The sequence below is a fragment of the Acidovorax sp. FW305-C-20-28 genome (assembly GCF_058783375.1).
In genome coordinates this window covers 165216-205587 of sequence record NZ_JBYSYM010000008.1, presented here as the reverse complement: position 1 = coordinate 205587, position 40372 = coordinate 165216, and the positions used below count along the sequence as shown (strand labels likewise).

At 67.1% G+C, this 40372-nt stretch carries 35 protein-coding genes (1 of these 35 running past the window's edge); 9 read left to right on the top strand and 26 right to left on the bottom strand.

Annotated elements, in window-relative coordinates; all coding sequences use genetic code 11:
- Positions 1 to 263 precede the first annotated feature (263 nt).
- Together AC3WOH_RS12255 and AC3WOH_RS12250 are read right to left on the bottom strand one after the other, a co-directional pair.
- Positions 264 to 1631, bottom strand: a complete 1368-nt coding sequence (locus tag AC3WOH_RS12255; RefSeq protein ID WP_492229610.1) for a sigma-54-dependent transcriptional regulator — start codon at positions 1629 to 1631, stop codon at positions 264 to 266.
- The gene (locus AC3WOH_RS12250) at positions 1628 to 3475 is read right to left on the bottom strand and encodes a sensor histidine kinase (RefSeq protein ID WP_492229609.1); all 1848 of its coding nucleotides are present in this window, start codon (positions 3473 to 3475) and stop codon (positions 1628 to 1630) included. Before AC3WOH_RS12250 ends, AC3WOH_RS12255 begins: the two co-directional genes overlap by 4 nt.
- Positions 3476 to 3824: 349 nt before the next feature.
- On the opposite strand from AC3WOH_RS12250, the gene AC3WOH_RS12245 reads away from it, so the two are divergent.
- Positions 3825 to 4811 carry a tripartite tricarboxylate transporter substrate binding protein BugE gene (locus tag AC3WOH_RS12245; RefSeq protein ID WP_492229608.1) on the top strand — a complete coding sequence of 329 codons (987 nt, stop codon included), beginning with the start codon at positions 3825 to 3827 and terminating at the stop codon, positions 4809 to 4811.
- Positions 4812 to 4866: 55 nt separating this feature from the next.
- Here the strand turns inward: AC3WOH_RS12245 and AC3WOH_RS12240 are convergent, their stop codons facing one another.
- The 3 genes from AC3WOH_RS12240 to AC3WOH_RS12230 are packed head-to-tail and all read right to left on the bottom strand — an operon-like array spanning position 4867 to position 7216.
- Positions 4867 to 5202 carry a DUF3325 domain-containing protein gene (locus AC3WOH_RS12240; RefSeq protein WP_492229607.1) on the bottom strand — a complete coding sequence of 112 codons (336 nt, stop codon included), beginning with the start codon at positions 5200 to 5202 and terminating at the stop codon, positions 4867 to 4869.
- Positions 5195 to 6865, bottom strand: a complete 1671-nt coding sequence (locus tag AC3WOH_RS12235; RefSeq protein ID WP_492229606.1) for a PepSY-associated TM helix domain-containing protein — start codon at positions 6863 to 6865, stop codon at positions 5195 to 5197. Before AC3WOH_RS12235 ends, AC3WOH_RS12240 begins: the two co-directional genes overlap by 8 nt.
- 54 nt (positions 6866 to 6919) lie before the next feature.
- Positions 6920 to 7216 (bottom strand): iron uptake protein, encoded by a 297-nt coding sequence (locus tag AC3WOH_RS12230; protein ID WP_492229605.1) that lies wholly within the window; start codon positions 7214 to 7216, stop codon positions 6920 to 6922.
- 221 nt (positions 7217 to 7437) lie between these two features.
- Between AC3WOH_RS12230 and AC3WOH_RS12225 the strand changes: the two genes are divergently transcribed.
- From AC3WOH_RS12225 to AC3WOH_RS12210, 4 genes are all read left to right on the top strand, one after another.
- Positions 7438 to 8811: a sensor domain-containing protein gene (locus AC3WOH_RS12225; protein WP_492229604.1), complete on the top strand. Its 1374-nt coding sequence runs from the start codon at positions 7438 to 7440 to the stop codon at positions 8809 to 8811.
- A 12-nt stretch (positions 8812 to 8823) separates the two neighbouring features.
- Positions 8824 to 9345 (top strand): GrpB family protein, encoded by a 522-nt coding sequence (locus tag AC3WOH_RS12220; RefSeq protein WP_492229603.1) that lies wholly within the window; start codon positions 8824 to 8826, stop codon positions 9343 to 9345.
- Between the two features lie 104 nt (positions 9346 to 9449).
- Positions 9450 to 9917 (top strand): CopD family protein, encoded by a 468-nt coding sequence (locus AC3WOH_RS12215; protein WP_492229602.1) that lies wholly within the window; start codon positions 9450 to 9452, stop codon positions 9915 to 9917.
- 9 nt (positions 9918 to 9926) lie between these two features.
- Positions 9927 to 10613 (top strand): hypothetical protein, encoded by a 687-nt coding sequence (locus AC3WOH_RS12210; protein WP_492229601.1) that lies wholly within the window; start codon positions 9927 to 9929, stop codon positions 10611 to 10613.
- Positions 10614 to 10625: 12 nt separating this feature from the next.
- Here AC3WOH_RS12210 and AC3WOH_RS12205 read toward each other — a convergent pair whose 3' ends face one another.
- Positions 10626 to 11900 (bottom strand): arsenic transporter, encoded by a 1275-nt coding sequence (locus AC3WOH_RS12205; protein ID WP_492229600.1) that lies wholly within the window; start codon positions 11898 to 11900, stop codon positions 10626 to 10628.
- A 214-nt stretch (positions 11901 to 12114) separates the two neighbouring features.
- Here AC3WOH_RS12205 and AC3WOH_RS12200 point away from each other — a divergent pair, with 214 nt between their 5' ends.
- Both AC3WOH_RS12200 and AC3WOH_RS12195 read left to right on the top strand, forming a co-directional pair.
- The gene (locus tag AC3WOH_RS12200; protein ID WP_492229599.1) at positions 12115 to 13974 is read left to right on the top strand and encodes an ABC transporter ATP-binding protein; all 1860 of its coding nucleotides are present in this window, start codon (positions 12115 to 12117) and stop codon (positions 13972 to 13974) included.
- A gap of 99 nt (positions 13975 to 14073) precedes the next feature.
- Positions 14074 to 14403 (top strand): EthD family reductase, encoded by a 330-nt coding sequence (locus AC3WOH_RS12195; RefSeq protein ID WP_492229598.1) that lies wholly within the window; start codon positions 14074 to 14076, stop codon positions 14401 to 14403.
- Between the two features lie 7 nt (positions 14404 to 14410).
- Here the strand turns inward: AC3WOH_RS12195 and AC3WOH_RS12190 are convergent, their stop codons facing one another.
- Positions 14411 to 15697 carry a c-type cytochrome gene (locus tag AC3WOH_RS12190; protein WP_492229597.1) on the bottom strand — a complete coding sequence of 429 codons (1287 nt, stop codon included), beginning with the start codon at positions 15695 to 15697 and terminating at the stop codon, positions 14411 to 14413.
- Between the two features lie 11 nt (positions 15698 to 15708).
- Positions 15709 to 16476, bottom strand: coding sequence for a c-type cytochrome (locus AC3WOH_RS12185; RefSeq protein ID WP_492229596.1), 768 nt, complete (start codon positions 16474 to 16476; stop codon positions 15709 to 15711).
- A gap of 120 nt (positions 16477 to 16596) precedes the next feature.
- Between AC3WOH_RS12185 and AC3WOH_RS12180 the strand changes: the two genes are divergently transcribed.
- Together AC3WOH_RS12180 and AC3WOH_RS12175 are read left to right on the top strand one after the other, a co-directional pair.
- Entirely contained in the window at positions 16597 to 18030 is a 1434-nt protein-coding gene (locus AC3WOH_RS12180) for an aminotransferase-like domain-containing protein (protein WP_492229595.1), read from the top strand.
- 235 nt (positions 18031 to 18265) lie between these two features.
- Positions 18266 to 18616 (top strand): hypothetical protein, encoded by a 351-nt coding sequence (locus AC3WOH_RS12175; RefSeq protein ID WP_492229594.1) that lies wholly within the window; start codon positions 18266 to 18268, stop codon positions 18614 to 18616.
- Positions 18617 to 18634: 18 nt separating this feature from the next.
- Here AC3WOH_RS12175 and AC3WOH_RS12170 read toward each other — a convergent pair whose 3' ends face one another.
- The 18 genes from AC3WOH_RS12170 to AC3WOH_RS12085 form a co-directional block, all read right to left on the bottom strand.
- The gene (locus tag AC3WOH_RS12170; RefSeq protein ID WP_492229593.1) at positions 18635 to 19369 is read right to left on the bottom strand and encodes a type II secretion system protein; all 735 of its coding nucleotides are present in this window, start codon (positions 19367 to 19369) and stop codon (positions 18635 to 18637) included.
- A gap of 28 nt (positions 19370 to 19397) precedes the next feature.
- Positions 19398 to 20759 carry a PilW family protein gene (locus tag AC3WOH_RS12165; RefSeq protein ID WP_492229592.1) on the bottom strand — a complete coding sequence of 454 codons (1362 nt, stop codon included), beginning with the start codon at positions 20757 to 20759 and terminating at the stop codon, positions 19398 to 19400.
- A complete protein-coding gene (locus AC3WOH_RS12160; protein WP_492229591.1) occupies positions 20756 to 21979 on the bottom strand; it encodes a type II secretion system protein in 1224 nt (407 codons plus the stop codon). Before AC3WOH_RS12160 ends, AC3WOH_RS12165 begins: the two co-directional genes overlap by 4 nt.
- On the bottom strand, positions 21976 to 24213 hold the full coding sequence (locus AC3WOH_RS12155) for a pilus assembly FimT family protein (protein ID WP_492229590.1): 2238 nt from the start codon (positions 24211 to 24213) through the stop codon (positions 21976 to 21978). The genes AC3WOH_RS12160 and AC3WOH_RS12155 overlap by 4 nt, the downstream gene beginning before the upstream one ends.
- 24 nt (positions 24214 to 24237) lie before the next feature.
- The gene (locus tag AC3WOH_RS12150) at positions 24238 to 25059 is read right to left on the bottom strand and encodes a type II secretion system protein (RefSeq protein WP_492229589.1); all 822 of its coding nucleotides are present in this window, start codon (positions 25057 to 25059) and stop codon (positions 24238 to 24240) included.
- Positions 25056 to 25541, bottom strand: a complete 486-nt coding sequence (locus AC3WOH_RS12145) for a hypothetical protein (RefSeq protein ID WP_492229588.1) — start codon at positions 25539 to 25541, stop codon at positions 25056 to 25058. The genes AC3WOH_RS12150 and AC3WOH_RS12145 overlap by 4 nt, the downstream gene beginning before the upstream one ends.
- Positions 25542 to 25744: 203 nt before the next feature.
- Positions 25745 to 27022: a type II secretion system F family protein gene (locus AC3WOH_RS12140; protein WP_492229587.1), complete on the bottom strand. Its 1278-nt coding sequence runs from the start codon at positions 27020 to 27022 to the stop codon at positions 25745 to 25747.
- A 29-nt stretch (positions 27023 to 27051) separates the two neighbouring features.
- Entirely contained in the window at positions 27052 to 28794 is a 1743-nt protein-coding gene (locus AC3WOH_RS12135; protein WP_492229586.1) for a GspE/PulE family protein, read from the bottom strand.
- Positions 28778 to 30334, bottom strand: a complete 1557-nt coding sequence (locus tag AC3WOH_RS12130; RefSeq protein ID WP_492229585.1) for an ExeA family protein — start codon at positions 30332 to 30334, stop codon at positions 28778 to 28780. The genes AC3WOH_RS12135 and AC3WOH_RS12130 overlap by 17 nt, the downstream gene beginning before the upstream one ends.
- Positions 30331 to 31290 (bottom strand): tetratricopeptide repeat protein, encoded by a 960-nt coding sequence (locus AC3WOH_RS12125; RefSeq protein WP_492229584.1) that lies wholly within the window; start codon positions 31288 to 31290, stop codon positions 30331 to 30333. The genes AC3WOH_RS12130 and AC3WOH_RS12125 overlap by 4 nt, the downstream gene beginning before the upstream one ends.
- Positions 31287 to 33122 carry a pilus (MSHA type) biogenesis protein MshL gene (mshL, locus tag AC3WOH_RS12120; protein ID WP_492229583.1) on the bottom strand — a complete coding sequence of 612 codons (1836 nt, stop codon included), beginning with the start codon at positions 33120 to 33122 and terminating at the stop codon, positions 31287 to 31289. The genes AC3WOH_RS12125 and mshL overlap by 4 nt, the downstream gene beginning before the upstream one ends.
- Before the next feature lie 87 nt (positions 33123 to 33209).
- Complete coding sequence (locus tag AC3WOH_RS12115) at positions 33210 to 33809, bottom strand: hypothetical protein (protein ID WP_492229582.1); 600 nt, start codon at positions 33807 to 33809, stop codon at positions 33210 to 33212.
- Positions 33806 to 35110: a hypothetical protein gene (locus AC3WOH_RS12110; RefSeq protein WP_492229581.1), complete on the bottom strand. Its 1305-nt coding sequence runs from the start codon at positions 35108 to 35110 to the stop codon at positions 33806 to 33808. Before AC3WOH_RS12110 ends, AC3WOH_RS12115 begins: the two co-directional genes overlap by 4 nt.
- Entirely contained in the window at positions 35107 to 35610 is a 504-nt protein-coding gene (locus tag AC3WOH_RS12105) for a hypothetical protein (protein WP_492229580.1), read from the bottom strand. The genes AC3WOH_RS12110 and AC3WOH_RS12105 overlap by 4 nt, the downstream gene beginning before the upstream one ends.
- Positions 35611 to 36528 carry a type II secretion system protein gene (locus tag AC3WOH_RS12100; protein WP_492229579.1) on the bottom strand — a complete coding sequence of 306 codons (918 nt, stop codon included), beginning with the start codon at positions 36526 to 36528 and terminating at the stop codon, positions 35611 to 35613.
- A gap of 61 nt (positions 36529 to 36589) precedes the next feature.
- Complete coding sequence (locus tag AC3WOH_RS12095) at positions 36590 to 37426, bottom strand: type II secretion system protein (RefSeq protein ID WP_492229578.1); 837 nt, start codon at positions 37424 to 37426, stop codon at positions 36590 to 36592.
- A gap of 22 nt (positions 37427 to 37448) precedes the next feature.
- Positions 37449 to 38285: a type II secretion system protein gene (locus tag AC3WOH_RS12090; RefSeq protein ID WP_492229577.1), complete on the bottom strand. Its 837-nt coding sequence runs from the start codon at positions 38283 to 38285 to the stop codon at positions 37449 to 37451.
- 634 nt (positions 38286 to 38919) lie between these two features.
- On the bottom strand, positions 38920 to 40372 hold the 3' portion of the coding sequence (locus tag AC3WOH_RS12085; RefSeq protein WP_492229576.1) for a methyl-accepting chemotaxis protein. Its footprint extends 98 nt past the window's final position; 1453 of the gene's 1551 nt are visible here — the last part of the coding sequence; its start codon lies beyond the right edge, outside the window — the gene reads right to left on this strand; it ends in the stop codon at positions 38920 to 38922.

The following is a 40372-nucleotide window of genomic DNA, read 5'->3' as shown; positions in this document are numbered from 1 at the left end:
CACCCCAACACGCCTTCAACTTCAACCACCTTTCGGCAACCTACTCTTGTCAGCGCAGCCTTAGATTGTATACCGAGTTTTCAGCGACTTTTCTAAAACTTCGAAAGTTTTTTCAAACCTTCTTTCTCCACCACCCGAAACCCCTAACAAGGACCTCTGTGCAGCGAAGCCCTCGACTATAGCACCACTTTGATGGCCTCGCAGGGAAAACCCGAAGAATTTTCCCCAGAGAGGTCCTGCAGCACTGTGGGGCATCCCCCTCTCTATGTAGAGGGGGTCCCAGCCCCAGGGCGCGCCGCAAAGTCCCCAGGCGTCAGCCCGTGGCGCTGCAGCTTGTCGTAGACCGTCTTGCGGGGCATCTGCAGCATCTCGGCCGCGCGCGCCACGTTGCCCTGGGTCAGGCGCAGGGTGTCGCGCAACAGCTTGCGCTCGAAGGCATCCACGCGGGCCGCAAGCGACGGGGCCGAGGCATCGTCCTGCCCCAGCGGCTCCGTGGGCAGGCCCAGGCACAGGCGCTCTGCGGCGTTGCGCAGCTCGCGCACGTTGCCGGGCCAGTCGTGCGCCAGCCAGGCGGCCAGGTCCCGGTCGGTCCAGGCAGGGGCCGGGCGGCCATGGCGGGCTGCGGCCTGGGCGATGAAGTGGGCCATGAGCACGGGGATGTCCTGCGGGCGATCGCGCAGCGGCGGTATGGCGATGTGGGCCACATGCAAGCGGTAGTACAGGTCGGAGCGGAACCGCCCTTCTGCGGCCAGCGCCTTGAGGTCCACCTTGGACGCGGCCACCACGCGGCAGGTGATGGGTACGCTCTGGTTGCTGCCCAGGCGCTCGAGCTCGCGCTCCTGCAGCACGCGCAGCAGGCGCATCTGCAGGGACAGGGGCATGGACTCGATCTCGTCGAGCAGCAAGGTGCCCTGGTTGGCATGCTCGATCTTGCCGATGCGCCGGCGCGTCGCACCCGTGAAGGCGCCGGGCTCGTGGCCGAAGAGCTCGCTTTCGATGATGCTCTCGGGCAGCGCGCCGCAGTTGATGGCCACGAAGGGGCCGCTGCGCCCACTGGCCGCATGCAGCGCGCGCGCCACCACCTCCTTGCCGGCACCGGTCTCGCCGTGCAGCAGCACGTCCACACCAAGCGGCGCCAGCGCGGCCACCAGGCGACGCACCTCGGCCATGCCGGGCGACGGGCCGACCAGCGTGCCCAGCGCATCATGCGGGTTGCGCTCGCGCAGCTGCTGCAACTCGTCGGCCAGGGCCCGGCGCTCCAGCGCGCGCCGCACAGTGGCCACCAGGTGCTCGGAGGAAAACGGCTTTTCGATGAAGTCGTAGGCGCCGTCGCGCATCGCGTCCACGGCCAGGGCCACATCGCCATGGCCGGTGACCAGCACCACGGGCAGCTCGGCGTCCTGCGCGCGCAGCGTGCGCATCAGCTCCATGCCGCCCATGCCGGGCATCTGGATGTCGGTGACGAGCACGGCGGGCCGGTCCTGGCCGAAGGCATCGAGCGCGGCCTGCGCGTGGGCGAAGGCGCGCACCTCGATGTCGGCCAGCGACAGGGCCTGCCCATAGGCGCGGCGCACCATGGCGTCGTCCTCGACGAGGTAGACGGTCGGGTTGCCGCCTGGAGAGGGAGTCATGCAATGTCCTGGTTCATGCAGATAGCCGCTGGGCCCGGCACACCCGGCAGGCCCACTGTGAATTCGGCGCCGCCCTGGGGCAGGTTGGCCGCCACCAGCGTGCCGCCCATGCCTTCCACGATGATGCGCGAAATGGCCAGACCCAGGCCCAGGCCTTCGCCGGCCTTGGTGGTATAGAACGGCTCGAACAGATGGGTCTGCACCTCGGGGTCCATGCCACGGCCGGTATCGGCCACACGCAGCAGCACCTGGCCACCGGCCTGCACCTCGGCGGCAAAGCGCACTTCGCGCACGGCCTGGTGCTGCACGGCATCGAGCCCGTTGCGCAGCAGATTGACCAGCACCTGCTCGAGCCGTGTGGCATCGGCCAGCACGCACAGGCGCTCATCGAAGGCAGCGACGGCGATCTGCGCATCCACCGCCTGGCAGCGCGGAGCCAGCAGCAGCAGGGCATGGTCCAGGGCCTCGCGCACGCTGCAGGGATGCAGGGCCGGCGGCTCCTTGCGTGCGAAGCTCTTGAGCTGGCGCACGATGCGGCCCATGCGTTCGGCCAATTGGCTGATGAGGCGCAGGTTCTCGGCCACGTCCTCCCCGCGCTGGCGCTGGTGCAGGGCCATGGCATTGTCCGACAGGGTCTGCAGGGCCGCCAGGGGCTGGTTGAGCTCATGGCTCATGCCGGCCGCCATCTGGCCCAACACCGCGAGCTTGCCGGCCTGCACTGCCGTGTCGCGCGTACCGCGCACGATCTGCTCGGCCTGCTGCAGCGCGTGCACGCGCTCTTCGAGGGCCGTGTTGGCGGCGGTGATCTCGCGCGTGCGCTGGGCGATCTGCACCTCCAGCATGCCATGCGCTTCGCGCAGCCGCTCGGCGCTGGCGGCGCGCTCGGCGCGGCCCTGCCGGTCGAGCCGGCGCAGCAGGGCCAGCCCCAGCACCAGGGCAGCGCACAGGCCGCCGGCCAGGCCGGCGACCAGCGCCTCCTGCCGGGCTGGGCGCTGGTCGGCCAGCAGCAGCATCTGCCAGCCCAGCGGGCCCACCGTGCGCGCCGCCACGCTGAAGTCGCGCTGCTGGCCCGCCTGCTGCAGGCGCAGGGTGTCGCCATCGACGGGCCGGGGGCCGTGGCCTTGCAAGGGCGTCAGAGGGTAGTTGCCATACTGCTGCACGCCCTGCAGGCGGGTGCGCACCGGCGCGGGGATGGGGGCCAGCGTGCGGTAGCGCCAGGCGGGCTCGGTGCTCACGAAGACCACGCCCTCCCCATCCGCCAGCAGCACCGTGTCGCCGCCTTCGGCCAGCGCCGCCTCGAAGGCATCGAGCGAGATCTTGACCGCCACCACGCCGGGCGCCGGGGCCTCGGGCGGCAAGGCCGAGGCCATGAAGTAGCCGGCGCGGCCGGTGGTCACACCCACGCCGAAGAAGCGCCCGATCTGCCCCTGCATGGCCGCCTCGAAATAGGGGCGAAAGCGATAGTTCTGGCCGACGAAGCTGCTCGGCAGGTTCCAGTTGCTGGCCGCGAGGGTCAGGCCCTCAGTGTCCATCACATAGGCCGTGTCCACGCCGGCCAGGGCCACGGCCGAGGCCAAGTAGGCATTGGCGGCCTGCAGGTTCTGCGCCGTGGGCTGCTGCAGGGCCAGGTTGGTGCGGCTGTTGAGCGCCAGCAGCGCGGGCAGCGCCTCGTTGCGCTGCAGGAGCGACTCCAGGCTCTGGGCGGCAAACGCCAGGCGCTGGCTGGCGCCGCGCTGCTGCGCCGCCAGTTGGGCGTCGAGCGACCAGCGGTAGGCCAGCGCACCTGCGAACACGCAGGCCAGGAGCGCGATGCCGGAGCTCAGCAGGGAACGGGTGGGTTTCAAGCAGCGAGGGAAAAAGGGTTCAGGAGCACGGCCGCCCCACGGGGCAGACAGGCCGCATTGTGCGCGGCCGCCGGCATGCGGCCAGCGGGGCTATTTCGCTTGACAGGTCCGGCTGTCTGGAAATCCGCACAAACCGCCGGCAGGCGTGTGGAAATCCGCCGCTTTTCCTGAGTGGGGGTGTCGGCTTTCCAGGCCCTCGCGAGGGCATGAACCCAAGGCTGGTGCGGCCTGGCGGGCTGCGCACGGCGTTTGCAGCGGCCCTGGCACACAAGCTGCAAAACGCCAGGGCGGGCAGTGCAGCCAACGCAGCCCGGCCTTTTCAACACCACAACCCGTCCGGAGACACCCTATGACGACATCCCCTTCCTTCAAGCTCGGCAGCGCCGTGGCCATCGCCGCCAGCCTGCTGGCCGGCGCCGCGCCCGCGCTGGCCCAGGACTACCCGAACAAGCCCGTGCGCCTGATCGTGCCCTTCGCCCCCGGCGGCACCACCGACATCGTGGCCCGCGTGGTCAGCCAGTCCCTGGGCACGGCCCTGGGCCAGCCCGTGGTGGTGGACAACAAGGCCGGTGCTGGCGGCGTGGTCGGCGCGACCGAAATCGCGCGCTCGCCCGCCGACGGTTACACGCTGGGCGTGGCCACCGTGTCCAGCGTGGCCTCGGCCCCGGCCATCAACCCGGCGGTCAAGTACAACCCGCTCACGGACTTCACCTCCATCGTCAACATGGCGGCCACGCCCAATGTGCTGGCGGTGCACCCCAGCTTCGTAGGCAAGGATTTCAAGGGCTTCATGGCCGCAGTGAAGGCCAGCCCGGGCAAGTACTCGTTCGCCACCTCCGGCACGGGCGGCATCGGCCACCTGCAGATGGAACTGTTCAAGTCGCTCTCGGGCCTGGAGCTCGAACACATCGGCTACAAGGGTGCGGGTCCGGCCCTCAATGACGCGGTGGCCGGCCAGGTGCCGATGATCTTCGACAACCTGCCCTCCGCCCTGCCCTTCATCAAGGAAAAGCGCCTGATCGCGATTGCCGTGGCTGCGCCGCAGCGCCTGCCCTCGCTGCCCGATGTGCCGACCTTCAAGGAAGTGAGCTTCGAGCCCGTGAACCGCATGGCCTTCTACGGCATCCACGGCCCCAAGAACCTGCCGCCGGCCGTGGTGGAGCGCATCTCGCAAGCCGTGCGCAAGACGCTGGAAGACCCGGCCGTGAAGAAGCGCATCGAAGAGACCGGCTCGCTCGTGGTGGGCAACACCCCGCAGGAATTCACGGCCCAGACCAAGGCCGAATTCGAGCTCTACAAGGGCGTGGTGGCCAAGCAGAAGCTCAAGCTGGACTGATCGCCCAGCCTGTCAGCAAGAGCCCGCCCGCGCCGCCCCGGTGCGGGCGGGTTTGTCATTTCAGAACAGAAGGGGTCGCCGGTACCCAGGCCACCAGGGGGGCCAGCAGCCGCGGCCTCCAGGCCAGGGTGAAGGCGATGGTCAGCGCCGAGCCGGCCAGCACCATGAACCACACCAGGGAAGCCATGGAGCCGTGGTCCACCGACAGGCATACGGCCAGCGAAGCGGCCACCACGGCGGCGCCCAGCCAGCGCAGCAGCACCACCGTGCCACGGCCCGCCGGCACCGGGCCGCGCACCTGCTCCCAGTGCACGTCCATCGACAGCGCCAGCCAGGCCAGGCCGGTCACGTTGGCCAGCAGGGCCACGACATAGAGCAGCGAATCAGGCATTGGCCGCCTCCGGCGACGCGCCACCCGTGGCCAAAGCCGTGGCACCCGCCTCGCGGCGCCGCAACCTGCGGGCGGCAACCACGGCCAGCGCAGCGGCGGCCAGCAGCGCCAGGTCCACGCCGGCCACGGGCCAGTAGCCATTGCCCATGGTGCGCAGCAGGTGGTCGCCCGTGGTCACCCAGTTGAGCAGCACGGCCGCCACGGCCAGCACGGCAGTGGCCCAGCACTGCTCAGCCCAGGCCGGTGACATGCGCGCCTGTGCCATGGGCGCGGTGCGCCAGATGGCGTGCGCGCAGGCCAGCACCCAGGCGCCCCAGAAGAGGTACTGCTCCACACTGCCGCGCGCCGGCAGGTCGGTGGGCAGCAGGCGGTTTCCGATGAGCATGGAGAAGGTGGCGATCAGCATGCCCGTGACGGTGGTGACCGCGAAGGCGTCCACCCAGCGCGCACCGCTCACACCCTGTTTAGCATGGTTGCGCTTGCGCTTTTCCACAAAGAAGATGAAGCCCGTGGCGATGCACACGCAGCCCGACAGGCCGCCCAGCACGTAGAGCCAGCGCAGCAGCCAGTGGCGAAAGTGCTGCAGGTGCAGGCCGGTGAGGAAGTTGTTGATGCCGGCCACCACGGTGACGGGCGGGTCTTCGCGGATCAGTTCGCCCGTCGATCCCTTGAAGTGCATGCCCTCGCCCGTGAGCGTCACGCGGTCGGTGCCGGCGCGGTAGATGCTGACGTAGGCGTTGGCATCGCCGACGTGCTGCACGGCCAGAAAACCCACGTCGCCAGCCATGCCCTTGGCGGCCCAGCGGCGCTGCGCCTCGGCCACCATGGCATCGACCGAGGCCAGCGTGCCGGGCACACCGGCCTTTTCATGCGGCAGGCCGGTTTCCTTGGCTTCGTGCTTTTCGTGCAACTCGTGCAGCGGGTCGAGCTGGGTGTGCGTGACCGGGAAATAGATGCCGCCAAAGATCACCAGGCCCGAGAGCGCGAAGATGAAGTGGAACGGCAGCGCCACCACGCCCGTGAGGTTGTGCAGGTCCAGCGTGCTGCGCTGGGTGTGCTTCTTGGGGCGGAAGGTGAACAGCTCGCGGAAGATCTTGCGGTGCATGACCACGCCGCTGACCAGCGCCACCATCATGATGAGCGCGGCAAAGCCCACGATCCAGTAGCCCAGGTTCTTCCACTCCAGGTGCAGGCTGTAGTGCAGCGGGTAGAAGAAGCGGCTGCCGATCTTGAGGTGGTCGTCGGGCAGCGCGGCGCCCGTGCGCGGGTCGATGGTGCGGATGCCGAAGACCTCATCGTCCTTGGTCTTCGCATTGGCCAGCTCATGGCCCGAGAAGATGCCCAGCACCGGGTCCCGGTGGGTGGTGTACGCGCCCCAGCGCTTCACCGGAAAGCTCTCGGCCATGGGGCCGTTGACGCGGCTGCGTGCCTGCTCGATGGCCTCGGGCGTGGGCTTCATGTCCTGGAACACGGGCAAGAGGATCTTGTCGAACGAGGGCATGGGCTGCGGCTCGAAACGCGTGCCGGGAATGGCCCAGCGATCGATCTCCCGGTCAAAGACCGAGAGCGAGCCGAAGAAGAACACCACCATGAGCACAAAGCCCAGCACCAGGCCGAACCAGGTGTGCAGCCAGGCCATGGTGAGCCGGAAATTTTGGAACATCGACAGGTCTCCAGGTGCGCCACCCCTGCCCCGGGACGGCGCGGCAACAAGGGATCAGAGCAGGGCGTGCTGGACCAGCGAAGCGGCCCCCGCCATCAGGGCGCCACCACCGGCCAGCACCAGCCACACGCGCGCCAGGCTGGTGGCGCAAAAGGCCCACAGAAAGGCCACCAGCAACACCACAAAGCCCAGGATGTAGCCCAGCGCTTCGGCATCATGGAACGGCAGGCCCGCCGCGAACATCGTGCCCACGAGCAAAGCAATGAAGCCCCAGGTGAATGCATAGCTGCCCAGCGTGCCGGCAGCGATGCGCGAGACCAGGTGCAGACGGGAAGCGATGTGGGTGGCCATGGAAAGCAGGATGGCAAATTCGAGAATGCGAGTGATTCGTGATTATGCAGTGCACCATCGGGTAACCCCTTGGTATGTAGGGACTGCAGCCGCACCCACCCCCACCAGGACGGAGAGCAACACCTCGGCACCGACATTTCGTCACATATTCCACCCAATACGGGGCACAATGGTCGCAACGCAGCACCTACGGCCTTGCCCCTGAAGGCTGCCCCGCTTCCATGCACAGCATTTCCTCCGAGAGCGTCGTCGACCTGCTGCTCGACGCCATCTGCATCGTGGACCCCGACAGCCGGGTGCTGTTCGTGAGTCCGGCGTTCGAACGTATCTTCGGTTACCGGCCCGATGAAGCCGTGGGCCTGCGCATGCTGGACCTGGTGCACCCCGATGACCGTGGCACCACCGAACGCCAGGCCCAAGCCATCATGCGGGGCGAGCTGCAGCTGCATTTCGAGAACCGTTATGTGCGCAAGGACGGCAGCATCGCGCACATCCGCTGGACCGCGCGCTGGCTCGAAGAGCGGCAGGTACGCCTGGCCGTGGCCCACGACATCACGGAGCGCAAGAACACCGAGGCCATGCATGCGGCCATCTACGCCATCTCGGAAGCCGCCCACACCGCCAAGGACCTGATCGCGCTGTTCGAGCATATCCACCAGATCATCGGGCGGCTGCTGGCGGCCGTGAACTTCTCGGTGGTGCTGTACGACGCAAGCCAGGGCGTGCTGAGCTACCCCTACCATGTCAACGAGCGCCACCCTGCCCCCGGCACGCTGGCGCTGGCCAGCGATGCCCTGTGCGCCGAGGTCATCCGCAGCGGGCAGTCGCTGCTGCTCACACCGGCCACGCGTGCCGCCCTGCCCGCCCACCTGCAGCCGGCCGACGACGGCAGTGCCCCCCTGTACTGGCTGGGCGCGCCGCTGCACACGCACCGGGGCACCATCGGCGCGCTGGTACTGCAGGGCTACACCGAGCACGCCCCCTACACCGAGAAGGACAGGGAGCTGCTGCAGTTCGTTTCCACCCAGGTTGCGGCGGCCATCGAGCGCAAGCAGATGCACGAACGGCTGGCACACATGGCGCAGTACGACCAACTCACCCACCTGCCCAACCGCCAGCTCTTCCTGGACCGGCTCAAGACGGCCCTGGCCCGTGCCAAGCGTGACCAGAGCCTGCTGTCGCTGATGTTCATCGACCTGGACCGCTTCAAGGAGGTGAACGACACCCTGGGCCACGCCATGGGCGACCTGCTGCTGCAGCGCGTGGCGCAGCGCCTGCTCGAATGCGTGCGCGGCTCGGACACCGTGGCGCGCATCGGCGGCGACGAGTTCGTGGTGCTGCTGGAGGGCGGCTACGCGCGCGAGCACGCCCACACGGTGGCCGAGAAGATCCTGGCAGCCTTCGGCCCCTCTTTCGACCTGGAAGGCCGGCCCGTGCACATCCGGCCCAGCATCGGTGTTGCCATCTACCCCGACCATGGCCGCGAAGAGCACCACCTGCTGGTGCATGCGGACGAGGCCATGTATGTCTCCAAAAGGAACGGCGGCAACCAGGTGCACACGGCGGCAACGCCCACCGCGGCCCGGGCGGCCTGACACCCACCCACCATGACCCCGGCACCCGGCACCGGCGACGCGGCAATAGAAGTGGTCGACTACCAGCCCGCCTGGCCGGCCCTGTTCGAGGCCGAGCGCCAGCGGCTGCAGGAGGTGCTGGCACCCTGGCTGGCGGGGCCGGTGGAGCACATCGGCAGCACGGCCGTGCCAGGCCTGCCCGCCAAGCCCGTCATCGACATCATGGCACCGGTGCACTCGCTGGCCGGGTCAATGGACGCCATCTCCGCAGTGGCCCCATTGGACTACCTGTACGCCCCCTACAAGCCGGAGCAGATGCACTGGTTCTGCAAGCCCAGCCCGGCCCACCGCACGCACCACCTGCACCTGGTGCCGCTGGGCAGCGCCCTGTGGCGCCAGCGCCTGGCCTTTCGCGATGCGCTGCGCGGCAGTGCCGAGCTGACCGCCGGCTATGCGGCGCTCAAGCGCCAGCTGGCGCTGCGCTACCGGCATGACCGCGAGGGCTACACCGAGGCCAAGGGGCCGTTCATCGCAGAGGTGCTGGCAAGGGCGTAATCCCCTCGGCCTGCATGGCCTGCATGGCCTGCATGGCCTGCAGGGAAGTCACCGCACAATCAGGCCATTACAACCATTGCCGGGTCCCCCCCTGTTCGTCCGCCATGCTCTACGCCGCGCTCAAGTTCGTCCACGTCCTGTCCCTCATCGTCTGGATCGGCGGCATGGTGTTCGCCCATTTCTTCCTGCGCCCGGCCACGCTGTCGCTGGAGCCGCCGCAGCGCCTCCAACTGATGCACGACGTGCTGCAGCGCTTCTTTGCCGCCGTATCGGTGGCCGTGGTGCTGGTGCTGGGCTCGGGCCTGTGGATGATCGGCAATGTGGCCAAGGCCGCGGCCCAATCGGGCGGGCGCTTTGCCATGCCGCTGTCGTGGACGATCATGGCCACCATCGGCCTGGTGATGATGGCGATCTTCGGCCACATCCGCTTTGCGCTGTACAAACGGCTGCGCGTGGCCGTGGCGGCCTCGGACTGGGCCGCGGGCGGCAAGGCACTGGCGTCCATACGCACCCTGGTGGGCGTGAACCTGGCGCTGGGCGTGCTGACCGTGGCGATCGTGTTCCTGCTGTAATCCGTCTCCATGCACCTCACCCGGACCTTGCTGCGCATAGCCCTCGCGTTCATCGCGGGCAGCCTGCTGGCGGCCGGCGCAGTGTGGTGGGCGGCGCGCGAGCGGGTGGCCCTGCTGCAAAGCGAGGTGCAGGCGCAAAGCCAGGAGCTATTGGGCTATACGCGCTACACCAGCTACCTCACGGTGGGCAAACAGTCACTGGCCGAGCAGATGAAGCTGCTGTCGGCCACCGTGGTGCGCGAGGAAGGCAGCACGCAGATCATCGAGAAGTCGGTGCTGGGCCTGGCCTCCACCGGCGTGGTGGCCGTGACCTACACGGCCGAGTACGCCTTCGGCTTTGACCTGGCACCCGGCCAGTACGACCTCAAGGCGACGGACAAGGGCATCGAGGTGCACGTGAACCCGCCCCGGCTGGTGGCCACCCCGGCCGTCACGCAACTGCGCCACCGCGTGGTCGCCGGCGGCCTGCTCACCGATGAGAAGGCCGCCATCATCCGCCTGCAGGAAGAAGCCGCCAGGCGCGCCCAGCAGCAAGGCCAGGCCATGGCCTCCGAACCGGCGGTGATGGCGCTGTGTGAGAAAAGCCTGACGGCGTTTCTCTACGCCTTCCTGGAAAAGCAGCCCGGCGTGAAGAGCGTACCACGCATCACGGTGGTCTACCGCCAGCAGCCCAAGGCCGCCACCACGGCCCAGTAAACGGCTGCCCACTCAAGGGGCGAGCAGGTGCATCGAATGCGCGGCCTGCAGCACCAGCAGGGCCGACAGCAGTGCGGGCGGCATCACGACCAGCCCGAGCTTGAGGAACTGCCAGGCCCCCACGTGCAGGCCCTCGCGCCGCAGCGCCGAAAGCCACAGGATGGTGGCCAGCGAGCCTGTGACCGAGAGGTTGGGCCCCAGGTCGATGCCGATCAGCGCGGCCGCCCGCACGGTGCCCGAGGCGGACGCCGCGTCGAGCGAGGCCCCCGCCAGCAACCCCGCAGGCAGGTTGTTGACCAGGTTGGTCGCCACTCCCAGCAAGGCCCCGAGCACCGTGCCTGCGCCCTGCGGCCAGGTGGCAGCCGCCTGGCGCAGCACGCTGGCCAGCAGGCCCACCACACCCGTGTGCTCCAGCGCCTGCACGAAGACGAACAGCCCCGCCACCAGCGGCAGCACGTCCCACGACACGGAGCGCAGCGCCTGCCACGGCGCACGCCCGCAGGCAAAGGCCAGCAGCGCCAGCGTGCCCAGCGCAGCACCCAGCGTGGGCCAGCCCAGGGGGATGCGCAGCCAGGCGCAGGCCACCAGCACCAGCACCGACACCGCCAGCCCCCCGGCGGCCACGCGCCCGCCCACGCCCAGCGGGTGCTCGGGTACCGTGCTGGCAATGGTCTCGGGGATGGTGCTGCGCAGTATGTAGCGCAAAGCCAGGTAGGTGGCAGCGATGGAAGCCAGCGAAGGCAGCGCAAACAGCGCCAGCCAGTGCGCCAAGGGCGGCATGCCGCTGCCCCAGACCACGAGGTTGGCGGGGTTGGAGATGGGCAGCACGAAGCTCGCCGCATTGGCGATGAAGGCGCAGATGAACAAGTAAGGCAAGGGCGAAGCGCCCACCGCGCGCGCCACGGCGAACACGGCCGGAGTGAGCACCACGGCCGTGGCATCGTTGGACAGGAACACCGTGACCAGGGTACCCACCGCATAGACCCAGACGAACAGGCGCCGGCCCGAGCCCCGGGCCTGCTTCGCGGCCAGCGTGGCCAGCCAGTCGAACACGCCCTCGCGCCGCGCCAGCTCGGACAGCAGCATCATGCCGGCCAGGAACAGGTAGACGTCGTGCCCGCGCAGCACCCCTGCCCAGGCCTGCGCCGGTGTGAGCAGGCCACAAGCCAGCAGCAGCAACGCCCCGGCCACCGCCCACACCGCCTCGGGCAGCCGTAAGGGCCGCACGATGACGGCGGCCGTGGCCACGCCGATGATGGCCCAGGTCAAGGGAGCGGCGGCCATCATGCGGCAGCGCCCTTCGGGCCGCAGGGTCGGACGCCGCGGAAAAGATTGAACGCAGCAGTTACACGATGGAGTTGCATGGGGGCGGATTCTATGCAGTACCGGGGCACGCGAGCCCGCCCCAATGCCCCTCTTGGTGCGGCGGGTCACAAGGCGGGCTTACCATGTGGTCAAAAGGGCGCGCCCGCAAGCGCCTCCCTTTCTAGGAGCAATGACTTTGTTCGGATTCTTTGAGAAACGCGTAGCCCCCTACCCGGCCCCGGAACCCCATCTCCCGCCCAAAGGCTTCCTGGCCTTCGTGTGGCACTGCGCGCAAGGCATGCAGGGCTATGTGCTGGTCATGGCGGCGCTGTCGGCCGCCATCGCCATCTATGAGGCCCTGCTGTTCGCCGTGCTCGGCCATGTGGTGGACTGGCTGTCCAGCGTGCCCCCCGCCGCCCTGTGGGCCGAGCGCAAGGGCCAGATCGTGGGCATCACCGTGCTGCTGCTGGCCTCCATTGCGCTGGTGGCCGTGCAGACCAGCGTCAAGCACCAGGTGCTGGCCATCAACTTCCCGCTGCGCCTGCGCTGGAACTTCCACCGGCTGATGCTGGGCCAGAGCATGGCCTTCTATGCCGACGAGTTCGCGGGCCGCATCACCACCAAGATCATGCAGACCGCACTGGCGGTGCGCGACATGATCTTCACCACCACCGACGTGGTGGTGGGCATGGGCGTGTACCTGGTGACCATTCTGGTGCTGCTGGCGGGCTTCGACGCGCGCCTGCTGGCACCCTTTGCGCTGTGGATGGTGGCCTATGGCCTGGCCTGCTGGTACTTCGTGCCGCGCCTGGGCAAGGTGGGCAAGGCCCAGGCGGACGCACGCTCGGCCATGACCGGGCGCATCACCGACGCCTACACCAACATCGCCACGGTGAAGCTGTTCTCGCACACGCGGCGCGAGTCGGAGTTCGCGCGCGCGGCGATGGACGCCTTCAAGCTCACCGGCTATGCGCAGATGCGCCTGGTGAGCCAGTTCGAGATCGTCAACCACATCCTGGTGGTGGGCATGATCCTCGGGGCCTGCGGCACGGCGCTGTGGCTGTGGTCGCTGGGCGAGGTGGGTGCCGGCGCCGTGGCGGCCGTGACGGCGATGACGCTGCGCGTCTCGGGTCACGCCCACTGGGTGATGTGGGAGATGACCACCCTGTTCGAGAGCGTGGGCACCATCCAGGACGGCATCAACACCCTGACGCGCCCGCGCGCCGTGGTGGATGCGCCCGATGCCAAGCCGCTGCAGGTGACGCAGGGCGAGGTGAAGTTCGAGGCGGCGACTTTTGCCTACGGCAATGGCCGGCCGGTCATCGACGACCTGAACCTGACCATCCGCCCGGGCGAGAAGATCGGGCTGATCGGCCGCTCGGGCGCGGGCAAGTCCACACTGGTGAACCTGCTCTTGCGCTTTCACGACGTGCGCTCGGGCCGGGTGCTGATCGACGGTCAGGACATCGCCCATGTCACGCAGGACAGCCTGCGCCGCTCCATCGGCATGGTCACGCAGGACACCTCGCTGCTGCACCGCTCCATGCGCGACAACATCCTCTACGGCCGCCCCGATGCGAGCGAGGAGGACATGCAGGCTGCGGCGAAACGCGCCGAAGCGGCGGACTTCATCGCCACGCTGAGCGACCTGCAGGGCCGCAGCGGCTTCGATGCCCATGTGGGCGAGCGCGGTGTGAAGCTCTCGGGCGGGCAGCGCCAGCGCGTGGCGATCGCGCGCGTGATGCTCAAGGACGCGCCCATCCTGCTGCTGGACGAAGCCACCAGCGCGCTGGACTCCGAGGTGGAGGCCGCCATCCAGCAGAGCCTGGACGGGCTGATGCAAGGCAAGACCGTGATCGCGATCGCCCACCGACTGTCCACCATCGCCGCCATGGACCGGCTGATCGTGCTGGATGCCGGCCGCATCATCGAGGAAGGCACGCACGCGCAACTGCTGGCGCTGGGCGGCGTGTACGCGCGGCTGTGGGGCCACCAGAGCGGCGGCTTCCTCGGCGAGACCGACGAAGAAGAGCAGAGCGCACTGATGCCTGGGTGACAGGCGTGTCGCGCAGGCGGCTGCCTGCGCGTGCCATGCGCCCTTAACGTGCAGGCCACGGCGGCCATCCCGGCCGCCCCAGATTGGGAGAGCCCCTGCATGATCAAGATCACGGCCCTGTACCGCTGGCACGAAGGTGCCCGCTTCGACCATGACTACTACCACGGCGAGCACATGCGCATCGCGCGCGAGGCCTTGGGCCCGCTGGGCCTGGTGCGGCTGGAGAGTGATCGCGTGATGTACCCCGGCCCGCCTCGCCCGGGCCAGGTGGTGGCACTGACCAATGCCTTCTTCGAGACGGTGGAACAGGCCCAGGCCGCGGCGCAGCAGACGGCGCCCGCCCTCACGGCCGACGTGCCCAACTACACCGACATCAAGCCCGAGTCGTACATGGCCAAGATGAAGGCGCATCCACTCGGCGCCTCCTGAGCCCTCATTACATGCCGCGGCGCTCCTTGGCGCGGTAGATCTCGATGGTGCCCACCGCGCTCGCCTGGTTGCCCCAGCTGTTGCGCACGAAGGTGGCGACGGCGGCCACGTCTTCGTCGCTCAACACATGGCGGAACGGCGGCATGCCGTGGGGGCGCGGGTTGCCGGCCGTGGCCGGCAGGTAGCCGCCCTGCAGCACCACGCGCACCAGGTTGTTGGTGTCGGCCAGCAGTACGGCGCGGTTGCCCGCCAGCGGCGGGAAGGCGCCGGGCTGGCCCTGCCCCTGGTCACCATGGCATTGGGCACACTGCTGCTCGTACACCTTGGCGCCGCGCGCCATCGCCGATGCCACGGGAGCGGCGGCCGGCGGGGGCGCGACCGTTTGCTGCGGCAGGTCCTGCAGGTAGACGGCCATGGCGCGCGCATCGGCATCGGTGAGGTACTGGGTGCTGCGGTACACCACCTCGGCCATGGGGCCCATGACCGAGCCATGGGGCGCCGTGCCGGTCTTGAGCAGGGCCACCACATCCTCTACCGGCCACTCCTTCACGCCGGCCTCGGCCGCGGCATTGAGCGCCGGGGCATACCAGTTCTGCACCGGGATCAGGCCGCCACTGAAGGCCTGGGCGTCCGAGGTGGCGCCCAGGGCATTGCGCGGCGTATGGCAGGCCGTGCAATGGCCCAGGCCGTTGACCAGGTAGGCGCCACGGTTGTACTCGGCCGTCTGCAAGGATGCGACCACAGGCTCGCCCGGTGCAAAGAACAGCGCCCGCCACACGGCCAGTGCCGCCTGGGTGCTGTACGGAAAGCGCAGCGCATGCGGCCGGTTGGCCTCACCCACGGCGGGCTGGCTTTGCAGGTAGGCGTAGATGGCGTCGGAGTCTTCGCGCGTGACCTGGGTGTAGTTGGGATAGGGAAACGCCGGGTACAGCAGGCGCCCGTCGCGCGAGCGGCCGTGGTGCATGGCACGCCAGAACTCGGCCGATGACCATTGGCCGATGCCATGGGCCTTGTCGGGCGTGAGGTTGGAGCTGTGCACCACGCCGAACGGCGTCTCGATGCCGCGCCCGCCGGCAAACGCCGCGCCGCCCTGCGTGGTGTGGCAGGCCATGCAATTGCCCACGCGCGCCAGGTACTCGCCACGGGCCACCAGCTCGGGGCTGGAGGTGAAGGCCTCGGGAGCGGAAGGCAGTGGCTCCTCGCCGCGCAAGTTGAGGGTGATCACCGCAGCAGCGGCAATGCCCAACGCAGCCAGGGTGGAAGAGATCGTCCAGAGGATGGTTCGTGCGTTCATGCCATGCCCCTTCAGCGCCCGGCCACAGGCACGCCATCCACCCCGCCGCAGCGCATCGGCATGGCACCAGCCAGGCCGGCGGCAGGCTTGCCGCCACCGGGCACGGGCTGGGCGGCCAGCCAGGCCGATACGGCACTCACATCGTCGGGCGTGAGCTGGCGCGCGATGTCGGCCATGCAGTCGGGCGCATGGGCGCGGCGCTGGCCGGTCTTCCAGGCGCCCAGCTGGCTGTTGAGGTAGTCGCGCGGCAGGCCCAGCAGGCCAGGGATGAAGGGGTTGACCCCGGTCATGGCCGGGCCGTGGCACTGCACGCAGGCGGGAATGTTGCGCGCCGCATCGCCCTGCTGCACCAGCAGGCGCCCGCGCTCCAGCGCTGCGGGCGGTGCCTGAGGCGCAGGCGGCGGCGGGTATGGCAGCTCCAGCGCGGCGAAGTGCGCGGCCATCTCGCGCAGGTAATCGTCGGTGAGGTGCTCGATGAGGCTGGTCATCTGCGGGTAGCTGCGCCGGCCTTCGCGGAAATTGAGCAGTTGATTGGCCAGGTAGCCCGCCGGCTTGCCCGCGATGCGCGGGAAGTAGCCCTCCTGCGTGGCCCGGCCTTCCTTGCCGTGGCAGGTGACACAGGCCAGCACGCGCGATGCCATGCCACCGGAAACAGTGGCGGCCGCCGCAGGGGCCGATGGTGCAGCAGCAGGCTGGGCAAGCGCACAGCCCAGGCCGGCAGCCATCCACAGCGGTGCGACAACGAGAGGGCGCAGCAGGCTGCGCAGACGATCGATCATGGGGCGGCGGCTTCTTTTTTAGGGATGTGACGGACTCTACGCCTGCCCCGAAAAACAGTACAGATTCAGTTTCAGGTTAAAAATACGGATCAGTTTGCACTAGATCAAAATCCTTTCAGTATGAAACGCTATGAGCGCCATGCCGACACGATCGCCCAGCTGATCCACAGCGGCGCGCTGCGCCCGGGCGACCGCGTGCCTTCGGTGCGCGAATCCAGCCGCACGCGGGGCATCAGCCCCTCCACGGTCTTCGAGGCGTACTACCTGCTGGAGGCCCAGGGCCTGATCCATGCGCGCCCCCGCTCGGGCTACTACGTGAGTGCGCGGCTGCCCGCGGTGCCGGGCCAGGTGCCCCCGGCAGAGCCCTTGCCCTCGCAGCCGGCGGCCGGATCGACCGGCGTGGCCATCAGCGACCTGGTGTTCGAGGTGCTGGGCTCGGCGCGCGAGCGCGGCCTGGTGCCGCTGGGCTCGGCCTTCCCGGGGCTGGAGCTGTTCCCGCTGGAGCGCCTGGCGCGCTGCCTGTCGGGTGGCATGCGCCGACTCGACCCCTGGGACATCGTGCAAAGCCTGCCGCCAGGCGACGAACGACTGAGGCAGCAGATCGCGCTGCGCTATGGGCTGCATGGCACGGCGGTGGATGTGGGCGAGCTCATCGTCACCAACGGCGCCATGGAGGCGCTCAACCTCTGCCTGGAGGCCGTGACCCGGCCTGGCGACATCGTGGTCGTGGAGTCGCCCACCTTCTATGCCGCCCTGCAGGCGCTGGAGCGGCTGAACCTGCAGGCCGTGGAGGTGGCGACCCACCCGCGCGAGGGCATCGATCTGGCCGCCCTGGCCGAGGCCCTGGAGCGCCACCCTGTCAAGGCCTGCTGGCTGATGCCGAGCTTTCAGAACCCGCTGGGCAGCCTGATGCCCGAGGAGAAGAAGCGCGCCCTGGTGGCCCTGCTGGCGCGCCACCAGGTGCCACTGATCGAGGACGATGTGTATGGCGAGCTGCACTTCGCCCCGGAGCGCCCGCCCCCGGCCAAGGCCTTCGATACCGAGGGGCTGGTGATGCATTGCAGCTCCTTCAGCAAGTGCCTGGCCCCCGGCTACCGCGTGGGTTGGGTGGCAGCCGGCCGCTTTGCCACGGCGGTGCAGCGGCTCAAGCTCATGACCACGCTGGCAGCGGCCGTGCCCTCGCAGCAGGCGCTGTCAGAGTACCTGGCCCAAGGCGGCTATGACCGGCATTTGCGCCAGTTGCGGCGCAGCCTGGCCCGGCAGCAGGAACGCGCCCTGGCGGTCATCGCCCGGCATTTTCCGGCCGGCACCCGGGTGTCGCGGCCGGAGGGCGGCTACTTTCTGTGGGTGGAACTGCCGCCACCGGTCAACGCCCTCACGCTGCACCGCCAGGCCCTGGCCCAGGGTATCAGCCTGGCGCCGGGGCAGATCTTCTCGGCCGACCAGCGCTTTGCCCACTGCGTGCGCATCAACTACGGGCACCCGGCGCAAGAGCGCTTCGAGGAAGCGCTGGCCACCGTGGGGCGGCTGGCAGGGTCCTTGGCACAGGGCTGAGGACCAGCGCCATCTTTTGGTGCAATGCAGCACGCATTCTGGGGGGCCACGCCACAGAAACTTGTACGACAAGTCCTTGCATTTTGCTGACAAAACCGGGACGGCGTTGGATACACCCAACTTCGGGTTCGCCCCTCTTCTGGCATGGCTATTGCACGGCATACTGACCGCCGCCTGGCCTGCGCCCTCTGGTCCAGGCCAGCCGCAGGCACAGAGTCACCCAACACCACCCACCATGCCACCACCCCAGCGCGTCCCGATCCTGACCGTGGAAGACGAAGACGACTGGATCGTCTCGTTCGCGTTCGGCCCCCAGGGCACCGACCGCCTGACGCTCAAGCGCACCCCCCGGCTGGAGTTCATGCTCCGCCCCGAGCAGCGCGGCGTGTTCGTCGGTGCCGGCATGGGCAGCCGCCCCGCCCCGCTGGTCGCCGTGCAATGGGGCAGCAAGAGCGTGGACGTGGTCTCCACCGAGCGCCGTTACAGCCTCGACATCAGCAAGGTGGACGGCAATCTGCTCGCTGCGGCGCTGCAGGTGCTGGGGAAGATGAACTTTGACCAGAGGTTTCAGTTGGCGGGGGTGTGAGGCCGCCACGTGCTGCATTCAGCGCGTCATCTTGAAAAGCGCCTCTACGACGGCCACCTGGGACTCGTCCAGGGTCGTTACAGCCACAGTGCCAAACGCCATACGATCATCGACCGGCCAGATCTGACCGGGGTTGTTGGCCGTCACATCCGCGGCCAATGTGGTCGCACGCAAGCTACCGAACCGGGCATCACTGCGCCCGTCAATCTGCTGATCCAGTGCCCCTGCCAACGAATAGGTGACATTGCGGATCACCATCACATTGCGCGGCAGCGCCACATAGGTGCCCACCGCAGCGCCTGGCTCTGACCACTGGGCGCTTTGGAAGCACACCGCCACCTCCTGGGGATTGCCATTGCTGTCCAAATAAACATACCGGTCTTGCTGGCCCTCAGTGCGCCCAGTGGGAACGCGAATGCCGGCGGCCAGGAAGGCATTGATCATGGGGGCCCCGCACAACGGAAGACCCGCATTGGCACCGTTCCCGTTGACCCGCCCCGACGGAGCCAGCGGATCATCTCCCGGCGGCCGCCCCACCCCATTGAAATACGCCTCATAGGCCAGTTGCCAGCCCTGAATGAAGTCGGTGGACAGGCGCTGGTTGGCCGCAGAACGCTGCAGGTCACGGCCCACGGCCACGGCGCCGATCAACAGGCCGATGACGACCAGCGCGACGCTCAGCTCCAGCAGCGAAAAGCCGCGCTGGCGCCTACGGACCTTGTCGCGGGGAAATGGATGTGTGGAGGAAGTCATGGTGCGTAACTCGGTGGTCAATAGGTCGTCAATGGCCAATGGCATCCGCCTTCAGGGCATTCAGATTCACGTCGATGGAAAGCTCGGTCATCCTCGTTGTATGGGCCGCGAAATCATTGAACACCTTCTCAGCCTCGGCCAGGGACAAGGCGGCGTCGACCTGTGCGGCGATCGCTGCGATATCGCTGGCCACTGCCAGGCCAATGCCCACAGCAGCCAGCGCGATCTGAAACGAGCGCGCACCCGCTGTCAGCGTGGTGTCGGCCACGGCAGACACCATTTCTTTGGCCGCATCCAATGATCCTGCCGCAGCAGACAGAATGCCCGCCGCGGCCATGGCCACGTCCGCGCGTGCCAGCACGATGGCGATGTAAAGCTGGTCGCGGTAGTCGTACATGGCACGCTCGAGCACAAAGGCCCCCGTCGCCACGTTGAAATGGGCGTGCGACACCGCCGACAGCGAGGCGCCGCATTGCAGCTCGTCGAACAGCTCCGAGGGGCTGGCGGCGATCACAATGTCATCGTAAACGTTGGTCACGGCCTTGCCGGGCGCATCGAAGGTCGGGTCTGCGTTGCTCGCCGAGCTGTTGGCGCCATCGAATGCATTCCCATCCCCATTCCCATCCAGCATGCCGGGAGCAGCTACCACGAAGGCCGCCGGACGCCGTTGCGCTCCCACCTGGGTGGCCAGAAACCCGGCGGGCCCCACCACCGGCGTGCTGGCAGTGTTCAAGGCCAGGCAAATGTCGATCAAATTGACCGCCCCAACGCCGCCAACCCCCGCCAGGGGACACGGCTGGGTGGGCGGCCCTGCCGCGCCCGGCGGCACGTTCGATGCCCGGCAGTCCGCATTGAGAGGCACGGCATCGTCGCCCGAATAGGTCTTGCCCAGCAAGCTGGTCAGGCTGGTGGCAACCTCAGGCACCGGGGGCGCGTGCGGGTTTGGCGCCTCCGTGTGGTTCTGGGGCTTGGGTTCGGGGGTACGCACGCGCAGCGAGTTCATGCGGTCGCGAGGTGCGGCCAGATCACGGTCGGCCGGCGCGTTGGCGGTGGCGCCGCCCGATGGCTGGCGAAACACGCCGTAACGCAGCATGCCCGCCTCCGGCCGTGGAAGGCCCAGGGTGCGCCAGGGCAGAAAGCCCACCTGGCCGCCGCCAACGCAATTCTCAACCCCTTGGGGATTGTCAGCGGGGCACGGCAGGCGGTAGTTGGCATGCAGAAAGCCCACCAGCGCGTCACGGGACTGCTGCTGCACATCCATCTGCACCGTGGTCACCTTGTGCCGCTCGGACAGCTGCCAGAAGATGATGGCGGCCGGCAAGATCAGGCCCAGCGCCAGCAGAATGACCGACAGCTCCACCAGGGTGAAACCCATCATGCGGTGTTTCATGGGTTGAGCCCTTTCGCATCCAGCGCAGTAGCCGCATTCAACGCGGCCGAGAACGTGTCGTACACGTGTGCCATGTAGACCCGCGAAGCCGCTTCCTTGGCGACCGAATCGCGCTCTGCCTGCTGGGCTTCCGTCAGATCGGTGGCTGCAAGCCCGACTTCCACGGCGGCGGACACCGCATTGGCAATGGACAGCGCGATGCCAGCGATGGTCAGACCCTCGGTATTTGCCGCCGACGCCACGGCCAGTGCCGCACTGCCCGCCGCCAGCGCCACATTCATCGCGGCCAGGATGACACCGGTCTCGGCGCTCTCCCTCGCTGCCTTGGCCTGGGCGATGTCGAACACCCGCAGCTTCCAGTACTCCTGCACCACACGGGCGTTGTCGTAGGCCGTGTAGGCCCCCTGCGCCGCCGCCTGCATGGCACCCAGGCGGGCCACGCACCCGATGCGTGCTGACAGATCGGCAGGCCCCACGCCCACGGCGAGGTCGTCGAACGTGTTGGTCTGGGCCCGCCCTGGAAAATCGAAACCCGCCCCGGTGTTGTTGCCCTCGAAGACGTTGTTGGCACCCGGGTGCGCAATGATGAACGCCAGGTTGATGAAGGTCGCATCTACCGGATTGGTGGCCCTCAGCACCCCCGCAGGCGGCGACGCATCGGCTGCATAGCGGCGCAGCACACGGCACCAGTCGAGGCCATTGGTGAGCCCTCCCTGCGTGACCGCTGCGGGAATGGCACCCGATGCGCCTCGCAACCGGCCGAGCGCCGCATCCATCTCCGTGTTCTGCGGTACGTCCAGAATCCCTTGCGTGTAGTCAAAACCCAGATTGGGTTTGACCATGTTGGGCGTGGTCGCGCTGGCCAGGTTGTAGACACCGGTTTGATTGGCACCGTAGCGCAACTGACTGAAACGGCTGCTGAGCCCCAGCTCACGCCATGGCAGCAGCACCGCTGCAGCATTGCCGCAGGCCTCCGTGCCTGCGGTGGTGGCAGCGGGACATGGCAGCCGGCCCCGGGAGAGCACAAAACCTTCGACCGCAGACTGGGCCTGCACCAGCTCGGCCACCATGGCGGTGCGCTGCATGGGCTCCCGCGTGGACGCCACCCAGCGCCAGGCGATGATCCCCAGGATGCCGATGACGGCCAGCGACACGGCGAGCTCCACCAGCGACAGGCCCGCCTGGCGCAGGCGTGCGGTGGGTTGCGTGGGCGCGATCATCGCGTGCCTCCCTTGCGATCCACCTGCTCAAGGATGGCAGCTGCCTGCTCTGGTGTCATGGGCTCCACGGACGGGCCGGTGATATTGCAAGGCGCGTTGCCTGTGCCCGTGGGCATCTGGGACAGCGCATAGTTGGCATCCTTGACCCGCTGGTCGGCAGCGGTGCGTTTACGCCGCAGCGCATCGAGTTCCTTCTGGAGCGTCACCGGCCGGAGCATCTTGGCATTGAGGTCCGGGCTGACGGTGGCACCAAAACCGAACAGGTCCCCCATGGCGTCATTGAATGCAACGGAGATGTTCTTGCCGGCAGGATCCCCCACCAAGCACCCTGTCGTGCACCGGAAATCCACCACATTGCCATTGTTGTCGTACAGGTTGTACCGCCCCGCAGCAGACACCAGTGCGCTGTAGGCTGCCGCATAGTCCGTCTTGGCGGTGTTGAAAGTCGTGTTGGCGCTGTCGCGTATGCCTGTTGCGGCCGTCAGCGCAGCCTGGGCCTTGGCCTGCTCGGCAACGGCCTTGTCGCGCATGGCCGTGAGCCCCCTGGTGTCCTGGGCCAGCGCAAGTTCGGCTGCTTTGCCGGACCGCTGGTCCTTGAGCCCCTGCAGCGCCGGATTGGCAGGATTCATGGCCGCGATCTGCGCATCCAGCGTTGCGATTTCACCGGTCAGCCGGGCAATGGTTCCTGCGCTGTCTGCCAGCATGGCGTTGTACTTGGCAACCTCCGCATTCCAATGATTGGCCAGGTTGGTTGCCTGGGTGAAGTTGGACTGCGCCAGGTTGGAGTCATAGTAGGCATTGCCCCAAGCCTCGGTGGCGACATACAGCGCATTGATCAGCGCGTCCATCGCAGGGGTGTTGCGCCCCGCGCGGACGACGGTGTAGAGGGTGTTCTTTGCAGCGTCCCGGTTGACAATGGCGGTGGCCAGCTCATTTTGCTTGGCCACAATTTCGGCGTCCACCACAGCCAGAGCGGCCTGGGCATCAGCAACTTCCTTGACGGCACGGTCCCGTGCCTCTTTCTGGCGCGCGTAGAAAGCGTCGTCCATCACAGGGCACAGCTGGTCCTGCGGCACGCTGCCATCGGCAAGCCTCAGCGCCTGGCCGGCAATGCCGGCGGCGATGGCATTGGCGGCGACGGCCAGGCCATTCGCGTAGATCACCCCGCCCGCGAGGGCAGCGGCCGCCGTGTGGATAGGGGCGGCCGCACATGCGGTGACCGCCAGGCCCAGGGTCGCTGCGCAGGTGATCCATTCCGCTGCCGCATTCCCGGCATCGGAGATGCCTTCGGCAATGGCCAATGTGATTTCCAGCCCGGTCATGACCGCGGCCAAGGTGGAGAAGATCAGCGCGCGCTTGGCCGCCTCGATGTTGTCGGCACGCATTTCCCAGACCGCAGAAGCCACGTCATGCCCCAGGGCCACCGTATTGATGGAATCGATCAGCGGATTACAGTGGAAGGCGCTCTGCAGGCTGGCGTAGGAACGCTCCAACACCAAGTCGTTGTACGTGGCCAGCACGGGTCGGCGACCCGGATCTTCCATGAGGTTGGGATCGGCCCCAGAGTTGGCGCCGTCGAACAGATTGCCGTCGCCATTGGCATCGCCGATGCCGGGATGGGCGATCGCGTAGGCAGTGGCGCGCAGCGGCGACGCATTGACCCGGGCCATCGTGGCGGTCACGGTCGCCGTGGTCGTTCGCCCCACCTCCAGGCGTTGGCACAGATCAGTCAGGGTCAGGATGTCAGCGGGGTACGCGCCTGCGCCTGTCGCGCGCATGTTGAAGAAAGTCTGGGGTGCCGTATCGGAGTACTCCAAGGGCCTCCAGGAATCCGTGAGCAGCGTCAGGTCATAGTCGCCGCCCTGGCGCTGCACCATGTAGCGCAATTGCCCCACATCCACACCGGCGTCGACACCCGCCAGGGCCAGGGTCACCGTGGGCAACCATCCGCTCTGGTTGCCCGCACCGCAGTCCTGCAAGCCATCGCGATCGACATCAGGGCATGGCAGGCTGCCCGCCACCGTGGCATAGGCAATGAGGGCCTTGTCGGCCTGCGACAAGGCCTGCCGTTCCTGGCGGGACGTTTCAATGGCCGTGCGCTCGCGCCACTGCATGTAGCCGATGGCTGCGAGACCCGCCATCACGGAGATCAGCAACAGCACCTGCACCAGGCCGAAGCCGCGCGAGCGGCCGGGCGCTGGGCGCAGGCGATGGGCTGTGGAATGGGTTGTCATGGGATCCATCAAAGCAAGCGCCGCTCAGGGCAGGCTCCTGCGGAGCCAGCCAGCCAGTTGGGCGGGGGATTCGGCCACGACCACGTCGTCGGAGCCAAAGCGCAGAGGTGCCGAAGGGCTGGCGGCGCACACACTGGAGGGGGTATGGGGGGCGTCAAAGCGGTCACCATCGCCGCTCTTGTCCTGCAGCGGAACGATGATCCAGTAGGCGGCAGCCATGACCTGGTTGCCGGCGCAATCGATGGCACCGGCCATGCCGGCATCGCCTGTCAGATAGGTCCTGGTGGCCGCGAACGGCACGATGGCCGTGTTGGCCGCATTGTTCAGGCCGGCAATGAGGTCGGTGACGTCACGGAAGGTCGAGACCGAGTTGTTGCCGGGGACCGCGGGATCCGGATCCCCGGTTCGCTCCGTGACGACGGCAAGATCGGCATCCCTCCTGGGGTCGGCCAGGTTCGCGGCACGAAACACCGAGTAGCGCGCGCGGAACTTGTCCGTCGGCATGGCCAGGCCCACGCTCACATAGGGAAACCAGCCCACCTGATTGCCGGCGGCGCAGTTGCCATTCGGCGGGTTCTCATAGCCATCGGCCACTGCGTCCGAGTCGGGGCAAGGCAGCCGGCCGTGGCGCAGCGCAAAGGCACGCAGGATGGACTGCAACTGATCGGCCTCGGCGCGGCCTCGCTCAATCTCCTGCTGTGCCGTGACGGTTTCATAGCCGCTGAAGGCCGCCCACGACATCAGGCCGGCCACCACCAGCGCAACCGCAATTTCCACGGTCGAAAAGCCGCCCTGCATTGCGCGGTGCCACCGAGTTGCATGACGAAGGTATGCCTGCGAGCTCATGGAGTCTTCGCTCCCGGCGGTGGCGATGGCGTGGCCGGCGTGGCCGCACCTGTCGGCACATAGCTTTGCAGCTTGCGCGCATCGGCGCTCACGCGCTCACCGATCACCCGCAGCTCGGCCAGAATGGCCTCCTTGCGCGCCATGTCCTTGGACGAGTTCCCCTGGCCCATGCCTTGTAGCTCGGTGTTCAGGGCCTGAACCTTGGCGCTGCTGTCCAGCATGCTGCGCAGCGTCTGGAAATAGCGCGGGTCGAAGCCCGGAGGGGAAGCCGCCTCCAGTTCGTCCACCAGGGCCCGCATTTTTTCGGGAGGCGCCTGCATTCCCTGCGCGCGCAAGGCGTTGAACTCGGCCCGGACCTCGGCCAGACGACGGCGCCGATCCTGGGCCTGCGCTTGGGAGGCGGCATCCGCCACCGTGGGCACACCCGGTGCTGCGGCAGGACTACCGGCCACGCGCGGGGTTGCGGCCGGCGCGATTGCCACGGGGGCCTCAGGGGTGCGCTCCGACAGCCACATGCCGCCCGCCAACAACACCAGCAGCAAGAGACCTAGGCCTCCACCGATCAATACTTCCTTGCGCATTCAGCACCCCGTCCAATACAGCGGGAAGGCCTCGTCCCTTGGCGTGTCTCCACACAGTCCGGGCACGCTTCGGTGCGCCAGGATCGGAAAAGCGGTCGACCGCATCACTGCCCCATCCCCATGGTCTGGCTCACCGACTGGCGCACCAGGTCGTAGACCGGCAGCAGCAGCGCCACGATGAGGAACAGAAACAAGGCGCCGGCAATCAGGATGATCACGGGTTTCAGAATTTCGGCCAGCGATTTGACGACCACTTCCAGGCGCTTGCGATAGTCCTCGGCCAGGTGCGACAGTTGCTCGTCCAGGCTACCGGACTCCTCACCCACCGAAATCATGCGTACCGCCATGGCCGGGAAGCCCCCTACGCGGCGCATGGACGACGACACCGATTCGCCGCGCGACACCGACTCGGCTACCTGGATCAGGCGGGTGCGGTAGTAGCGGTTCTTGGTGGCACGCCCCAGGATGCGCAGGCTGGACACCAGGTCCACCCCTGCCCTCACCAGAATGGACAGGTGCTCCGTCATGTGCGCCATGCCCGAAGACACCAGCAACGTGCGCGAAATCGGCAGACGGTGCAATACGTTGTAGACAGCCAGCTGGAAGCTCTCGGAGCGCTTGAACAGCACGGTGAAGACGATGGCCACGACGGCCACCACCGCCAGTACCCAGGGAAGATGCGTGGAGAGCAGGTTGGCGAAAGCCACCAGGCCTTCGGTGATGGGCGGCAGCTTGGCCTGCATCTGCTTGAACAGGCGCGCCATGTTGGGCACCACGTAGTAGATCCAGAAGATCGCCACGCCGATGATGGTGCTGAACACGAAGGCCGGGTAGATCAGCGCGGTCTTGATGTCACGTTTGATGTTGATCATGCGCTCCACATGCTCGGCCGCCTCGCCCAGCATGCGGTCCAGCGTGCCGGTCTGGTCGCCGATGGAGACCAGGTTGCGCACAGTCTCGGGGAACACATCGGGGTGGCGGTTGAAGGCCTCGGTCATGCCCACGCCGGCGTTCAGGTCGTCGAGCATGTTGCGCGCCACATAGGCCATGGCTCGGTTATCAGAGGTATCGCTCTCGTCCACCAGGGTCTGCAGCGAATCGAGCGCGGGCACGCCGGCACGCATCATGAGGCCCATGTCGCGCAGGAAACCCGCGAGGTCTTCGCCGCGCACCTGGCGGCGAAACAGGTGCATGAGCACCTCGGAGAAGAAGGCCAGCCAGCCCGGAAAGCGGTACAGGCTGAGCACCGTGCCATCGGTGTCCGACTCGATGCGCATGCGCACCGACACCTCGCGCTTGACCGCCAGGCGCAAAAGGCCCGAGCGCACGCCGCCATGCGGCAGCAGCACGCGGTAGTAGTAGGTATTGAGGGATGAGGCCATGGGTCGTGTGCGCCAGAAAGGCTGCTCCGTCAGTCGTCACCCACCGTGCGCAGGATCTCGTCCATGGTGGTTTCGCCTGCCAGCACGCGGTTGCGCGCCAGGGTCAGGATGGGGCGCATGCCCGCGCCCATGGCGCGCTGGCGGATCTCGGCGCGCGTGGCGTCCGATGCAATGGCGTCGGCCAGGTCGCGGTTGACCACCAGCATCTCGTACACCGGCAGCCGGCCCAGGTAGCCGGTATCGCGGCAATGGTGGCAGCCCGCTCCGTGGAACACCTGGGGCGACGAGTCGGGGTTGGTCAGGCCCAGCCAGCGGCGCTCGTCCTCCGTCGCCAGGCGCGGCTTGGCGCAGTGCGGGCAGATGCGGCGCACCAGGCGCTGGTTGATCACGGCGACCAGGTTTTCTGCAATGGTCTCGGTATCCACACCCAGCAGCTTCAGCCGCGGCATCACACCGAAGATGCTGCCCACGTGCAGGGTGGAGAGCACCAAGTGGCCAGTGGACGATGCATCGAGTGCGGCACGCGCGGTCTCGGAGTCGCGGATTTCCCCCACCAGGATGATGTCGGGGTCATGCCGCAGAAAGTGGCGCATGGCGTTGGCAAACTCGTAGCCGGCGCGGCGGTTCACCTCCGTCTGGCAGGCCACGGGCACGCGGTACTCGACCGGGTCTTCCACCGTGAGCACGTTGCGCTCGATCAGCGGCTGCATGCGCAGCGCGGCATGCAGCGTGGTGCTCTTGCCCGAACCCGTGGGCCCGGTGATGAGGATCAGCCCGTGCGGCTTGGAAAACGCCTTGGCCATCACGGCCACGTCGTCCTCCAGAAAGCCCAGATCGGCCAGCTTGTCCAGGCTGCTGCGTTCGGGCAGCAGGCGCAGCACCATGCGTTCGCCGAATTCCGAGATCAGCGTGGAGACGCGGATCGTGTAGTTATGCTCCATCACCTGTGCGGTGAAGCTGCCATCCTGCGGCAGGCGTTGCTCGCTGGCGTCCATGTCGGCCTGCAGCTTGACGTAGACCACAAGGCGGTCGAGCGCGGGCGATAGCGCGAACACCGGGCGCAGCACGCCGTCCACGCGCAAGAGCACGGAGCGGCTGCGCGCCGTGGGTGCCAGGTGGATGTCGGTGGCGCGCTCGCGCACGGCCAGGTGCAGCATGTGCTCGAGCAGGCGTGCGGGGCTGTAGGCGCGGTCGATGTCGGCCTCGAGCTTGCGCACCTCGCTCTCGACCAGGCGGGCCGGCGGGTTGTCGGCAAAGTAGTAGTGCTGCTGGATGGCCTGGGCGACGCTGTCGAACTCGCCCTGGAAGAAATGGCAGGTCTTGCCCAGCTTGCGCATCACCAGTTCGCGCACGGCGTCGGGCTGGGCATCGCCCAGCACCACCTCGATCTGGCCTTCATGCTCACGCACAGGCAAAAAGCCGTAGGTCAGGCACAGCGAGCGGTTGAACACCGCCGCGACAGCCGGGTCGGGTTCGGGCAGCTCGGCCGCGTTGATGAACATCAGGCCGCGCTGGCCAGCCAGTTGGCGCGCCACTTCATTGGCACTGGCAAAGCCCAGCTCCACGAGCAGGTTGCCCATGGGCACCTTCTCGATCTTCTGCTTTTGCAGCACGTAGTCGATGGCCACGGGCGAGACGACGCCGGCGCTCACCAGGGCAGAGCCCAGGGAGGGGCTTTTCTCCTGCAGGGCAGCCAGGCGCTCCACCGCGGAAGCGCCGGGTGGCAAGTCAAGGCTGGCGTTGTCCATCACGGTGTCAGCGGGCGGATACATGCGGGTGCTGCTCCAAAAGAAAGAGGGTCAGGTCGTCTGGCTTGCCCGTGGGGGCCAGGCCGTTTTGCTGCTGGAAGCGGGCGAGCGCCTCGCCCGTCCTTGATCCGAAAAAGCCGTCGTCCAGTTCGCGCGCGTCCAGCAGGCCCATGCCCTTGAGCTTGATCTGCACCGAGCGCGTGGCCTGCTGGGCTGCCAAGATGTGGCGCGCCTCGCTGCGGCCCAGCCAGGCCACCCAGGCGTCCCGGCCTTCGGTGAACCGGCAGACGCGGGGCGCGGGTTTGAGCGCATTGGCGGCATGTGGCTGTGGCAGGCGCTGCACCTGCAGCACGTCGTCGGCAGAGGCAACCGCCTTGAGTTGGGCCTCGCAGGCCATGCGGGGAGACACGTCTGCCACCACCGGTGCAGGCGCCGAGGCCGCAGTTGCAGATGGCTCGGCGGGCGCCGATGTACTCGACACAGGCGCGGGTTGCACCACGGCCGGGACCTGCGCAACAGGTGCCGCGGCGGAAGCTGCCAGCTCCGGCGCCGCCTTGGGTGCCACGGCAGCCTGGGGAGCCTTTTCGGCGCCCTCGGTCGCCAATGGAGCACGGCCAGCAGACGATGACAGTCCCCAACTGGCCAGCGCCACGGTGGCCGTTGTGCCGGCTGCCAGGCCGGCGGCGATCCAGGCCCAGCGGCGGCGCGGGCGTGCCACGGCAGCGGCCACGGTGGTGGCGTCATTGCCCAATGCGGGCATGTCCGCTACGGCGCGCAGAACCAGGGATTCCGTGATCACCGAGCCGCGCGTACTGGCCAGGCCGTAGAGGCAGCGGTCCAGCACCAGGTGGATCTGGCGCAGATTGCCCTGAGTCACGCGGTACACCACATCCACGGCGGCGGGCTCGATGGACAGCCGCCCTTCGGCTCCCGCAGCGTTGACGCGGAAGTCGAAATACCGGGGCATCTCGTCCTTTTGCAGGCCCGACAGGCGCGCGTGCTTGACGATGCGGCTCTTGAGCTGGCGCAGCCCGGGGGTTGCCAAAGTCTCTTCGAGCTCGGGCTGGCCTACCAGCAGGATCTGCAACAGCTTTTCCTGTCCCGTCTCCAGGTTGCACAACAGGCGTACCAGCTCGAGCGACTGCACGCTGAGGTTCTGCGCGTCGTCGATCACCAACAGGCTGGTCTCGTCGGCCTGGTGGCGCTCGATCAGGAATTCCGTGAGGCGCGCCAGCCCTTGTTCCACCGAGTCACTGGGTGGCAGGCCAAAGTCGCTCTGGATGGCCGAGAGCAGCGCGCTGTCCTGCAGGAAGGTGTTGAGGATCAGCGCCGACCGGCAGTTCTTGTCCTTGAGCGTATCGAGCAGGCGGCGCACCATGGTGCTCTTGCCCAGGCCCACTTCGCCGGTGAGCAGCACGAAGCCCTTGCGTGCCTCGATGCAGTGCGCAACCTCCGCAAAATCCTCTTCCAGACGGGGCGTAAAGAAGTACGAGCCCGCGTCCGGCGTGGGAGGAAAGGGGTTGCGCGACAGACCCAGCGTCGCGTAGACAGGGCTGGTGCTCATTGGCGGGCGTTGGGGGTGAACTGGGCCAGCGCAGAGCGCAGCGCGGCAGAGTCGGGCGACAGGCGCAGTGCGGCATCCAGCGTCGCGCGCGCCTCCTCGGGCTTGCCCTTGCGGCTGTGGATGCTGGCCAGGTTGATGGCGGCTTCTTCGTCACCAGGCATGCGGTCCAGGATGGCGCGGTACTGGTCGGCCGCAGCGGCGTCGTTGCCGGCACGCAGTTCGAACCAGGCTTGGGCACGGATCAACCCCAGGGAACCTGCGGGCAGACGCGCCTTGAGGGCCGACAGTTCACGCTCCGCGTCGCCGGTCTGGTTGTTCTTCATGGCGGCCACGAAGCGGGCAAAGCGCAGCTCCACGGGCGTGTCGTCCACCACCGGTGCGGGTGCTGCAGCAACCGCAGGCGGTGCAGCAACACGCGCCGTGCGGGCGGGCCGCGGTGCCGCGGCTGCTGGACGTGGCGTAGTCGCACGGGCGTCGGTCTGGCTGGGGGCCGTCTGCGCGACCACCACCGCCGGCGCGGGCGCGGCAGCTGGAGTTGCCACAGCAGGTGCCACCATGGAAGGCGCAGGCCCAGCGGCCTGTGGAACAGGCACCGGTGTGGCAATTGCTGCGGCCACCGCGGGCTGCGCACTCGCCGCTGGCGCATCGACAACCGGGGGGGCTGCGGCGGGAATCGCGGGCACTTCAACCTGCAGCAGCGGCGCTGCCTTCGGCGCCGGTCCTGCGGCCGTAGCCACGGGCGGCAGCGGCTTGGGCTGCATCTGGCTTTGCCAATACACCCAACCCAGCCCACCGGCCGCCACCACGATGGCGAAGGCCAGGGCACCATCGAGCCATGCAGGGCGGCCTCCGCGCGGTGCCGTGGCAGCGCGTGGCCGTGCCACCGCGGGCGCAGCAGGGGCCGGCGCAGAGGCCGGAGCGTCCATGGATTTCAGGGCGTCGTGGATGAGACTCATAGCACGCGTGCCCGCAGAACGATCACCAGTTCACGGCTGCCATGCACTTTGTTCTCGTTGCCGAACAGCTTGCCCAGCAGCGGAACGTCGGATACACCCGGGGCACCGCGGTCGTTGCTGGAGGTGCGCTGGTCGATCAGCCCCCCCACGACGACCACGTCGCCATCGCCTACGTTCAGCGTGGTGGTCATGCCCTTGTAGCTGACCTTGGGCAGCGAGACCAGGTTGTCGCCACCAACGGCCACCAGTTGCAGGCTGGCGGGGTCCACCTCGCTCTGCATGGGGTTGAGCAACAGCTCGATGCGGCCGTCCTCACGCACCATGGGCAGCACGCCGACCATGACCCCGGCGAACACGGTATCGGTCTGTACGCTCGATGAAGTGGTGGTCGCACCGCCGCCAGGTGCCGTGCGTGTGGACGCCGACTGCGACACGAAACGCGAGCTGGTACCGACCGACAACAGCGCCGGGGTGCCGTTGCGCACCTGCACGTTGGGGTTGGACAACACCTTGAGGTTGCCGAACGAGCGCAGCGCGTTGATCACGATGCCGTAGTTGCTCCCCTGGTAGGAGGCACCAAAGGCCGGGCCGGTCAGGCTGCCGATGAGTGCGGCAGGAATCGAGATCGCGCGTGCCGGGTAACCGGTGCCCGGGTTGGGCAACGTGCCGCCACTGCCGCTCAGTTGCATGGGCGAAGAGCCGAAGCCCGTGGCCAGACGACTGCGCAACGAGGTCCAGTCCACACCGAACTCGAAGTTGTCGGAGAGCTGCACGTCGATCAGTTGGGCCTCGACGTACACCTGCTTGCCCAGCACCTTGTGCACCTGGGCCAGCATCTTCTCCACGGCGCGCATCTTCGACGGGCGGGCCTTGACATAGAGCGTGCCCGTCATCTTGTTCAGCGTGAAGCCATTGTCTTCCTCCATGGTGGAAGCCGCCAGAGCGCCTTGCTGCACGCCAGGCGGGGCGGGGTTCGTGGTGCCGCCAGTCCAGCCGGGTGCGATCTGCGGGCCCTGTGCGGGCTGCAGTTGCTGGGGCTGTTGGTTGCGGCCTTGGTGACCTTCACCGAGGATGGCCTTGAGCGCGCCTTCGATGTCCTGGTAAGGATCAGCGGTGCTGCCGCCCGAGCCAGACAAGGTCAGGCTGCCCTGCTGCGCACCCGAACCGCCACCGCTGCTGCCGCCACCGCTGCTGCCACCACCGCCACTGCCACCACCGCCGGTACCACTGCTGCCGAAGACGTTGCCCCCGGACCCCATCTGGATGTTGGTCTTGGCGTTGAGGAAGTTGAGCGAGAAGAATTTTTCTTCCGTCAGGTTCACGCGCAGCGTGTTGCCGCGGAACTCGCCGGCCACGTCGTAGGTGCGCATGACTTCGTTGAAGCCTTCGCGCAGCGTGACCTGGCGCAGGTGCATGTCGGCCAGTTGCCCACCCTTGAGGACATTGGGGTCCACGATCAGGTTCAGGCTGCCAGCATCGGCAAACGCGCCCAGGATCTGGCTGATGCTGGCCTTGGACATGGCCACGTTGATCAACTTGCCTTCGAGCGGGTCGAACACGGGTGCCATCGGAGCGATCACCGGGGGCTGCGCGGGCTTGTTGAGCTCGGCCAGCAGCAGTTGCTGGTGCTCCAGCAGGCGCTTGGCCTCGGCCACCGCGTTCTCGCGCATCTGGTCGGCCGCCAGCGTATCCGGCGCAGGCAGGCTGGAGGCGCTGCGCGGCGGGCCATTGGCGCACCCACTGAGGACGAACGCGGCACACACCAGGGCCATGGGCTTGAAGATCGGAGGATGGTTCATATCGCTGTCCTTGGCACCGCTCGGGTGAGTCATGGATTTCTCGGAAATGGGTTCTTCTGTGTGCGGTTCAGGCGATCCCGCCATGGCGAGGCGCCCTGGAGCAAAACAAGGATTGCATGCTCATGGCAGGCTCCTGATGGGCCCTTGGGCGTTGTCTGGGGCCGTGCCAGGCACGCCCGCCTTGAACTGCTGCGTGTTGATGCTGGCCAGCGACCCATCAGGCCAGCGCAGCGTCCCCACCCGCAGTCCCGTTTCTGGCAGGGTGAGCGTCTGGCGGCCCAGGCGCTCGGAGACCACCACCTTGTTGGGCTCCACCCGGGTGATGCGGCCGCCTTCGGGAAGACGCGCACCTTGGCGAGCGAGCCGATCGTCGATCACCACGGACTGGGTCTCCGCAGCCAGGTTGTCCAGATGCAGGGACAGCGAGCGGACAGGCATCTGCACACTGCCCACGATCTCGCGACCGGGTGCAGGCTGCGCAATCAGGGTTTGCGGGTCAACCCCTTGGCCCGACGCCTGTTTCTGGATGCGCGCCATGGCCTCGGACGCATCCACCACGCGTGTCTGGTCGGTGCGCAGCGCCTCCGGCAGAGGCGCCAGAGCCATTTCGGGGGCGCGCGCGTTGGGCGTGCGGGCCTGCATGAGCTGCATCACGCCGTACAGTGCCCAGGCGAGCAGGGCCACGGCAATAGCGTTCAGGAGCAAAGCTGCGTATTTCATGGTTTCGTGTTCCCGGGTGCGGCAGCCTTGGCAACCAGTTCATAGGAGAAGGCGCCCGGCACGGACTCTGCCGGATCGACTGCCTTGAGCGTCCAGCCCGCGGCAGCCATCTGGCTGACCCAGCGGGTCACGGAAGCCGACGCCCCCATGGCCACCATGCCATCCACCCGAAAAGCCCGCCCACGCCCCTGCGTTGGAGGTTCCAGCTTCACACGCACGATGCGCATGGTGGGTCCGGTCGACGACTTGAGCACCGCCAGGAAGGCCATGGGGTCATAGCGCGCACCCTCGTCGAGCATGCGCGAAAAGTCCGCTACCGGCAGCAGCGTCTGCGGGGCCTGTACGGACGATACGGCCTGGATGCGCTGCTGCATCTGTGCAAATTGTGTGCGCTGGCTCTGGCTTTCCTGGCGCTGCGCATCGGCCTGCTGGCCCGTGGCCAGCCCCAGAAGCGCCAGCGCCACGCCAGCCACTGCCGTCAACGCGGTGAGCGATGCCACCCACCGCTCGGCCCGCCACGCCACGCGCTCGGACAACGGATTCAGCGCATGCCGACCCGCCGCCGCGCGCGCCAGTGTGGGCAGCACGGTCTGCACACGCTCGCCCGCCAGAGCGAGTTCTGCAGCCTGCATAACCACAGGAGGGCCACCCAGCACTCCTTGCAATGCCGATACGCAAATTTCTCCATCGGCGGGCTGGGTGCTCCACAATGCGCCCCACTCCACGGCATCGGGGCCCAGGCGGCTGAGCAGAGCGCTCTGGTTGGCCATCAGCACCTGGGCGGAGCTGGTCATTGCGGACTGACCCGAACCCAGGGCCTGGGTCGACGCGAAGACCATGCCCTCTTCACTTTGGGCGAAGCACATCAGCCGGCGCTGCGACAGCAGCAGGCGCGCCTGGCCCACGTCCACGCCGTGGCACAGCAGGCCACCCGTGGTCATGACCAGGCAGTGATCGCCCTGCTCCTGCGCCCATTGCGAACTGCGCTGCCACAGGTCCAGGGACACGGCAGAGAAGAAGGCCTGGAAGCCACCGGGCACCTTGACCAGTCGGTGCATGATGATATGGGCCGAGCCCTCCACCAAGCCCTGGGTGCGCACGCGCTTTTCGATCAAGGCGGTGGCGTACTCGGACTTGCCCTCGAAGCGCCAGACGTCGGTGAAAACATCGTCGAGGTCCAGCACCGCCAGGGCGCTGTGCGTGAGCCGGGGCCAGGCCGGCACATCCTGCGCCTGGTGGCCGTGGCAATGCACCCAGCCGGCATTGGCAACGCGGTAAACGTGTTCGGCAGCTGCGCTCATGGCTTGGTCCTGGGCGGTGGTGCGACGGAAACCGTCTGGAAGTACAGCGTGCCGCTGGCACCCAATGTCAAACCCTTGTCACCGGGTTCCGGGGCCTTGAAAAGACCAGCCTCCGGAGAGACTGTGGCGACTTCGAAGAGGTCGGCTACGAAGATCGAACCCGCACCGCCGCGGCCCAGCTCGCCCAGGAACTGCGCAGCCTCGACACGGGTGGCAGGCGCCACCGAGCGGCGCAGCTTGCGCTCGCCCCACTGGGAGGGATCAAACCCCAGGCGATCCACCTGCTGCGCCACCTGCGTGAGCGATTGGACGAGACGCTCGCGCCGCTCCACCTCGGGCATGAGGTTGCGGGCGCCGTCCAGGCTCTGGCGCAACTGGGCGGCCTGCTGGCGTTCGAAGGCCAGCCGCTTGAGGCCGCTCTGCGCCATCCAGGCGCCCCCAGCCAGCACAGCGGTGGCCAGGGCCAGGGCCCCGAGCTTGACGGTACGGGTGCCGTTCAATTACTGCTCCATGATCCAGTGGGCGGTCAGCAGGATGACCTGGTCTTCGTCCAGGGTACGGCCCGGAGTGACACCGCCAACACTGTTGTTCGGGTCGTTGACAACGCCTGGGCGCGCGTCGGCGTTACCCATCTGGTTGCCGGTCAGGCCAACGCCCTGCGTGTTGTTGGCCTCCCATTGGGTGCCGGGTGTATTGGCTTCGCCACCGCCATTGCCATGCACGGGGCGGCCCTGGATGCGGAAGCGGCCTTCACGGGAATCGGGCTTGCCGTCGATCACCTGGTCCATGTAGCGCGCCAGATCGGGCGTGAGGCCGCGGATCACCATCACGTTGCCAGCCCCGCTGGTGACACCGGCGTTGTTGAACTGGAAGCAAACCTGCAGTTCTGCGGGGTTGCCGTTGGAGTCGATGTACAGGAAGCGGTCTTCATGCCCTTCACCACGGCCTGGGGGCATGCGCACACCGGCACGTGTCATCAGCTCGCGCAAGTTCAGGTTGGCCAGGGCCGAATCTCCGAGACCCACCGTATTGGCGGCATAGCCTTGGCCCGCACAGATCTTGGAGCCGCGGCCCACAAAGTTGCCCGGAATGCCAGCCACCGCCATGGAACCCGCACGCGTGCAGGCCGGACCATTGTTGATCGTGGTCTCAGAGCCATCGACCAAGTAGGTGGGCGCCTGCTGGCAATCGCCCACGACCACGCCAGTGCGCTGGTAGTACTGGTCGTACGCCATCTTCCACTGGTAGGCGAACTTGTTGATCGCCTTCTGGTACTCGGCATTGCGCTGCACGTCCTTGGCGATGGCCACGGCACCGATGATCAGGCCGATGACGGCCAGCACAATGGCCAGTTCCACCAGAGTGAAACCTTGCTGGACCTTGCGGCCAAGCTTGCGAAACGATTGCATCTTTTTCATCGAAATCTCCGACGAGGGTGAATGGGGTTGTGAAGGAAGCGACTGGTGCAGGCCCGATGGGTTACTGGTTCATGCGGTAGATGGCGGTGACGATTTCCACCTGGTCTTCGTCAAAGCTGCGGTTATTGGTGGTGCCAATCTGGTCGCGGTTGGTGCGATTCCATTCCTGGCCGGGTGCATTGGCAGCACCATTGGCAACACCCTCCCTGCGGAAACGACCTTCGCGCTCATCGGGCTTGCCATCGATCATCTGGTCAAGTGCACGGGCCAGATCGGGCGTCAGGCCCGTGATGACCATGACGTTGCCGGCCCCGTCACCCACATCGGCAATACCCGCAGCAGTGGCCATAGGCTTGTTCCACTGGAAACAGACCTGGATTTCTTGGGGATTGCCATTCGTATCGAGATAGACGTAGCGATCTTCCAGCCCCTCTGCACGGCCCGGCGGCATACGGATGCCAGCGCGGGTCATCAATGCCCTCAAGTCGCGGTTCACGTCTGCATCGAAATTGCGGTTCATGCCCTGGCCTTTGGCACCGCGGCAGATGGCCGCAGGCGGCACCGCTCCAGTCATATCTCGGCCGGACCGAATATCCCCCGGGTTGGCGGCGGCAGCGATGAATGCAGCGCCGTTGACCATGTTCTGTGGAGCCGTCTGGCTATCGGCCAGCACCACGCCATTGCGCTGGTAGTACTGGTTGTATGCCTGCTCCCACTGGTCAATGAACTTGTTCTTGATCTTGGTGTACTCGGCATTGCGCTGCACATCCTTGCCGATGGCGACAGCGCCGATGATCAGGCCAATGACAGCCAGCACGACGGCCAGCTCGACCAGGGTGAAGCCTTGCTGGCGAGCCGAGCCCAGGCCACGTTGGGGTTTCTTGAAGATGTTTTTCATGATGGTGTTTCCCTGGCGCGGCTTACTGGTTCATCTTGTAGATGGCGGTCAGCGTGATGACCTGCTCCTCGTCGCGCGAATTGCCGTCGACCCCTGCGGCGGGCACAGCGCCTTGTCCGGAGGTGTTGTTGGCAATCCATTGCAGTCCTGGCTGGTTGGGATTGCCGTTGGCAATGCCCTGCCTGCGGAAGCGGCCTTCCTGCTCATCGGGCTTGCCATCGATCATCTGGTCCAGCATGCGGGCCAGGTCAGGCGTCAGGCCCGAGATCACCATCACGTTGCCCGAGCCGGCGGGCGTGGAAGGAGGGTTCCATTGAAAGCACACCTGGATTTCCTGCGGAGAACCATTGGTATCGGTGTAGATATACAGGTCCTCTTGCCCCTCAGCACGGCCCGGAGGCATACGCACACCCGCTTGTGTCATCAGGGTACGTAACTGCCCTGCCACAAAGCCAGCGCGCACGTCTGCCACCGGTGCACGCTGACAAACCGGCCCGGGAGGGACAGCGGCAGTCATGTCACCACCCGACAAAGGCGTCACCGCAGGTACCGCAACCGCGCCGAACACATTGCCATTCACCATGATCCGCGGCGCCACCTGGCTGTCACCCACCACCACGCCCGTGCGCTGGTAGTACTGGTTGTACGCCTGCTCCCACTGGTCGATGAACTTGTTCTTGATCTTGGTGTATTCAGCGTTGCGTTGCACGTCCTTGCCGATGGCGACGGCGCCGATGATCAAGCCGATGACGGCCAGCACGACCGCCAGCTCCACCAGGGTGAAGCCCCCCTGTGCAGCCCTTTGGCCGGCCGAGCCATGTTTGCGCCGCGAAGGCAGGACGGAAAAAAGTGGTCGCATGGTGTCCTCAGGCGTTGAAAAAGGCATACAAAAAAGGTTTGCTGAATGTAACGACTGTAAACAATGCCTAACTGAAGTCAAGAAAAAAAGCATCCAACTTTCGGGTGGTTTCAGGCTTCTTTTTCAACCCCGATTGCACTGGGTCTGCAACGTTGAAAAGAGCGTTTTTCATAGGGAAACTCACGGAAATCCAGGCTGTTTTCAGATCTCTAGGAGAGGTAGCGAAGCATCCCCCATCACCCTGCAATTGGCCATAGTGCTTATGTATTAGAGAGACAAAAAAATACAACACGAACAACTAAACACCATTTTCAATAGCAAATAACTATCGACATGTCGCGAGGGAATCGCTCGGTTGCTACCCCAAATCTGTTGAGCAGATAGGCGCTTCAAACAGCAGTCGCACACCCGCCGGTAACAGCGCGCGGAGGTACCCGTTCACGCAGCCCAAAACACAGCCGGCAGCAGCGCTCAGCCCGCGCCGGACGGCTTGTCGAGAAGCCTGCGAACGCAGGCCTGGGGAATCTGTTTTTTTGTCGAAGCGGGAATGGATGCGGGCCAAACTGACCTCCCTGATCGGGAGAGGCTTGGCAACACCCGGCGGCCGATCAGCAGGCCGCGGTGGCCTGCACCATCACACGCCCTTGAGCCGAAAGCGCGCCACCACCTCGGTGAGGCGGCCAGCCTGGTCGCGCAGCGATTCCGATGCCGCGGCCGACTGCTCCACCAGCGCGGCGTTCTGCTGCGTCATGCCATCGAGCTGCGAGATGGCGGTGTTGACCTCGCCCACGCTCTGGCTCTGCTCCTCGATGGCGCTGGCGATCTCGCCAATGAGGCTGCTCACGCGCTGCACCGAGCCGACCACCTGGTCCATGGTCTGGCCTGCCTCGCCCACCAGCTTGGCACCGCCCTCGACCTGGTCGACCGAGCTCACGATCAGCGCCTTGATCTCGCGCGCAGCCTGGGCGCTGCGCTGCGCCAGCGTGCGCACCTCGGTGGCCACCACGGCAAAGCCACGGCCCTGCTCGCCCGCGCGTGCGGCCTCCACGGCGGCATTGAGCGCCAGGATATTGGTCTGGAAAGCAATGCCGTCGATGACACCGATGATGTCGCCGATCTTGCGTGAGGAGGTCTGGATGCCGTCCATGGTGCTCACCACACGCGCCACCACCTCGCCGCCCGCCACCGCGACTTCGGACGCTGCCGACGCCAGCTGGCGCGCCTGCTGGGCGGATGCCGAGCTCTGGCGCACGGTATCGGTCACCTGCTGCAGCGCGGCCGAGGTCTGCTCGATGCTGGCGGCCGCAGCCTCGGTGCGCACCGACAGGTCATGGCCACCGCTGCTCACCTCCTGGCTGGCCACGGCAATGCTGTCGGCACTGCGCCGCACATCACTCACCGACGCATTGAGCGCCCCCTGCATGCGCGCCAGCGCCCGCAGCAGGTCGCCCAGCTCATCGCCACGCGTGGACCGCAGCTCGCCGGTCAGGTCGCCATCGGCGATGCGATCGGCCGTGCTGGCTGCAAAGCTCAGCGGCACGGTGAGCGAGCGCGTCAGCAGCCAGCCCACTGCCGCGCCCAAGGCCAGTGCTGCGGCCATCATGATCCAGATGCCCCACAGCACCGTGCGGTAGCTTTGCGCGCCTGCCACATTGGCCTGCTCCACGCCCGCATCGTTCACAGCCCCCAGCTTGCCGATGGCATCGGTGGTGGAGCGAAAGGCCACGCGCGAGTCGCCACGCAGGTAGGCCATGGCGTCGTCGGCCTTGCCTTCGCGCAACAATGCCAGCAGCTTGCCCTGGGTGTCCTTGTAGCGGCCCACGGTGGTCTTGAAGGCCTCGAAGAGCTGCTTTTCCTCGCCGTCGGAGAGCGTGGCGGCGTAGTCGTCGAGCAGCTTGGGCACCAGGGTCCACTGCTTGTCGATGCGCGCGCTTTCGTCCTGGATGGCCTTGGCATCGCCGCCCAGCATCATCTGCAGCTCGGCGCGCCGCATCTGGTTGAGGGCTTCGTTCAGGCCTGCGAGCTGCTGCGTGCTCGGCAGCCAGTTGGTGGCCAGGTCGACCACGCTGCCCTGCACCCGGTTGACC

Coding starts and splice junctions, on each gene's coding strand:
- AC3WOH_RS12255 (WP_492229610.1), bottom strand. CDS start 1,631: ATGACTCCCTCTCCAGGCGGCAACCCGACCGTCTACCTCGTCGAGGAC.
- AC3WOH_RS12245 (WP_492229608.1), top strand. CDS start 3,825: ATGACGACATCCCCTTCCTTCAAGCTCGGCAGCGCCGTGGCCATCGCC.
- AC3WOH_RS12240 (WP_492229607.1), bottom strand. CDS start 5,202: ATGCCTGATTCGCTGCTCTATGTCGTGGCCCTGCTGGCCAACGTGACC.
- AC3WOH_RS12235 (WP_492229606.1), bottom strand. CDS start 6,865: ATGTTCCAAAATTTCCGGCTCACCATGGCCTGGCTGCACACCTGGTTC.
- AC3WOH_RS12230 (WP_492229605.1), bottom strand. CDS start 7,216: ATGGCCACCCACATCGCTTCCCGTCTGCACCTGGTCTCGCGCATCGCT.
- AC3WOH_RS12225 (WP_492229604.1), top strand. CDS start 7,438: ATGCACAGCATTTCCTCCGAGAGCGTCGTCGACCTGCTGCTCGACGCC.
- AC3WOH_RS12220 (WP_492229603.1), top strand. CDS start 8,824: ATGACCCCGGCACCCGGCACCGGCGACGCGGCAATAGAAGTGGTCGAC.
- AC3WOH_RS12215 (WP_492229602.1), top strand. CDS start 9,450: ATGCTCTACGCCGCGCTCAAGTTCGTCCACGTCCTGTCCCTCATCGTC.
- AC3WOH_RS12210 (WP_492229601.1), top strand. CDS start 9,927: ATGCACCTCACCCGGACCTTGCTGCGCATAGCCCTCGCGTTCATCGCG.
- AC3WOH_RS12205 (WP_492229600.1), bottom strand. CDS start 11,900: ATGATGGCCGCCGCTCCCTTGACCTGGGCCATCATCGGCGTGGCCACG.
- AC3WOH_RS12195 (WP_492229598.1), top strand. CDS start 14,074: ATGATCAAGATCACGGCCCTGTACCGCTGGCACGAAGGTGCCCGCTTC.
- AC3WOH_RS12190 (WP_492229597.1), bottom strand. CDS start 15,697: ATGAACGCACGAACCATCCTCTGGACGATCTCTTCCACCCTGGCTGCG.
- AC3WOH_RS12185 (WP_492229596.1), bottom strand. CDS start 16,476: ATGATCGATCGTCTGCGCAGCCTGCTGCGCCCTCTCGTTGTCGCACCG.
- AC3WOH_RS12180 (WP_492229595.1), top strand. CDS start 16,597: ATGAAACGCTATGAGCGCCATGCCGACACGATCGCCCAGCTGATCCAC.
- AC3WOH_RS12175 (WP_492229594.1), top strand. CDS start 18,266: ATGCCACCACCCCAGCGCGTCCCGATCCTGACCGTGGAAGACGAAGAC.
- AC3WOH_RS12170 (WP_492229593.1), bottom strand. CDS start 19,369: ATGACTTCCTCCACACATCCATTTCCCCGCGACAAGGTCCGTAGGCGC.
- AC3WOH_RS12165 (WP_492229592.1), bottom strand. CDS start 20,759: ATGAAACACCGCATGATGGGTTTCACCCTGGTGGAGCTGTCGGTCATT.
- AC3WOH_RS12160 (WP_492229591.1), bottom strand. CDS start 21,979: ATGATCGCGCCCACGCAACCCACCGCACGCCTGCGCCAGGCGGGCCTG.
- AC3WOH_RS12155 (WP_492229590.1), bottom strand. CDS start 24,213: ATGACAACCCATTCCACAGCCCATCGCCTGCGCCCAGCGCCCGGCCGC.
- AC3WOH_RS12150 (WP_492229589.1), bottom strand. CDS start 25,059: ATGAGCTCGCAGGCATACCTTCGTCATGCAACTCGGTGGCACCGCGCA.
- AC3WOH_RS12140 (WP_492229587.1), bottom strand. CDS start 27,022: ATGGCCTCATCCCTCAATACCTACTACTACCGCGTGCTGCTGCCGCAT.
- AC3WOH_RS12135 (WP_492229586.1), bottom strand. CDS start 28,794: ATGTATCCGCCCGCTGACACCGTGATGGACAACGCCAGCCTTGACTTG.
- AC3WOH_RS12130 (WP_492229585.1), bottom strand. CDS start 30,334: ATGAGCACCAGCCCTGTCTACGCGACGCTGGGTCTGTCGCGCAACCCC.
- AC3WOH_RS12125 (WP_492229584.1), bottom strand. CDS start 31,290: ATGAGTCTCATCCACGACGCCCTGAAATCCATGGACGCTCCGGCCTCT.
- mshL (WP_492229583.1), bottom strand. CDS start 33,122: ATGACTCACCCGAGCGGTGCCAAGGACAGCGATATGAACCATCCTCCG.
- AC3WOH_RS12115 (WP_492229582.1), bottom strand. CDS start 33,809: ATGAAATACGCAGCTTTGCTCCTGAACGCTATTGCCGTGGCCCTGCTC.
- AC3WOH_RS12110 (WP_492229581.1), bottom strand. CDS start 35,110: ATGAGCGCAGCTGCCGAACACGTTTACCGCGTTGCCAATGCCGGCTGG.
- AC3WOH_RS12100 (WP_492229579.1), bottom strand. CDS start 36,528: ATGAAAAAGATGCAATCGTTTCGCAAGCTTGGCCGCAAGGTCCAGCAA.
- AC3WOH_RS12095 (WP_492229578.1), bottom strand. CDS start 37,426: ATGAAAAACATCTTCAAGAAACCCCAACGTGGCCTGGGCTCGGCTCGC.
- AC3WOH_RS12090 (WP_492229577.1), bottom strand. CDS start 38,285: ATGCGACCACTTTTTTCCGTCCTGCCTTCGCGGCGCAAACATGGCTCG.